Below are 56,445 nucleotides of genomic sequence, written 5' to 3'. Positions count from 1 at the left end.
CCCGGCAGCATCAGCTTTGCGACGTCGGGCGCGGGTTCTTCCGATCACCTGACGGCCGAACTGTTCTGGCAGAAGACGGGCACCAAGGGCCTGCATGTTCCGTACAAGGGCGGTGCGCCCGCGATCTCGGACCTGCTTGGCAATCAGGTCGACATGTCGTTTCAGAACGTGAACGCGGTGCTGCCGCACATCAAGGCCGGCAAGCTCAAGGCCATTGCGGTCACCGGCGCCAAGCGGTCGCCCGTGCTGCCCGATGTGCCCACCTTCGCCGAGGCCTCCGTGCCGGGCGTGAACGTCTACGCGTGGCAGGCCGTCGTGGCGCCGAAGAATCTGCCCGCGGACGTGCGCGACAAGCTGTCCGCGGCGCTGGTCACCGCATTGAAGGACCCGGGCGTCAGCAAGCCCTTCACCGATGTCGGTCTTGAAATCGTGGCGAATTCACCCGAAGAGTTCACCCGCTTTCAGCAGCAGGAAAGCGCGCGCTGGAAGGAAGTCATCGAGACCGGCGGCATTTCCGTGCAATAACGCAACCCGCCCGGCCCTCGCGGCCGGGGCATTTCAGAAGCAATCATGACCCTTCACGCTACGCAACCCTCCCGCCACACGACGCCGACCATCACCGAGATGCGGGTTGTGCCCGTCGCCGGGCAGGACTCCATGCTGCTCAACCTGAGCGGCGCCCACGCGCCATACTTCACGCGCAACATCGTGATCCTGAGCGACAGCGCGGGCAATACCGGCGTGGGGGAGGTGCCCGGGGGCGAGAAGATCCGCGCCACGCTGGAAGACGCGCGCTCGCTCATCGTGGGCAGTTCCATCGGCAATTACCAGCACACCTTGAACCAGATGCGGACGGCTTTCGCCAGCCGCGACAGCGCCGGCCGCGGTTCGCAAACGTTCGATCTGCGCGTGGCCATCCACGCGGTGACCGCGGCGGAAGCCGCGCTGCTCGATCTGCTGGGCCAGCATCTGGGTGTTCCGGTGGCGGCGCTGCTGGGCGAAGGCGTGCAGCGTACGTCGGTGCAGATGCTGGGCTACTTGTTCTATGTGGGCGACCGCGAGCGCACCACGCTGCCGTATCAATCCATGCCCGACGGCGACGGCTGGCTGCGCTTGCGCCATGAAAAGGCGCTGACGCCGGAGGCCATCGTGAAGCTGGCCGAAGCGGCTTACGAACGTTACGGTTTCGAAGACTTCAAGCTCAAGGGCGGCGTCTTGCGCGGCGAAGAAGAGGTCGAGGCGATCCGCGCGCTGCACGAACGCTTTCCCGAAGCCCGCATCACGCTCGACCCCAACGGCGGCTGGCTGCTGAACGATGCGATCCGTCTGTGCCGCGACCTGCATGGGGTGATGGCCTATGCCGAAGACCCGTGCGGCGCCGAAGGCGTGTTTTCGGGCCGCGAGGTCATGGCCGAGTTCCGCCGTGCCACGGGGCTGCCCACCGCCACCAACATGGTCGCCACCGACTGGCGCGAAATGGCGCACGCGCTGTCGCTGCAGTCGGTGGACATTCCTTTGGCCGATCCCCACTTCTGGACCATGCAGGGATCGGTGCGCGTGGCGCAGACGTGCCAGGCCTTCGGCTTGACCTGGGGTTCGCACTCCAACAACCATTTCGATATTTCGCTGGCGATGTTCACGCATGTGGGCGCGGCCGCGCCGGGCAAGGTCACCGCGATCGACACCCACTGGATATGGCAGGACGGCCAGCATCTGACGCGTCAGCCGCTGCAGATCCGCAACGGTTATATCGACCTGCCGCAAAGCGGCGGGCTGGGCATAGAGCTGGATATGGACGCGGTCGAACGTGCGCATAAGCTGTACCAGCAGCACGGACTGGGCGCGCGCGACGACGCCGCCGCCATGCAATTCCTGGTGCCAGGGTGGACGTTCGATAACAAGCGGCCCTGCCTGGTGCGCTGACAACGGCCATGGTGCGGCCCGGGGCGTGATCGCCGTGTCACGTCCTGGGCCGCCTGTTCAATGCGTGGGAGTTCGGGATTCGGGGCGGGCGCGCCTTTTGAGCACGCTGATGTCGCCGTCCGATTCCATGTACGCCCGGTGGACCTCACCGACGTCTTCGATTCCCTTTCGGCGCAGTTCGCTCATGAGCTCTTCCACGGTTATGTACTCTCGGCGCAGGTTGCGCCGGGCGATGACGCCGTCATGGACGAGGCAGACGCGGCTGGGCGAAATCAGCCGGCCCACCGGCTCGAAAAAATAGCCCACGCGGTCCACCACGACGGTCCACCCGACGATGGTCGATACCAACACCAGGCCGTCTACGATTGATTTGTACTCGCCGGCCATGGCATTCTGCGCGGCGTCCGCGATCAGCACGAGCACGAGCATATCGGCCATTCCAAACGAACCCACATCGCGCCTGCCCGCGACCCGCAGCAGGACAAAGATGAACCAGTACACGATGGTGCCGCGGACGATGATCTCGACCGGCGACATCGAGAATGTGAACATGCCGGGCCAATCGGGGCTCATCTCGCTGTCTCCTGCAAACGGGGCGGGGTCCCTGACCGACATTGTGGATGTACGGTGATGGCGCGGCGCGCCCACGGCCAGGAACGGCCAGGAACGGCCCATAACCGGGCCTCGCCAGGGGGCGGCAGCAACTGCCGTGCCCAGGCGCGGGCTCCGCAAGCCGCGGCGGCTAGCAGTGGAGGCGGGGCCGGTAGAATTTACCGGCGCGTGTCGCGGGGCGCTGACGCCACCCTGCACCGGCGCGCCGCAGAGCGCTCGTCGCAGGAGTTCGGGGGCGCGGCCGGTGGCGGCTTGCATGGCGCGGATGCGCGGGAACGGCAGTTGCGCAGCATGCCACGCACCACTTTCCGCGCACGCCTTGCCGTTGCAACGCGTGCACCTGCCTTGTCGAGGAGCACACCATGGTCAACGAAAAGCCGGCGCCCGCGCCGAATCCCCCGCCTTCCCCCCATACGGACCGCGCCGCGACCGGCGGCACGGGCCAGCCCGCCGCCGAGGGCCCGCCCACTGGCGACGTCAATCCTGATCCCTCCACCAATTCCGGATATCCCGCGGGCGGTTCCCAGGCGCCCGCGGGCAAGGATCCCTTTGGGCGTGACAAGAAGCCGGATTCCGACACCTGACCCCTTCCGCCTTCGCCGCCTGTGTCGTCGCCCGTGAAGCAGGCGACGCCCATAAAGCAGGGGTCGCCCCTACAACAGCAGGCGACACCCGTGCACAGGCGGCCCCGCCCGGCTCCAGCGGCCGGCGGGGCGCGGCTCAGGGCGTCAATACCACTTTGATGCACCCGTCCGCCTTGTCGCGGAATGTCTTGTACAGGTCGGGCCCCGCCTGCAACCTGGCGCGGTGGGTGATCACGAAGGACGGGTCGATCCGCTTGTCCGCGATCATCTGCAGCAGCTCGTCCGTCCAGCGCCGGACGTGGGTTTGGCCCATGCGCCAGGTCAGGCCCTTGTTCATGGCCGCGCCGAACGGGATCTTGTCGATCAGTCCTCCGTACACCCCGGGCACCGACAGGACGCCGGCGGGGCGGCAGACGTAGATCATTTCGCGCAGGACGTGAGGCCTGTCGGTCTCGGCGCCGACGGCCTGTTTGACGCGGTCATACAGCGAGTCCATGGAACGGCTTGCATGCGATTCCATGCCCACCGCATCGATGCACTTCTCGGGACCCTTTCCGTGCGTCAATTCCTGCAGGCGTTCGACGACATCGTCCTCATCGAAATTGATCGGCACCGCGCCGCCGTCGCGCGCCATGGCCAGCCGTTCGGGAACGCGGTCGATGCAGATCACTTGTTTGGCGCCCAGCAGGACCGCGCTGCGGATGGCCATCTGGCCCACGGGGCCCCCGCCCCAGATGGCGACCGTGTCGGTAGGCTCGATGTCGCACTGGACGGCAGCCTGCCAGCCCGTGGGGAAAATATCTCCCAGAAAGAGCACCTGCTCGTCCGTCAGATCGTCCTGCACGGGTATGTGAGTGGAGTCCGCGTACGGCACCCGGACATACTCGGCCTGGCCGCCGGCGTAGCCGCCAGTAAGGTGGCTATATCCGAATAGCCCAGCCGTGGTGTGGCCGAACATCTTGGCCGCCTTGTCCGCATTGCGGTTCGTGCGCTCGCACACCGAGAAGTTGCCCTTGAGGCATTGATCGCAGGCGCCGCAGGTAATGGTGAAAGGGATCACCACGCGATCGCCCACCTTCAGGTTCTGCGTTTCGGCGCCTACCTCCACGACTTCGCCCATGAATTCGTGGCCCAGGACGTCGCCGGATTTCATTTCCGGCATGAACCCGTCGAAGAGATGAAGGTCCGAACCGCAAATGGCGCAGGCGGTGACCTTGATGATTGCGTCGCGCGGATGTTCCAGGATGGGATCGGGAACGGTGTCGTACCGCACGTCGTGTTTGCCGTGCCAGCATAGTGCTTTCATGAATATCCCCTTGGACGCCAACCGCGTTGTTGCGATTGCGCGCCAAGGGGAGCAACTTTCGTGCCGCGTTACTGCATCGTGCTGGTATTGGCGGTGGCCGCGCGCGAGGCCTGGTTCGGCATGCGTTCGATGGTCAGGGCGCCGGGTGCATTCGAAGAGGGGCGCACCACCACGGCGTTGCTCGTGTTGTCGGCGCCCAGGTTGGGCAGGTCCGCCGGCCGCGCGGCCACGGACGCGAACGGGCCGCCGCCGCCGGCGGGGACGCCGTCCAGGGTCAGGCTGCCGGCCCAGCCGCCATTCAGGCGCGACAGCACCTGGTAGCGTTGCGGCCGGCCGGCGGTGCGCGCGACGATATAAAGCGTGCCGTCTATCAGGCTGATCGCGGGGGGCGAGGCGGCTTGCGCGTCCAGCCGGGTCGGTACGCCATGCTCGACGAGCCAAAGCGGCCCGCCCGCGCGCTCCAGGATCGCCAGCAGCACGTTGCCGCTTGCGTCCGCGCTGATGGCGGGGCGTCCGATGTAGGGCACGCCCATATCGGCCGGAACGCTCCACTCCATGTCCATGTCGGTGGTGTCGCCGGCTTCCACCAGCCGGGTCAGATGGTTGCTGCCGCGCTGGCGGTAATAGAGTTCGATGCGGTTTTCATGGTTGCGTATCGCCGCCAGGCCGCCGGCCGCCTTCGGCGCCGAGACGGGACGCCAGCCTTGCCATTCGGAGCGCTGGCCTCGGCTGGCCGGCAGTTGGCGGGTATAGAACAGTTCGCCCGCGCCCGTGACGGCGAAGATGACGTAGCGCCCGTCGGCGCCGCGCGCGGCGGCGGGGGCGCCGGTGGCGCCTTCCAGCAGCGGCAGGTCTTGCCAGGTGCTCCAGCTTCCGTCGATGCCGGACGGCGCGATCCAGTGGAGCAGGCCGTCGTAGCCCAGGGCCACGGCGGCGGCTTCGCCGCGCGGCGCCACGGCCGGAATCTGGGCCACGCGCAAGCCGCCCAGGGCCTGCCAGCCCTGCCACGTTCCATCGTGGCGCTGCTTGTTCGCCCAGACGCCGCCCAGCGGGTCGCGGGCCATCAGGCCCGCCGTGCCGTCGGCATGCGCGAACGAGACCACCGGCCCGCTGGTGCGCCCGCCCAGGCTTTGCCAGCGGCGTTCGCCGGAATCCCAGCGGTTGACGGCGGCGTTGGTTTCGCCAGCGGCGAACACCACGAGACCGCCGCGTCCGTCCGGGTACAGCTGTGGCGCCATGTCCTGGCGGGATACGTAATAGGCGCGCTGCACCCAGGCGGCGGCCGGCCCCGCGGGCTCCTTGCAGCCCGTCGGGCCCGCGCAATAGTGGTAGTCGTTCCAGGCATAGTGCTGGAAGATCACGGATTTGCTGGCGATTTCGGCGGCGGTCAGGTTGCTGGCGCGCTCCTGGCTTGGGTAGTCGATATAGCCTGTCTCGGCGTAATTGCCGGGCGCGCGCAGCATGGCTTCGCGCACCAGCCGCGCGCTGGCGATGTGGTCCGGATGCCCGTGGCCGGCGCAGCGCCAGCACAGTTGCGTATAGGGCACGCTGATCGTGTCGTCCAGATGGCGCACCGTGGTCGGGCCGTACTGGCGGATCAGTTCGGCCAGGACGTCGATCAGTTGTTCGCGCGTGTAGACCTCCGGATGCGCACCCAGCGTTTCGACGTTCTGGCCGGGTTCGGATTCGGTGCGGCTCAGCGGCGTCAGGCTGCCCCAGCCCTTGCCCAGCCAGGGATCCTTCAGGCGCATGTGCCACAGCTGGACGCGCGGGTTGTCCTGCAAGGTAAAGCGCGCGATGTTGCGCCCGCTGACGGTGCCCGCGTCGGTTTTCCACTGATCGGGCTTGTGCGCCATGTAGGCGTAGGCGGCGCGCACGCCGCGCTCGCGGCCCAGCATATAGGCTTCGCCTTCACCGGCATCGCTGGCGGTCAGGTAGACCACCCGCACGCAGCCGCCCGCCTCGATGTTGGACGCGATGTCCGGGTTCATGAACAGCAGGTCGTCATCCAGGTGGGCGACGAAAGCCAGATCCTTGATGCCATGGCATTGCGCCAGCGTCGGAGGGGCGGCGTACGCTTGGGCGCAGACCAGCGCGGCGGCGCAGCATAGCGCCAGGCGCAGCAAAGACATCAGAGCGGGCATAAAAAAAGCGCTGCATGAATAGGGTGCAGCGCGTGTGGAGTTTCAGTGCGGAAAGTATAGCGGCCGGGGGAAATGGGGACGCCGGCTTGCCGCCCGGGCGGCCCAATAAACAGGGACGCCCTGGACGGATACGCCGCGTTCAGCGCGCCGATTCGGTGCTCACCACCAGCTTGGCCGCGCGCGCGGTGCGGCCGCGGCGCTCCAGCATCACGGCCCACAGCCACAGTGGCATGCTGCCGATGGCGAGCAGGCTGCCCACCCAGCCGGTCGAGGTCCAGCCGAAGCCCGCGGCGATGGCCAGGCCGCCCAGAAGAGGACCCAGCGCGTTGGCGGTGTTGAAGGCGGAGTGGTTCAGCGCCGCGGCCAGGCCCTGGGCGTCGCCAGAGACGTCCATCAAGCGGGTCTGCAGCACGGTGCCCAGCGCGCCGCCCACGCCCACCAGGAACACGTTCAGCGTGATGAGCCAGATGTTGTGCGCCATCAGCGGAAACAGGGCCAGCACCACAGCCGACCACAGCAGCAACAGGCCGGCGGTGCGCATGACCGCGCGGTCGGCAAAGACCGGCACGACCATGTTGCCCACCGTCAGGCCCACGCCGAACGCGCTGAGCACGAACGGCACGGTGGCGGGCGAGACTTGCGTGACGGCGGTCAGCGTGTCGGCCAGATAGGTGTAGACCGAGAACAGGCCGCCAAAGCCGACCGCGCCGATCGCCAGCGTGATCCAGACCTGTCCGCGTCCCAGCGCGCTCAGTTCACGCAGCGGGCTGGCGTGCGGATCGGCCGGGGTGTCGGGCGCGTAGACGCGCACGCTGATCATCGTGAGCGTCGCAAGCAGCGCCACCAGGCCGAAGCTCCAGCGCCAGCCGATCACCTGGCCCAGCCAGTTGGCCAGCGGCACGCCCACGATGGTGGCGACGGTAAGGCCAAGGAAGACGCGGCCCACGGCGACGGTGCGGCGGTTGGCCGGCACCAGCGAACTGGCCACCAGCGACGCGATGCCGAAGTACGCGCCATGCGGCAGGCCGCTCAGGAAGCGGAAGAACAGCATCCAGTGATAGTCGGGCGCGATCGCGCTCAGGCCATTGCCGATGGCGAAGAGCCCCATCAGCATGATCAACAGCCTGCGGCGCGGCATTTTCGAGCCCAGCACGGCGAGGATGGGGGCGCCCACCACCACGCCCAGCGCGTAAGCGCTGATCACGTGGCCCGCCGTGGGCGCGTCGATACCGAGCGACTGGGAAAAATACGGCAGCAGGCTCATCGTGGCGAACTCGGTGGTTCCGATGGCGAAGCTGCCCACGGCAAGCGCAAGCAGCACCAGCGCGGGCCGGTGCGGCAAGGAGGAGGAAGGAGACATGTGGCTACAAAGGGGGGGGGGAAAGCAGGATGTTGCGACGCAACAGCGTGATTGTAAGCACCCCAAGCTGTCATTCGCATGACGAATTCCACGAGTGCCCGCGAGAACCGCGCCCGCAAAGACGGCGGGCGCGCGTTCAGGCTTGCGGCCGCCGCGCTTGATAGTTGGCGGAGATCAAGCGGGAGGCCGCTTGCAGATCGTCCAGATGGTTGCGCAGAATGGATCCCACGTTGGTCACACGCGCGAGCCAGATCAGGTTCAAGCAACCCAGCACGGCGGCGCCGTCCAGGATGGGTACGGCGATCGCGGCCAGGCCATCGTCGTATTCGCGTTTGGACTGGCTGAAGTGTCCGCCCCACGACGCTTCGCGCACCGCGTAGCCTTGGGCCCGGGTCTGGCTGAGCATGCGCTGTATCGCCTGCGCGCCGTTCATGTGCAGATATCCCGGATCGTTGGCCAGGCGCAGTTCGTTCAGCAGGCTCTCGCATTCGGCGGGCGGACAGAACGCCAGATACGCGCGTCCGGGCGCCGATAGAAGGGTGTTGACGCGAAACCCCAGGACGACGCGGTCCAGCGTGAAATAAGACCGCTGGCGGCTGGTCTCGCAGACGGCCATCCATGTGCCCTGGCGCACCGACATGTCCGAGGGCCATTGCACCTTCGAGACCAGTTGATCCAGGATCGGTCCAGCGGCTTCGACAAGCCTGTCATGGGGCGACGGCGTCTCGCCCAACCGGTGGAGCAACTGGCCCGCGCGGTAGCGTCCGTCGCTCAGGCCCCGCCATACAAAGCCGTTGGCTTCGAGCGTGCGCAACAGCCGCAGCAAGGTGGCCTTGGGCAGGTCCAGGCCTTCATGCAGTTCATGCAGCGTCACGCCACCTTGTTCCCGAAGGTAGTTCAACACCTGCAAGCCGCGCTCCAGCGCGCGGATGGACTTGACGGGATCAGGAGTCATCGCGGGCAACCAGGGTTTCACTGCGTGGAATTCTCGCAGAAAGCGCTTGTCGCTGCATGCGCGGCTTCCTACGATCAGTCACGTTTCGGACCGATCCGGCGCGGCGCGGGACCACTACGCTGGCCGCCGTGCCGCCCACAGAAAGAGCTAAAAAAATGACGCATGCGCGGAATGCCCTGTTCATCATGTGCGACCAGCTTCGGTGGGATTATCTGTCCTGCTACGGACACCCGACCATCCGCACGCCGAACATCGACGCCCTGGCGCGGCGCGGCGTGCGTTTCACGAATGCGTACGTCCAGTCCGCTTCCTGCGGACCGTCCCGGATGTCCTATTACACCGGCCGCTATGTCACGAGCCATCGTTCGTTCGGCAATTTCGTGCCGCTGCCGGCCGACGAAATGACGATGGGCGACTACATACGCCCGCATGGCGCGCGCGTCGCGGTCGCCGGCAAGACCCATGTGGAACCGAACCTGTCCGCCTTGCGGCTGCGCGGAATCGACCCGTCTTCCGAACGCGGACGGCTCCTGCTTGAAGGCGGGTTCGAACCTTTCGACCGCCACGATGGCGTGCTTTCCGATCCCGACGACGACGAAGCCCGGGGCAATAAATACACCGCCTATCTACGGCGCCACGGATATCTGGCAAAGAACCCGTGGCTGGAATTCGCGAATTCGGCTCAGGGGCCGGCCGGCCAACTGCGTACGGGCTGGAACATGCGGTATGCGGACCTTCCCGCACGCGTTGCCGAACGGCACTCCGAAACGGCCTACACCACGGATCGCGCCCTGGCTTTCATCGCCGAGCAAGGCGACGCGCCCTGGTGCCTGCATCTTTCGTACATCAAGCCGCATTGGCCCTATGTCGCGCCGGACCCGTACCACCGGCTCTACGGCGCGCAGGACGTGGTGCCCGCCATCAAGAGCGCCGCCGAGCTCCACGCGCCGCATCCCTTGTACGCGTCCTATTTGCGCCACTCCGCCAGCGCGTCGTTCGCATTGGAAGCCACGCGGCGCCGCGTCATTCCGACCTACATGGGTTTGATCAGCCAGGTCGACGACCACCTTGGGCGGTTGTTCGACGCGCTTGAAAAGGCGGGACGTTTCGACGACACCCTGATTGTGTTCTGCAGCGACCACGGGGATTATCTTGGCGATCACCACCTGGGAGAAAAAGAGCTTTGGCACGATGCCGCGATCAAGACGCCGCTGATCGTCCATGACCCCTCATCCCAGGCCGACATGACACGCGCAGGCACCTGCGACGCGCTGGTCGAGGCCGTGGATGTGCTGCCATCGATCCTGGATGCGTTGGGCATAGACCCGCCTGCCCATGTGCTTGAAGGCAAGTCGCTGTTGCCGTGGCTGCGCGGCAAGACGCCTGCCGCATGGCGCGACGTCGCGGTATCTGAATTCGATTATTCGTTCCGCACCCAGACCCGCCTGGAACTCGGCCGCGCCGTGAAGGCCTGCCGAACGATCGCCCTGCGCGACCACCAATGGAAATACGTGCATTGCCAGGGCATGCGCCCCGTGCTGTTCAACCTGCAAAGCGATCCGGACGAACTGAACGACCTGGGCGAGGACGCCTCCAGCAAGGGCGTTCTTGCCCGGTACGGCCAGCGGCTGGGCGACTGGCTGGCCGCGCGAAAAACCATGACGAGCGTGCCGGACGGGTTCGTCGAGAACTGGCTGGACCTCAAGCGTTTCAACACGATGCAGATCGGCCAATGGTGATTTCCGGATAAGCCACGGCCCGCGCGGGTCTTCCGCGCACTTCCATCCAAGGCCGGAGACAAAAGGGGATGTCGATGTTCAGGATAGTCAAGGTGGGGTGCGTGACGCTTGCCTGCGCCACGTTCGCGGCATTCGGCTCCAGCGCCCATGCCCAGCAAGCCCAGAAGATACGCATAGGCTGGCAGAAGGCCGTGTTCAACCAGGCCATCGCCAAGGCGCAAGGCAACCTCGAGCGCAACCTGAAGGCGAAGGGAGTCCAGGTGGAATGGGTGGAGTTCCAGGTCGGGCCGCCCATGATGGAAGCGCTGAATGTCGGCAGCCTGGATCTTGCCGCCACGGCCAATACGCCGCCCGTGTTCGCGCAGGTGGCGGGGGCCGACTTCGTGTACATCGCAGCCGAAGCCCCAACCCCCGGCGACTTGAAAATCCTGGTGGCCAAGTCGTCGTCCATCTACTCGGCCGCCGACCTCAAGGGCAAGAAAATGGCCATCCCCAAAGGCTCCATGGCGCATTTCATGGCCGTGAGGTTCCTGGAATCCAACGGGTTGCAGTTCGGCGATATCCAGCCGGTCTACCTCAGCCCCGCCGATGGGCGCGCGGCCTTGGAAAGCGGGGCGGTCGACGCGTGGTCGGCGTTCGACCCGCTGATGGCCGGCGCCGAGGCCGGCGGCAACGTGCGGACACTGGCGGATGGCTTCCAGGCGGGCGCGTACAACCGGCAGATGTACTTCGCGCGGCGTGAATTCGCGAAAACAAACGGCCCGCTGGTCGCGGCGGTGCTGGCTGAAATCGAAATGACCTCGCGCTACATCCACGACAACGTCGAAGAGGTTGCCCAGAAGTACGCCGCGGGGATGGGCCTGGATCCCGTCACGTTCGCACGGGTGCTTGAACGCAACCGGGTGAACCACATCGTTTCGCCCATCGATGCGGGAATCATCGCGGAGCAGCAGGCGCTTGCGGACACCTTCCACCGGCTCAAGCTCATTCCCCGGAAGGTGGACATCAGTCAGGCCGCCTGGAAGGCAAGCCCTTGATCCGCGCCGCGCGCCTGCTTTCCCACCTTCACGCCTTCACGCTACGGAGATCCTGATGCACTCACGATTTTCTCTACATCCAGCCTTGCCCTGGCTGCTGCCGGCCGCCATTCTTGCGGTCTGGCAGATCAGCGCATCGGCGGGCCTGCTGTCCGGCCGCATCCTGCCCGCGCCCACCGCCGTCGCAAGCGCCGCCGGGCACCTCATCGCCACCGGCGAGCTTTGGGGGCATCTTGCCGCCAGTTTCAGGCGCGCGGCGGCGGGGTTCGCCGTTGGCGGCGCGGTGGGCTTCGGCCTGGGCCTGCTGACGGGCGCGTCCCGCGTGGCGGCCCGGTTCCTGGATTCCACGATTCAGATGGTCCGCAATATTCCCCATCTGGCGCTGATTCCGCTGGTGATCATCTGGTTCGGCGTGGGCGAGGCCGGAAAACTGTTCCTGGTGTCGCTGGGCGTTATGTTCCCGATCTACATCAATACGTTCCATGGCATGCGTTCGGTGGACGCGGGCCTGATCGAGATGGGGCGGGTGTACGGCCTGAGCCGCTGGAAGATCTTCAAGTACATCATGCTGCCGGGCGCCATGTCGTCGATCCTGGTCGGCGTGCGGTTCGCGCTGGGCTTCATGTGGCTCACGCTGATCGTGGCCGAAACCATTGCCGCCGATTCGGGTATTGGAAAGATGGCCATGGATGCCCGCGAGTTCATGCAGACGGACATCGTCGTGGTGGCCATTCTTCTCTACGCATTGTTGGGCAAGCTGGCCGATGTGGCGGCCAGCTTGCTGGAGCGCCGCTGGTTGGACTGGAACCAGGAGGGGCAGTCATGACGCTAGCCGAATTGGCTTCTCCCGCCGCCGCGCCCGCCCACGCCGCGCCGCACACGGGCCTGTCCATCAGCATGCGCGCCGCGGGCAAGCGCTACGGCGGCAAGCAGGTGCTGCGGACGATCGATCTGGACGTCGCGCCGGGGGAATTCCTGGCCGTGGTGGGCCGCAGCGGATGCGGCAAGAGCACCCTGTTGCGCCTGCTCTGCGGGCTGGATGCCCCCAGCTCGGGCATGCTGCGTATCGCTGGCGGGCAGGTCAAGGGCATCCATGAAGCGGCGCGGATCATGTTCCAGGAGCACCGGCTGTTGCCGTGGTGCACGGTGCTGCAGAACGTGGGCCTGGGCATGCGCGGCGATTGGCAGTCCAAGGCGCGCGAAGCGCTGCACCAGGTGGGGCTGGATACGCGCGCGCCGGATTGGCCGTCCACGCTTTCCGGCGGCCAGCGGCAACGGGTGGCGCTGGCCCGTGCGCTGGTACGCGCGCCGCGCCTGCTCCTGCTTGATGAACCCCTGGGCGCGCTTGACGCCCTGACCCGCATCGAAATGCAGCGGCTCATCGAGCGCCTTTGGCTCAGCAAGGGATTCACGGTGGTGCTGATCACCCACGATGTCGACGAGGCGGTCGCGCTGGCCGACCGTGTCGTGCTGCTGGAAGACGGGCAGATCGGCCTGGACATCCGCGTGGATCTGCCGCGCCCGCGCCAGCGTGGCTGTGCGAATTTCGGCGGCCTGGCCGAAAGGGTTCTGAATCACATCCTGCAGCAGGACGCAGGCCCCCCGGTCCGTGCCAGGACGGGTACGTAGCGGGTCAATCGGTCGTTCATCGGAGTCTGGAACATGAAATCTGGAATATGGGATGCGGGCGGAGCAGATGCGGTTTCCGCCACGAAGATGCTGGACATGTCTGAACCGGGAGGCGGCGCATGAGCACGATGCACGTGGGACATATCGCCGTCGAGGTGGACGGCGAAGGAGACCCGATCCTTTGCCTACACGGATTGGGGGGATCTTCCAATACCTGGACGCCAGTGATGAGCGCGTTTGGTGGCCACCGGGTGATCCGGCCGGATCTGCCGGGCAGCGCGCGTTCTGGCCTGCCGGACGCGGCGCTATCGATCGCGCGGTACGTCGATTCGATGGTGGACTTGCTGGCGGCGCTTGGCGCGGCCCGTGTGCACGTCGTCGCGCATTCGATGGGCACGATCGTCGCGCAGCATCTGGCGGTCGAGCATCCTGGTCTGGTGCGCAGTCTGGCGCTGTTTGGGCCGCTGCTGGCGCCGCCGGATCAGGGGCGGGCCGGGATCCAGGCCCGGGCCCGGCTGGCGCGCGAACGCGGCATTGCGGGCATGCAGGAGATCGCGGATGCCATCGTCACGGGGGCCACCAGCGCAAAGACAAAGGAACGGCACACCGCGGTGTTGGCATTGGTCAGGGAAAGCGTGATGCGCCAAACACCAGAGGGATACGCGCAAAGCTGCGAGGCGCTTGCCAAGGCGCAGCCCGCGGACCTCGAAAAGATAACCGCACCGGCCTTGCTGGTGACAGGCGACGAGGACGGCGTGGGCACGCCGGCACAGGCGCGAAGCATGGCGGCGCGGCTGGCAACGGCATCGGTGCATGTGCTTGAAGACTGCGGTCATTGGACACCCTGCGAACAGGCGGGGCAGTGCGCCGGGCTGCTCACGAAATTCCATGCGTCGCTGGCCTGAACCGGCTTCTTGAAAGGAAGAGACAATGAAAAACACCATCATCACCAACGTCCGGATCTTCGACGGCACGGGCTCGGACCCCTTTCCCGGAGACGTCCTGATCGAGGGCAGGCGAATCAAGCGCATCTGGGCGGCGGGCCAGCCCCGCGACATCGTCGAAGCGCATCGGATCGATGGCCGTGGCAGGTTCCTGATGCCCGGGATGACCGACGCGCACACGCATTTTTCCTGGAACGATCAGCCTTCCCTGGCGGCCATTCAATTCATGCCCCCCGAAGAGCACATCCTGTGGTGCGTCGGCGTGGCAAAGCGGTACCTGGACATGGGGTTCACGTCCGCGCTGGGCGCCGCCGCCGCAAAGCCGCGTCTGGACGTGGTCCTGCGCAATGCGATCGATGCCGGGAATTTTCCGGGCCCGCGTTATCTTGCGGGCAGCCAGGAGATCACGACGCTGGGCGGCCTGGGCGACAACACCTTGCCTCATATGCCCTTCAGGGAATTGAACTTCGGCGAGGTCGTCAGCGGCCCCGAGGACGTGCGCCGCGCGGCCCGCATGTTCATCAAGTACGGCGTGGACCACCTGAAGATCAACCTGTCCGGGGAGTACATCGCGGGGATTCCGGCCGAGGCCTCGCCGTTCTCCGAAGAAGAGATCGCCATGCTCGCGGCGGAGGCGCGGCGGGCCGGCAAGCGCGTGGCCGCCCATGCGCGCTCAAGCGTATCGGTCAAACAATGCGTACGCCATGGCTTTGAACTCGTCTTTCATGCCAGCTTCGCGGACGATGAAGCGCTGGACATGCTGGAGGCCAACAAGGACAAGCACTTCGTCGCGCCCGGGCTGGGGTGGCTGGTCAGCACGCTCTACCATGCGGAACAGTGGGGCATCACGCAGCAGGCCGCCACCGACATGGGCTATGCCCGAGAGCTCGAGGTCGCCAGCGATACGCTTCAGAAGATGCACAAGCGCGGGATACGCATTCTGCCCGGAGGCGACTATGGCTTTGCGTGGATGCCGCATGGCACCAACGCCAAGGACCTTGAATACCTGATGCGGTACGTCGGGATGAGCGCCAAGGAAGCGCTGTTGAGCGCGACCCGGCTGGGCGGAGAAATCATGATGCTTCCCGAGGATATCGGGCAGATCCGGCCGGGGTTCCTGGCGGATCTGATCCTGGTCGACGGCGATCCGCTGACCGACATCACGCTACTGCAGGACCCCGAGAAAATAGCGATGGTCTGGAAGGACGGGAACGTCGTCAAGGACAGGCTCCGAGTCACCGAGCCCATCCTTGTCTGACGCGGGGCCAGGCGCCTCGTCCTTCGGCTTCGAACCGAATGGGTCCGAACCCGAAGGACTTAGGTATTTGATGTGTCTATAGCTGTATTCGGTATCAGAATTTCGAGAACGTAGCGGGTGCTGAATATAGTGGCCAAGGGACACGCCTGAGCAGGGCGCAAGCTCGCGCAGGCGTGCTTATCCACTCGCGAGAGAGGTCACGAACATGCTCGTAAGCTATCGAATCTCGCAGGAAGACTACGTCAACGCCATGCGCCTGCACGACAGACTCATGCCGCGGCCCGCGCTCATCGTGGTGGCGGTGGTCGCTGGCATGGCGATCGTCGCGACCTACGGACCGGTCTGGCTGCAGCCGGCCAGCGTGGGCGCGCTATGTGGTCTGCTGGTTGTGATGCTATTCAACTGGGGCGCGTCTCCGCTGATCGCACGGCGACGCTACCGCCTGTACAAGGCGATACACGAAGAGTTCGGCATCCTGCTGCGCGACCACGACTTTCTGCTGTGGACATCGCGCACCGAGGTCACGGTGTCGTGGGCGAAGGTGCGCGGCTGGCGCGAAAACAGCGATTACGTGTTGGTGTATGTAATGCCCCGCCTTTTCTATATCGTTCCCAAGTCGCTGCGCAAGAAGGGTTTCGACATTGAAACGCTGACGCGGCGCTTGAGGGAACACGTCGGCGCTCCGGCCTGATCCCAGCCGTCGCGGCGTGGGCCGCCCCGGCATGGGCCATCCCGGCACCGGCCGCCCCGTCAGACCGTGACGACATTCAACCCGCCGTTGGCCAGGCTTTCCGGGTTGGTGCCCGACACAAACAGCCGGAAGTCGTTGTGCGCGAAATTGCCGATGATCTTGGCCTGTACGGCGATCAGCGCGCCGGCGTCGCCGTTGGTCAACAGGCTGTTGCCGGTCAGGGCCGCGTCGAACGCGGGAAAGTGGCTGTAAGCATCCAGGGTATTGTCGGCGGCGCGCAGGCTGCGCCATGCCGCGAAGTCGCCGCCGGTCTGCATCGTGGTCAACATGGCGCGCAGCGACTCGGCGCCCAGCCGCATGCTTGAAAATTCATTGCATTGCAGTGTCAACGCGCCTTCGCCGGCCGGGATCAGCTTGCCCGTGCGGATGCCCACGCTTAGAAGCTTGAGCTGGTCGGCCGTCAGCTCCGGAAATTCACCCGACTCGGCGAACAGGGAAATGCCGCCGCGCAGCCGGTTGTCGCGCAACGTGGTGTCGGCATCGTTGTCCAGCAGCGCCAGCGCGCACGATAGCGGATCGGCCAGCACGGCGGCGGCTAGCAAGCCGACCGCGGCGCGCAGCCGGCTTTGCGCTGGCGCTTCCCGGCCGAGCTGCGCGGCAAGAGACCGCAGCGCCGCCTGGATGCGCGGGTCCGTCAGCGCATTGCCGGCCGCGCCCGCGCGCAGCAGGCTGGCGATTTCGGTCGCCATCGCCTTGCGCGCGTCCATGGGCATGCGCGCCAGCCCCAGCGCCGCGCGATCGTCGTCATCGTCGAGCATGGCTTCCGGCGATAGCGCTTCTTTCAGGATTGCCAGGGTGGGGGCGCGGCCGAGCAGAAGGTCGCGGCGCTCGGCGTTGCCACGGCCGCCGGCAAGCAAGCGGCAGTTTTCGATCTGCACGCGACGGCTGCCTTCGATGCGGACGAGGCTGGCGCCGGGGCCGGCCGGCCCCGCGCAATCGACACGCGATAGCCGCACGTCCGCGCATTGGGCAAAGACCAGGGGGCGAGGCTGGCCGCGCCGCGCGATGGTCAGGTCGGCAATGGAAACGGAAGCGAAACCGTTGAGGCTGAAGTCGCGCTCTTCAAGGATCAGGCGGCTGGCCGGGCCGCATCCATGCAGCATCAGGCGCACGCGCGGTCCCTTGGCGGCGAGGTCGTCGTCCAGCTTGTGCTCGCCGGGTGTCAGGCACAGGCAGATATCGAGCCGGTCCTGGCCGATCAGCGTGTGCAGCGCCTTGTCCAGCGTCGGGAAGTCGCCGCCGGGGCCGACGGTGATGCAGCAGCCCCCGCCGTGCGTGCGCCGGCACAAGGCGTCCAGCGCCTGCTGCACGGTGTACGCCTGTTCGGCCAGCAGATCGGCGCAGCCGCTGGGGTCGTAGCCGACTTCGGCGGCCAGGGCGAGTTGCGCGTTGAACTGCAAGGGCAGGTAGCGGTCCACCGCCGGCTGGCCGGCCACGAGCAGTTGGGCAGACGCGTGCTGCACCGGGCGGGCGGGGTCGCAGGCAATCGACCAGGCGATCGAGGCCACGCCATCGGCGCCGGTCTGGACGTCCTGCGTTGCCGTGCCATTGGGCAGCCGGCCGGCGTCGACGCTGAAGCGCACGGTGGCGTTGGCCACGGGGTAGCCGCCGTTGGCGACGCCCGCGCGCAATTCGGACGGCAATGCCACCACATCGGGTGTCATGGCGGGATTGGGCCTGACACTTTGGCCGTCGCCGCCCACGTAGTAAAGCTGTGTCAGTTCGGTCAGCGCCGGAAACAGGGGCCGGCAGTCGCTCATCAACGTCCAGGCGCCGGCCTGCCAGCGCAGCAGGGCCAGGCGCGCGTAGGCCCGCAGGATGCCCGCGGCGGCGGTGAAAGCGGGCTTGCCGTCCGGCATCCGCGGCCATTCGATCGAGGCCGTGGCGGTGCGCGCGGGGATCAGCCAGTAGTCGCCTACCCGCAGGCGGCCGGGCGAGAACTTGATCTCGATGCCGTCCTGCTCCAGTTCCACCCACCCGGCGTTCGCGCTGGCGATGGGGGCGGGGGTGATCTCGGCCACGCCGTCCCAACGCCGCACCCGGGGATTGGCCGGAAAACGCGGCGCGTCCAGCGGATGTCCGATCAGGCTGGCCGGGTCTATCGTGACCGTGTTGCCGTCGGTGCGGACGACCTGGGCCAGCGGGCCGGGCTGGCCCAGCAGTTCGTGCGTGTCGTCCAGGAATTCGACCCAGCAGCCGGCGGTGATGGCCAGAACGTCGTCCCGGCCGATGCTGGCGACTTCGAACTCGTTGGCCACCGGGTCGCCCAGCCAGCGCACCACCCGGCTCAGGATGCTGCCGTTCTCGCGCGACCATTTGTAGCGGGCCTTGCCGGCGCCTGCGCCGTCCTGGTGGATTTCGATGCGGTAGAGATGGTTTTCCAGCAGCCGGTAGCCCGCGTCGGGCGGAAGCTGGCAGGGCGTCTTGGGCGGCACGCTGGCTTCGGCGCGCGCGGACATCCGTGCGTCCGGCAGCGCCGTCAAGGCATCCCAGGCGGGCAGCGCGGACAGGCAGGTGAGGGCGTCGCCGGGAGCGCCCACCTGCATCAGCTTGACCTGCCAGACCGTTTTTTCGCGGGTCGCGGTGTCCGGGCCGCCCAGTGCGACTTCGCGCATGCTGTAGTCGTCAGGCGCGAGATCGAGCGCGCAGAGGTGGCGCTGCCAGGCTTCAAGATAGGCCAGGTACATGCCTTCGGGCGGCGGCGCGGGCTGGCCGCCGGCGCCGAACACAACGACGCCGTCGATGTCCGCGGGCGTGATGCCGGGCGGCGGCAGCGGCAGCGCCGACGCGCCGGCGGGCAGGACGGGCGACGCGGTCGCGGGCAGGTCGGGCTGCCGAGCGACGGTGGCCGCCTCCGGGTTTTCGCAGAGCAGGCCGTCGAGGTACAGGCGTCCGGCCGTGACCGCCAGGTCCTTGCCCGCGGGACTCAAGGCGAAGCCCGCCGCCGCCAGCGGAACGCCCACCGCGCCGACGGTGTCCGCCGTTTCGGTTTCGATGCGGCGGTTCAGAATGTCCTGCTGCTCGTTCCAGTCGGTGTCCATCTGCACGCGGCCCTGCTGCATGCGGACGGCCCGGTAGCGCCGGGCGGGATCGAAGGTGAGGCGGCTGAGATCGGCTTTCATGGTGTTGTTCCCGAAGACAGGGGGGGCTCAGTTCACGGGGATCAATCCCGCTTCGAGGCCGAAGCGCAGATACTCGTCCAGCGCCAGCCTGAGGTTGGCTTCGCGCTGGGCTTGCAGCAAGGGGTTCCAGGCGCCGATCTCGGCGCCGTTGTCCGCGCCTTCGCGGATCTCCGGCGCGCAGCCGCGCGCAAGCTGCCCATAGGCGGGCGACGCAAAATCCGTCGAGGTGAAGGCGGGCGCGACGCGGGCGGCGGCGCGCCTGGCGGCCGCGGCACCCAGGTCCTGTACCGCCAGGTCCGGCTGGCAGCGATAGCGCCGCGGGGTCACCGAGGGCGCGGGCACATGGCAGTAGCGTACGCAGCCCTCCTGCCGGCGGTTGATGGCGACCGGCGCGCCGAACAGGGTGTTGGTGGCATCGAGCCGGCCGGCGGCCACGCGTCCAAACAGCGTGCTGGCCGCGACGCGCAGCGCGCTGTCATCCACGTCCACGGCGGCGGCGGCCACGTCCTGCGCATCGATCAGGCAGCCGTCCATGCCGACGGAGGCCAGCGCGGAGGCGCTGCGCACCGGGCCGCAGATGCAGCGGTACAGCGACAGCTCCAGTTCGGGCGCCGTCCCGGCATGGCGCAGTCCGCCGCGCGCGGGCACCAGGGTGCAGTGGCGCAGCGAGACGGCGCGCAGCGCGCCGTCGAGCCGCAGCCGGCCGTCGAGCAGCAGGCCGTCCAGTGTCAGGCGGGTGCTGGCGTTGCCGCGCAGCCGCCAGTCGCCCTGGAACACTGGGCGCCGGAGCGGGCCGGCTTCGATCGCCAGGTGGGTGTCGGGCAGGTCGAGGTCCGGGGTGGCGGGCTCGGTGCCGTCGTGATCGACGACGATGCGCACGCGCTGGCCCGCCTGCACGGCGGCCAGCGCCGCGACCAGCGTCGGCGTACCGGCCGAGGGCACGCGCAATTGAACGTCGAAGGTCTCTTGGGACGTGGGCGGCGCGCCGGGGGCCACGGTTTGCGCCGCATTCCTGTCATAGGGGCCAGCGCCGATATCGCCGGGAAATCCGTACGCATAACGGACCTGGACCTGCTGCGCCGTGACGCCGGCCGGCAGTGCGATACGCCCGCGGCGGGGGTCCAGCCCGACCAGCAGGCCGCCCGGGCCGGGAAAGACGCGATCCGGCCGGCCGGGATTGCGGGATTTGACCAGCAGCGTCGGGTCGGGACGGCGCCAGTCTTCGGGCGACACGCCGGGAATGGGCGCCAGATCGCAGATCACCAGGTGTTCCGCGGGCACGGGCTGGCCGTCTACCCATACCTGCAGGACGGGGCCGGGCCCGCCGTCGGCAAACCAGCCCTGCGGCGGCGCGTCGCCGTCCGTCAGGGCCTGCCTGCGCGCCTCCAGTTCCTGATGCAGGTCACGCCACGACAAGGGCTCGGGCACATTGATGGGCTCGGCCAGATGCTCGATGTCCGTCTCGGTGCGCGGGCGGTTGAACAGGGGCTGATCCCGGCCCAGCGGATCGAAGGTGTAGAAGCCCGCCTGCGTAGTGGCGGGGGCGGCGTCGCCGCGCTGCACGGTGCAGGATTGCAGCCGCCATAGAAAGAGCGCGACGTTGGGCAGGTTGTAGCGGCCGGCGGGCAGCGCGCGCACGTCGGCGGTGTGCAGTTCGGCGCCGAATGGGCCGCCGGTACGTTCCATGGCGCGCGCGCGGCGCAGGTCGGGCGTGCGCAGCGCGTGCGGGCGGGGGTGATTCACATGCTGCGTTGTGGAGACGCGCTCGAAGCATTCCGAGACGCGGGCGCGCCAGCCGGTGGCGTCGGCCGCCAGTTCCTCCAGCACCAGCGCCGTGCCCTTGCGCCGGCGCAGCCGCAGCGTGTTGGCGACCAATGCGCGCGGCGAAAACGCGGCGCCCACGGGGTACAGCGCGCGCACGCCCAGCAGGTCGCCCACATAGGGAACGACCCAGTCGTCGCAGGTCTCGATGAACCAGTTGTCGTAGAGCCGGTCCAGGTCGGCGTCCAGCAGAGCGCCCTGGCGCGCCAGCACGTCGAGCAGCGCGCGCAGCGGGCCGGTGTCTCGTTCCCCGTAAAAGGCGGGCAGCAGCGCGAGCAGCGCGTCGGCGGTCAGGCGGTTGGTCATGTGCGCTCCGTCAGCAGCAGGCCGGCCGGGTCCGGGCGCAGCAGTTCGGCGGGCTGCAGGCTGTTTCGCTGCCAGCGGGCGGTGCGGGCCGGCAGGCTGGCGTCGGGTCCGTTGCCGCGCCGCGCCGCCGCGCCGTCCGGGCCCGCGTCGAGCACCAGCGCGTCCAGATCCACCCAGAGCACGCCCGCGACGCTTTGCAGGACGGCAAGCACTTCGGCCCCGTGCACCGGCTGGCCGAACGCGCGCGCGGCGAAGCCGAAGGCGTCGAGCAGCCGTGCGCGCGCCGCTTGCAGGACCTTGGCCGCCTCGTACCGGGGATCGATGCCCAATCCGGCGCGCAGTCCGAAATCCAGATAGCGGCAGGGCGCCACCCGCAGCGGCTGATACGGCGGGCGCGCGGCGTCGATGGCGGCCAGCAGATTCCGGTAGAGCGCGCCGGCCGGATCCAGGCCCGCGCCGTCTTCGCCGGCCACCGTCAGATGCACCAGCCGCTGTTCGCCGTCCCACAACCACACCGCCTGGGCCTTGCCGATACCGGTGAACGCGGCGGCGTAGTCCTCGAAGTCGCGCAGCGAGACGATGCGGTCCAGCGTACGCACGCGCAGCGGCGCGTTGCGGCGCGCGGCGTCGCCGGCTTCCGGGTCGGCGCCGCCGGTCGCGGGCAGCGGATTGACCACCGCCTTGACGCCCGGCGCGCGCGTGAGCAGCACGCTGACCTGCCCGCGCCCCACGTTGCCGTCCCGGCCCAGCCCGACGCGGTAGCGGGCCTGCACATTGCCCGCGCCGGAAGGCAGGCGCGCGCCGTGCACGCCGTCGCCAAACTGCACCGTGGCGCCGCCGCTGTCGTCCAGGCGCAGCACATAGGCGCGCTCGTCCGCGGCCAGCGCGGTGATGCGCTCGGCCTGGGCCCACAACAGGCCATCCACCCGCACTTCCAGGCTGCTGGCCGCGCCGCTGGCCGTGGCGGCCGGCACGTAGGTCAAGGGCCGCTGCTGTAGCGCGAAGCGCTGGAACGCCCGGTTGCCCGCGCCGCTGCCCAGCGTTTCGGGCTGAATGCGCATCTGCCGGCTGTCGCCATGGCTGGCGGGCGCGACGTTGGCGTTGATGCGCACCGTGCCGGGCAGATAGGCATGCGCAAGGTCCGCATCGAGCAGCAGCGAGGTGCGCCCGCCCGCGCTGTCATTGCGCTGGATGCGCACGACGTCGCAGGCTTCGGCGAGGCTGACGGTGCAGCGCATGAAGTCCTCGAATTCCAGATCCGCGCTGGCGCGGTCGCGCGCCACGCGCACGCTGGCCAGGGGATCGCCGCGCAAGAGCCGCGCGCGCGGCGTGACGTTGGCGGCGTCGCCGTCGTCCAGCGTCAGGCCCGATACCGCCAGCACGCGGCCCTCCGGCAGGCCGGGCTCATACGCGGCCAGCACCAGGGCATGGCCCTGCGTCAATCCGGAGGCGGGCCGGGTGCCCCAGTCCAGCGGCTCCGACTCGCCGTAGGCCGTGGTCTCGCGCAGCGCATGGTTGAACTGTTCGCGCACGCGTTCGCCGCGCAGGGTCAGGCGGGTGGTCGGACCCGCCAGCGCGAAGTCGGCGCGCGCGTCGGGCGTGGCGTCGGCGATGCGGTAGAGCTCTTCGTAATTGGGCATCGACAGGACGGCCCACCCCCCGGCCACCCATTTCGGGTAGCTGGCGTCCAGATGCACGCCGTGCGCGTCACCGGGATAGAGGCGCGCGGCGGGAATCACCTGGCGCGGCAGGCCGGGCCCGGACCAGGCCAGCGAAATGGTGGCGTCGCCGCCGGCCTCGTAGTATTCGATGCGGATGTCATGCTTGCGTCCGGCCGTCAGGCGCGCGCTGCCGCTGTATTCGGTAGGCGATTGCTCATGCCACTGGTCGATGAGCAGCGCCCCGTCCACCCAGAGCCGTACCCCGTCGTCGGCCGTGACATGAAAGGCATGGCTGCCGCTTTCGGACGCGAGCACCCAGCCCGTCCAGCGCACGCAGAAGCCATCCGCGGGCACGCCGTCGCCCGGTCCGCCCGCGGCCCAGTGAAAATCGATTTGCGCATCGGTGCGGGACATCAGGCGTTCGCGGAATGCCTTGCCGCGGTAATACTCGCCGTAGAGGCCGGTGCCGTCGGCGCGGGTCTGCGGCGGATCGGAGAGGTCGGCCAAGGTGTAGCCCGGCCATTGCGGGAACTCGTCGATCCGGGGCCTGGCGCTATCTTCCATGCCCAGATAGGACGCGCGCAGCGTAGCGGGCATGGCGCGCCAGTCGGGCGCGTTGTACCCGAACAGATGCGCCTGGGCGCGCAGGGCATGGCAGCGCGGGTTGCGGCGCGCCGGCTGCACGTGCAGCGCCGCGCTGCCCAGGCCCCGTTCAAGCGAGACAAGGGTGTATGCCGGCGCGCCGTCCTCGCCCGGGCCGGGCACGATCTCGCGCACTTGCGTCAAGCGGCGGAAGTCCCAGTTTTCGTTGCCGGAGTCGCGCGCGCGCTCGTCTCCCACGATCAGCACGGCGTCGCCCGCCTTCAGGCGGGTGGCCACGCCCGCCAGGCACAGCGTGCGCGCGCCAAAGACAGGCGGCACGGTCTCGCGCCAGGCCAGCTCCAGCGCGTTCCAGGCCGCGCGGGCTTCCAGCGGCTCCAGCGTTTCGAAGGTCTGGGCCTGTTCGTCCTGGCCGGGGATGCTCTGGGCCCGTGTCCAGGGTTCGACGCGCGCGCGCGGCGGCGCGCCCGGCGCGGTTTCCATCGAGAACGCCAGCCAGGCCGTGGCGGCCACGCCGGGCCGAAGCTCGTAGCCGATGGCGCGCGCCAGCGACTGCACGGACCGGCGTTCGGTTGCGGTGCGCAGATAGCCTTCGTTGCCGATGCGCTCCTGATAGAACGTCAGCACGTCCAAGACCGCCGCCCAGGCGTCGAACAGCGCCAGCACCGGATCGTCCCCGTCCCGCGTGGTCAGCGCCGCCAGTTCGGGCGAACGCGCCAGGTCGGCGGTCAGGCTGGCCAGGAAGCGTCCGTGGGTGCCCACGCGCAGGCGCAGCGCGGGCTGGCCCGGCGGGTTGGACTGGTCCGAGGGCGTGAGGGCAGGCTGGCCCTCGCAGCAGCCGCAGTCGTCGGGTGAGGTCATGATCCGCCCTCCACGATGAAGTCGATGCGGCCGTTTTCCGGGAAGTTGGGATCGCCGTCGGCGCGCAGCACTTCCAGCGGCGCGGCCAGGAGGCGTCCGGTGTCCAGTTCGCCCGCCGGCTCGCGGCCCCAGCGCTGGAAGCGTTCTGCTTGCGCCGACGCCACGCCGGGCACGGCCATGGCGGCGCTCATCAGCGCGGACAACGCCAGCGGCGTGCCGAAGGTGTAGCGGTCGGGATGAAAGAAACCGGGGCGGCCCGTGCGGTCCTGGCCCGCCGTGAATGCCTCGCGCAGCGCGGCCTTGACGTCGGCCGCGAAGTGACCCGGCGCGGCGCAGACGCGCAGCAGGATGTCCAGCGGCACGTGGACCGGGTCGGAGAACTCGATGTCCTGGTCGGCCAGACGGAAGCGTTCCATGAAGGCGCGCATCGCGGTTCGAAACGATGCGTCCACGTCCAGGCCGCCGCGCCGGTCCACGGTCAGGAAGACGGTATGCCAGCTTCCCGTCCAGCGCAGGCGGGCCGCCGCGCGCTGCACCTGGGGATGGCGCTCGGCCAGGCGCGCGTAATCGTCGGCCGTGACCGCGCGCTCCTGGACGCGGAAGGCTTCGGGGGCGTTCAGCCGGATCGCGTCGGCGGGCTCGGGGGCCGCGCCGCCCCGCGCGGGCAGGGGATTGCGCACGCGCGACACGCCCAGCATCAGGTCCGGGTCGTCGGTGACCAGCGCGCCGATGGCGTTCGCGCCCACATTGCCGCCGGGCCCGCCGCCCAGCCGGTATTGGGCCAGCAGGCGTTCGCCGGGGACGGGCGCGGCGCCGTAGCGGTTGTCGCCAAAGCGCAGCCAGGCGCTGCCGTCGTTTTCGGTCTCGACCACGAACTCACGCGCGTCGCGGGCGCTGGAGAGCAGGCTGCGCTGCGGCGACCAGGTGGCGCCGGCGGGCGCGGGGGCATCGCCGGGCTGGCTGGCATCGTCGGCCGCCAGCCGCATGCCGCAGGGCAGGGCGCGGCGCGGATCCTGCGCCAGCGCCACGCCGGCCGGCAAGGGCACAGACACGGCCTGGTCATGGCGGTAGGGTTCGGCATAGGCCAGGCCGGTATCGGGAAGACGCGGCCGGTACGGGCGGGAGGCGGGCGCGTCGCGCGCGGTCGCGGTGTCGGGCACCAGGGGGACCCAGTCCCGGCGCAGGCCGTGGTCGGCCAGGACCACGTTGCCCAGGGCGACGGAAACCGGCTGCTTGACCAGCGCGCCGCCCTGGTCGAATTCCCGGCTCACGCACAGCGGAAAGGGCAGCGCGTCGTCGGGGTGCCAGGCCACCAGCAGCAGGTCCGTGCCGGTCAGGTCGTCGCGGCCGGCGCGGGTTTCGGTCAGGCGCACCGCATGGCGATGCGCGGGGTCGGCGTCGGCCGCGCGCCCGGTAAGCGGGCCGATGGCCTCCTCGAACACCAGCAGGTCGCCGCGCGCCAGCGCCAGTGGCGGGTCGTTGACCAGCGCGGCCTGCGTCTGGCCGCGCGGCAGGCAGTAATCGGGATCGGCGAAATCGTGCAAGGCGATGCGGCTGTGCGCGGCGTGCAGCGTCAGGTCGTGCAGGGTCTCGAAGACTTCGACGCCGGGCATCGGCAGCCGGTCCAGCGCATCGCGGCGGCGCACCGGCGCCGTCAGCGCCGTTTCGGGCGCACTGGTCAGCATGGGTGTGCCGGCGGGCACCACGTGTCCTTCGCCCAACGCATTGACCTCGAAGGCGACGAAGACGCGGGCGTTGCAGCCATCGTGCAGCGGGTAGTCCAAGAGGCGCGCATGGCGCCGCAGCGAAGTGCGGCGGCGCGCGGTGTCCAGATAGGCTTCGGTCGCGACCGCGTCCTGCGCATAGGAAAGATGGTCGGCCGCGTAGGCCAGCGTTTCGACCAGCGCCACGGTGAAATCGGCGGGATTGCGCTCGGTGAAATCCGCCATGCTTTGCGACAGCCTGTCCAGCATCAGCCGCCGGAAACTCTCGTAGTCCTTGGCCAGGTAGTCGAGCAAGGGTTCTGGCGGCGCGGGCGGGTCGCAGGCGCGCGTATCGGCGCAATCGAATTCCGACGGGCAGCCGGCCTTGAAGTTGATCTCGATGGTGGACAGGCACAGGTCAAAGCCCGGCGCGGGGGCGTCCGGATCGGCCGGGTTGACCAGGGCCAGCGTGTACCAGGAGAAGTCGCCGGCGCGGTCGACGGTCAGCCGGATCTCGTTGCCCGACAGCACCGGCTCGGCGGCCAGCGCAATGCCCCGGATGCGCACGCCGCCTTCGATACGCACGTGGGCGCGGCCGATGCCCGCCACGGGATGCGCGCAGACCACGCGCAGCGTGCGCTGGTCGGCCGCGTCGATCTCCACGTAGGCGATGCCGTTATCGCCGGGAGGCTGCTGGGCGCGCAACAATTGCAGGCGGCGCGGATTGGCGCTGCGGAATTGGCGGTTCATGGCAGGTCCCGCGTGAAGCGCGCCAGGCGGCGCTGCTGGCCCTGGCGCATCACATACTGCACCTCGACCTCCAGCGTCGAGTCACGGTGCGACACGTTGACGGCCTCCACGGCGATCCGTTCGCCCAGCCATTGCTGCAGCGCGCCTTGCACGCTCATCTGCACCGCGGCGGCCAGCGTGTCGCTGTTGGGCGCGAACACGAGCTGCAGAAGGCCGCAGCCGAAGTCGGGGCGGTTGACGCGTTCGCCCGGCACGGTGAACAGCACCTGTTCAATCATGTCGCGCACATGCGTGGCATCGTCGGCGGTGCGGCTGCGGCCGCGGGCATCGGGTTCGAAGGGAAAGCGCAGGTAGGCCATGGCGCGGATCCCTACATGCCCAGGACGCGCGTCTGCGTCAGCGTGGCCATCATCGGCGTGCCCGTCGGCGCGCAGATCGAGGCGCCGGTCTGCAACGCGGCCGGCTGTCCGGCGATCTGCACGCGCGCGGCGCCGGTCAGCCATTGCCCGGTGACGCAGGGGCCGTTGCCGGAAGGGGGCGGCGGCAGGGCGCAACCCGCGATGGAATAGGGCGAGGCGATGGTCACCGCGGGCTGGCCCGACAGCAGCACGCGCGGATTCGGCGACAGCGGGACGGCCTGGCCGCCGTGCGCGCACAGCACGGTGGCGCCGACATGCAGTAAGGGTCCGGGCATGGTTGCGCCTCCTCAGGTCACCGTCAGGGCGCCCTGGTTGATGTTGACGACCGGGCCGGCAAGCATCACGGTGGCGCCTTGTCCGTTGGACAGGGTGATGCCCACGTCGCTGATGGAGATCATCGCGCCCGTCTTGGTCTTGAGCAGGATGCCGCCGGTGGGGCCGGGCAGGTCGGAGATCATCAGGGTGTTCTGGCCTCCGGTCTGCAGCACGATGCTGGGCGACACCGGCAGGCCCGCCAGCGCCAGCGCGGGGACCTCGGCAGCCGATCCCCAGAAGCCGCCGACCCAGATGGGATAGTCGGGCTTGCCCTGTTCGAACTCGATCCACACGCCCGCGCCGATCTGCGGCAGCACGAACGCGCCGCTCTGCTGGCCCGCGAAAGGCACGCAGGGCATGGCCCAGCTTGAGATGCCCAGGCCCAGCACGTCGGGCACCTGCACCTGCAGGCGGCCCATCTGCATGGGATCGATGTTGCCGATCACCACGCCGCGGAATTTGCCGTAATGGCGTTGGCTGTCTGTCATGGGGGCACCAGGGGCAAGGTCGAGATCAGGCCGTTGCGGGCCAGCGAGAACTGCTGCTTGAATTCGCCCGCCTTCAGCGAGCTGTCCACGCGCTTGACGTAGTACAGGCCGTCGAAGGCCAGGCCGGCGCCGCGCACGCCCACGAGCTGGCGCGACTTGAGCACGTGGCCGTAGCGCAGCACGTTGAGCGAACCGTCCGCGGTGACCGCATCGGCGGACGTGCCGGCGGCCACGGCTAGCCCGCGTCCCAGCGCGGCGGCGGGAGACAGTTTCGCCGTGCCTTTCAGCAGGCTCAGCCCCTTGGCCATCGGCGGCAACAGGCCCAGCGGCGGGCTGGCCAGGCTGATGTCGGGGACGGGCAGGGGGATCGGGAACTTGGTCAGCGGGTTCTGGATGAAGATGACCGGCAGGGTGGCGTCCGATTGGTTCACCGCGAACGACAGCGATTCGACATTGGTGTGCACGTCCATGCCCAGGTTTAGCGCGGGCTGTACCGGGCCCAGGCGGATCTCGGGCCCCCAATACGCCAGGTTGGCGCCGGGCAGCGGCCCGGGCTCGATGTAGAAAACGTGGCCGACTTCCGATGCAAGCTGGCGCACGTAAGCCAGGTCGGTGCCTTCGTGGGTGGGGATGCGTTCGACCGGGATGGGCACGTCGGTAAAGGGTGACGGCACGATCAGCGGCAGCATCCCGTATAGCGCGTAGCGTCCGACGATGGCCGCGACGCGGGCGGGCGGCGGCATGGCCGGGTAGGGCAGGCCGCTCATGTCCTGCTTGTCCATCGCAACCGTCAGGTCCTCGCCGGTGACGGTCAGGCGCGACTGGCCGGGCTCGTTGCCGTCCGTGAGTTCCTGGCGCGTGACCAGCCCGTCCATCAATACGATGGGCAATCCGTTCAATGTCGCCACCAGGATGACCCGCAGCCAGGGAACCTGGCCGCCCGCGATCACCAGCAGCGTGTGCAGCGGCGAACGGTTGCTGATTGCGAAGGTAAGCTGGAATCCACCGGGGCCGTCGGCGGATGACGACACCTCGGCGCTCTCCAGCCCGTCCATCAGCGGCCGGGGCGCGGGCACGGGCAGCCCCGGTCCGACCAGCAGCGTCAGATGCACGCCGCTAAGCATCGCCGCCTCCTGCAGGCGGTCCGCCCAGTCCGGCCGGCAGCGTCACGCGCAGGCTGCGTCCCGGCTCCTCCAGCGCCGAAGGGCGCGGCGCATCGTTGCCGTCCGCCAGGCGCCAGAATTGCAACGGGTCGCCCAGCGCGGTCGCGGCCAGGCGGTCCAGCCGGTCGCCGGGCGCCACGCTCATTTCGCCCACCGGGGTCAGCGCGGCCGGATCCGGCAGGAAGCGGCGGCGCAGATAGACCAGCGGCCGGCCGTCGGCGCCGGCCAGTTCGGCGGTCGCCACGCCGTGATAGCGGCTGGTGGCGGGAAAGCGTTGCACGCTCATGGCAGGGACTCCAGTCCGACGGAACCCAGGCCGCCCAGCCCGGCCAGCGCCGCGAGCCGTTCCTTGCGCTGCTGGTAGACCAGGTAGAGATGGCCGCCCTTGTCGCCGAAGCCCAGGTCGCCCACATGCAGCACGCGCATGCCCAGCGACACCTTGGCGCGGATGGGATTCAGACGCGCGTCGAAGGCTTCTTCGGTGATCGAGAAATCGGTCACGCGCACCGGCACCACGCGCTCGCGGCTCCAGACGAACAGGCTCAGCGGCGCGACGGTGGGCGCGATCTCCAGCGTGCCAAGGTTGGCCATCTGGTTGTTGCGGATGAGCGCCGCGCTGTCGGGATAGACGATGGTCTCGAGCGCCGCGAGCTGGGCGTGAATGCCGGTGTCGCGCGCCTGGGGATGGTCGTCGGGAAATTCGAGCTGATCGGTGGCGTCGAGTTCGGCGTCCAGCTTGATCGTCTCGGCCGGCGGACCCTTCAGGCGCAACGGCTCGGACACCGCGCCTCCGCCATCAGCCGCCTGCGGTTGCAGCGTGCGGGTCAGCGTCTCGGGGTTGTACTGCAGCGAGATGACGCGCTGCACGGCGCCGCTGGCCGGATCGATGAGGATGATGCCGCCGCGCAGCAGGCGGGGTCCGAGGGGGCCGCTCATGGATAGGCCTGCGGTTCGGCGGCGTTGCGCACGGCGGTCACCTTCTGCGCGCCGACCAGCGATTCCGGCCAGTCGCGCCCGGCGCTGAACAGTTCGGGCCGATAGTCGAATTCCAGGACATAGCGCGACACCGGCATCCGCGCGGCGCAGTCCAGTTCCACGGCGCGCAGCTTGCCGGGCGGCTCGTCGACCATGGTGACGTCGGCATAGCGCGTCTGGCACAGCGCGAGCACTTCTCCAACGGTCTTTCCTATCCAGTCTTCCATGGCGGTTCCTAGATCAGACTCATGTTCTTGGGGACGGCGCTGGCCTCGTCCGGGCGGCACGAGCGGTAGTAGCAGATGCCGCAGCCGTCGACCGAGGCCCGCACGGCGGTCTCGACCTTGGCCTGGAAGGTCCCGGTCGCGGCGGCGAACGCATCGTTCCAGCGCGTCTTGAAATCGACATTGCGCTTGCGGCAGTCGTACACGGCTTCATAGTCCTGGATGCTCAGCGCGTAGTGGCAGCTTCCGGCGCCGACGTACTTGACCCAGCCCTGGTTGCCGGCCATGAAGTTGGCCACGTCGCCGCCGGAAAAGCTCACGCCCAGCTTGGACTTTTCAGACTTGCTGTAGGGATGGGTATGGAAGGTGCCCAGCGTGTAGTCGCCCTTCTGCTCGGCGGGCAGGCTGATGCTGCCGCCGCCGCCCGAGCCGGTGCGGATGACGCGCTTGGCGTCCTTGTCGGACACGATGCGTCCGCCGTGTTCGGTGACGGTGTCCTCGCCGTGGCCCGATTTGGACCACGCCTCGTTCACCGCCGCGTACACGTCGTCCGCCATGGTGTGGGTGCCCGGGCATTTGCGCGCCTCGGCCTCGGCCACGCGGAGATCGCCCATGCCGGCGCGCTGCACGGTCTGCGCGGCCGCGCCGCGCGAGGCCGCGGGCGCGGCCAGGGAGTCCGCCGCGCGGTCGGCCTCGGCTTCCAGGGGCGAGTGCGCGGGTCCGAGTTCTAGCGGCAGGTCCGGCCGGTAGCGCGCCTGCTGCTGCACGACATGCGCCAGTTCGTGCGCCAGCAGGGCGCGGCCGTGGCGCGTGCCCGGCGCATACCGGCCCGCGCCGAAAGCTACATGCGGCCCGACGGTGTAGGCCTGCGCGTGCAGGGCGCGCGCCGTGGCGGCCGCGCGCGCGTCCGCGTGGATACGCACGCGGCTGAAGTCGTGGCCGTAGCGATGCTCGAAATCCGCGCGGTCGGCGGCGGCCAGCGGCTCGCCCGCGCTGCGCAGCACGTCCTCGACCTGTTCCGGCACGTCCTGCCCGCCGCGGCGCGCGCGGCCGGACAGCGGCGACGCGGCGCAGGAGGTCTTGCCGCCGCAGCCGCAGGCGCAGCGGCGCTGCAGCAGGCGCGAGCGCGGCGGCGCGGATTCGGGCCGTGGCGCAAACAGGGTAGCGGAGGTTCCCATGGCGATATCCGGAGGGCGCGAGGGCGATCAGGTCTTGCCGCGAATTACGCCGGCCATGGCGCGCCCGGCCTGTGTGCCGGCATCGACCGGCGTGCCGCCGCCAGCCACGGCGCGCACCTCCCCGGCGTTCACATCGTCGGCGAGGGCGTTTTGCGCCGCCGCGCGCCGGATCAATTCCTGCACCATGGCGGCAAGAAAGGCGTTGCGTTCGGCCGCGTCGTGGCTCGGCAGGCTCAGTGCGCGGATATGCAGGTGTATTGCGGGTTTCATGGCCATCCCCTGGTTTCGGCGTCGGCCAGCGGCCGTTCGCGCTTGGCGGCTTCGGCGTGCGCGGCTTGCAGCACGAGCGCCATGGTGACTTCGGTGCCGGCATCGGCGGCCAGGAAGGCCGCGTTCAGCGCGACGTTGCGTATGCTGCCGCCCGTCAGATTCAGGCGCGCCAATTGGTGCGCGTCCAGCTCACGGGTCGGTGTGGCGGCCGGGAAGACACCGCGCCAGATGCGCGCGCGCTGATCCAGGTCGGGGAACGGAAACTGGACGACAAAGCGCAGCCGCCGCAGGAATGCGCTGTCCAGGTTGGACTTCAGGTTGGTGGTCAGCACCGCCAGCCCGCGATAGGATTCCATCCGCTGCAGCAGGTAGCTGATTTCGATGTTGGCGTAGCGGTCATGGCTGTCCTTGACCTCCGTGCGCTTGCCGAACAGCGCGTCCGCTTCGTCGAACAGCAGGATGGCGCCGCCATCCTCGGCGGCCTCGAACAGCCGGCGCAGGTTCTTTTCGGTTTCGCCGATGTACTTGCTGACGACCGCCGACAGGTCGATGCGGTACAGGTCCAGCCCCGTCTCGCGCGCCAGCACCTCGGCGGCCATGGTCTTGCCCGTGCCGCTTTCGCCGGTGAAGAGCGTGGCCAGGCCCAGGCCGCGGGATTGCGCCGCGGCGAAACCCCAGTCCTGATGGACCCGGTAGCGCTGGCGCAGATGCGCGGCGATCTGCCGCAGCACGGCGAGCTGGGGGCCGGGCAGCACCAGATCGTCCCAGCCTGCGGCGGGCGTCAGGCGCTGGGCCAGGCCGTCAAGGCGGCGCCGGCTGGCCTGGGCGCAACCCTGCCAGAGCAATGTGGCGGGATCGGCCGAGGCGTCCTGCAGCGCGGGCTTGAGCGAGGAGGCAGTGAGCTGCAAGGTGCGAGAGTCCAGCCCGAACTGGCTTGCCGCCTGCTCCAGCCCCGCGCCGGCCCGGGCCGTGGCCTGCGGCCCCAGCGCGTCGCGCCAGAGGGTCCGGCGATCGGCCTCCTGCGGGCGGGAAATCGCGCAATGCCGTGTAGCCGCGCGCAGCGTGACCGGTTCGCTGACCGCCAGGAAGCACAGCGCGCCCGCCTGTTCGGCCAGATGGCGCGCCGCGGGCGGCAGGGTGTCGGAGGCGTCGATGTACAGCGCCGCGCTCAACAGAACGGCTTCGCGCTGCCACAGGGTGCGCAGCGCCTCGCGTTCGGTCGCGGCGTCCGGGACGTCCTCGGCCTGCAGCACCAGGCAGGCCAGCCCGGCCGCCCGCGCCGCGCGCGCGGCCACATCTTCCTGCGCGCCGGGGTCGTTGCCCTCCAGGACGAACACAGGCAGGGGCGCGTCGCTGTCGGCGGCGATCCATTCGGAGATCCGTCGCGCCGCCGCTTCGTGCGCGGGCGCGGCATGGGGCAGGGCCGCCGCGGGCCGCAGCAGGGGACGAAGGCGCGCGTCCAGTTCGTTCAGTCCGGCCAGGAAGTGCAGCACCCGTTCGTCGATGCGCAGGCGCGCCGTGCTCAGGTCGGCCGCTTCGTCCACCTCCAGCAGCCGCCAGCGGCGCAGCGGGTGCTGCGGCGACAGCGCGCTCCAGTGCGCGCCTTCCAGCGCGCCCAGCGCCAGGGAAAAGCTGGCGTGGCGCATTCCGCCGCCACGGCCCTGCGCGGCGGCGCACAGCTCGGCCAGGCGGGCATCCATTTCGACGCCGGCGCACAGCAGCAGCAGGTCGCGTTCGAACGCCGACAAGCCGAACGCCGCGCTCAATTGATCGATCGCCCCTTCGCCGTCGAGCGCGGCGCGGGCCTGCGCCAGCCGTTGCGGACCCTGGCGCGGCGCGCGGCCGCCCGGCTTGTCCAGGCGCGCGCGCAGCCGGGCGAATTCCGTGGCCAGCAACTGCTGGTTGGCGTCGGTCCAGCTCAGGGGCGTGCGCGCGTTCATGGCAGCTCGATCTGGCGGTTCAGGTATCGGACCGGGACGGCCTCGCGGTCGACGAGCGGGCTGTCGATGCCCTCCACCCGCAGGCGTGCCAGAAACTGCGTTCCCGCTGGCGGCGCATCGCGCCACACGAAGGCCAGCTGGCTGGCCGGCGCGGTGTAGGGTTCGGCGGGCAGGTCGTGGTCGCCCAGCAGCAGGCTGGCCGATTGCCCCGCCTGCAGCGGCGGCGCCACCGCCAGTTCAATGCGCACGGCGCTGCCATTGCGCGTGGCCGACGCCGGCGGCAGTACGGGTTCGGGCGCGAGCACCAGGGCCAGCTGATTGCTGTCGCGCCGCAGTCCCGTATCGGCGGCCTGCACCGTGGCATGGATGCGATACACGCCCACGGGCAGGTCCGCCGGCATGGTCAGGCGCAGCCACGTATCCGTGCCTGCGTCGACGGGCACGAGGCGTTCGGTCTGCAACGTGGAGTGGCGCAGCAGCACCAGCCGCGCCAGGCCGTCCAGGTGGTGGCCCAGCAAGGTGACCGTTCCGCCCGCCACCGCCACCGGCTGCCTGCCCGCTGGCTGCACGGACAGCAGCGTGGGCAGCGGCGGGGTCAGGCTGGGGAACACCTGCACCCCGCGGTCGCGCGGACTGCCAGGCAGACGCTCGCCGCGCGTCAGGACGGGCAGCGCGCCGCGCGCCGGCCGGCGCGATTCGATCAGCACCACCGACACCTGGAAGGCGGCGGTCGGACGATAGTGGGCATGCAGCGCGGACCACAGACGCGACATCTCTTCGGCGCCGAGCGCCGACGGCGTGATCTTCAGCAGTTCGACCTGGCTGGCGAGGTCCGCGCCGCGCAGGCTCTGGTAGACCGTGGGCAGGATGGCGCCGTCCACCACGTCCGGGTCCAGCGCGCGGCGCACGGCCTCGCGCGGCAGCACGGGGGATTCATGCAGCAGTTGCAGCGCATAGCCCAGCAGAACCTCGGCCTGCAGCTCAGCGCGCCCGTAGGCGGTCAGCAGGTAATGCAGGTCCAGCGCCAGCGGCGGATTGGCGATGCGCTCGCCCGCCGGGTCGCGTGACGGCAGGGCGGCGTTGCGCCAGGCGGCGTTGGGCGAGACCTGGTGCAGAAAAAGGTTGAGCTGGGGATCTTCCTGGTTGTCCAGCGACACGGCATCCGGCGCAAGCGCCGATACCTTGACGCCGGCGCCCAGCGTATCCGTCACGGCGTGGTCGATCAGGCCCGAATCCAGCAGGTCCTTGAGGACGGCCGTGACCGCCGCGATGGCCAGGGCATTGCTCATGGTTGTCCCGATCGCCTGGTGGAAAGATAGGCGCGCAGGGATAGCGCGGCCGATCGCGCGGGGGGCGCCGCGCGCGGAAGCGGCGCGGGCGGGGCGACCTCCAGGCGGTCGATGGTGATGTGGACATCGGGGGCGGGCCGGCGGTCCGGTCCATGGGTGCGCGCGGGCAGGGCGCGCGTGTCCGGCTGCATCCACGCCGGTGTTCCCGGCCTGGATGCCGCGCGGGCATCGGCGGCATCGTTTGCCGCGCGCACGTCGCCCGGCGTGTCGGCGCGCGCCGCGTCCACGCGTGTCACGGAAGGCGGGATCCGCCGCTCAGCGTCCAGCGTTGCGGCCTGCTCCCGCATGGCCGCGAGGCTCGCATCCCGGCGCGGCGGCGCGGACGAAAATGGCGCCGCCGAGGTCCGCTCGGCCGCCGGTTGGAACGCAGCCGGCGCGCTCTCGGTGGCATGGATGCCCGCTGCGGCGGGCGCGGGATCGGTCCTCCGGTGCGGACCCGTATGCGCGGGCGCTGTGCCGGATCCCTGTTGGGGCGCCAAGCGCGCTTGCGCCCGTGCCCAGGTGTCCATGGCCATCAGGCCTGATGCGGATTCCGGAGTCTCCAGGGCGGCGGAATGTGCCGCCCCACTGGCGGGGACCGTGTCCGGCCAGGCTTCGTCCTGTGCGCCAGCGTTACGCGGGGACATCAGCGGCGACGCCGGCGCGCTGCGCATCCGCGGGGCCAAGCCCAGGCTGCGCCGCGCAAGCTGGTGCAGGAATCCGCTCATGAGATGGTCTCCCTGTCCGCCAGGTCCAGGTAGGCGGCGCGGCGGCCGGGGCCCAGCGCCAGCACCTGCGTTTCGGTCCAGCCGTAGGCGCGCGCCAGCCGATGCACGTCCAGCATCAGGCCGAGGGCGGTCGCGCTGATGTCGTCCCACAGGCAGGCGTCGGCGTCCAGCGCGACCAGCCATTCGTGCGCGCAATCGGCGCAGCGCAGCGACAGCTCGATGTTGGCGGCGGGGTCCAGCGCTTCCATGCGCATCTCGATCTCTTCCAGCGCCGCGCCACGCGGCAGCAGCGCGTCGTCCGGAACGCCCAGGCGGCACGCCCGCAGCAGCAGGGTCAGGGCTTCGCCGCTATCGGCCGCGTGGGCGGCCCGCGCCTGATCATGGCTGCTGGGAAGACGCCAGGCCGCGCCGTGAGCGTCGAAGACCGGCCGCGCGGACGCGTCCTCGGGTGGCGCGGACAGCGTCTCCAGCAGCGCCGCGATATCGACGTCGAAGGCCATGGCCGATCCGCAGGCGGGGCAGTCCGCGCATGCCGCCAGCCGCCGCCCGAACGTGGCGCTGCGCAGGCGCAGCAGCGCCAGCGTGCGCCATCCGACGGGACGCGATGCGATATCGCGCGGCGCCTCGCCGGGCATCGCCACGGCCAGCGCGCGCAGGCCGCGGTCTATCGGGTGGCTGTCACGGCCCGCTTCCCACAGAGCAAGAATCTGCGATTCGATCAGGGCGTCCATGGCGGCGCTCCATCAGGCCGGCTCGACGAAGCTCGGCTCGGAAGGTTCGGCGACCTCGTAGTCGCGCTCCCATCCTTCGTTCTCGAGCTTGATGTTCTGGATCGCGACCGCATTGGCATTGGCGTCCAGGTCGGGCACCGCCTGGTACTCCGACACCCAGCAGCGGAACACCTTATAGGCCAGCACGAGTTGGCCGGCTTCGTTGTAGACCTCGATGATGATGTCCTTGCGGAAATCCCTCAGCGAGACCTCGCTGCCCAGGCCCGATCCGAAGTTCCACACCTTGTTGGCCCATTGCTCGAATTCGCGGTCGTGCGTGACGCCGCGCTCCAGTGTGACGGCTTCGTACTTGTTGCGGCCCGGCGATTTTCGCCCGCTGGAGGGATCGCCGCCTTCGCGGTGTTCCACCACTTCGGTGCTGCGCTTGAGCGCGGAAACCTTGCTGACGCCGGCCACGTAGCGGCCATCCCATTTCACGCGGAATTTGAAATTCTTGTACGGATCGAAACGTTGCGGGTTGACGGTGAACTGCGCCATGGCGATCTCCTGGTAACCGTGGTCGGCGCGGCGCGGACCGCATGCGGTCCGCGTCCGGCGCCGGGCTCAAGCCTGTATCTGGCCGGCCAGTTGCTGGATGCTGATGACGACGAACTCGGCGGGCTTGAGGGGCGCAAATCCCACCAGGATGTTGACCACGCCCCGGTTGATATCGTCCTGCGTGGTGGTCTCCCGGTCGCACTTGACCAGATAGGCCTCGCGCGGCGAACTGCCCTGGAACGCGCCCTGCCGGAACAGGGTGTTCATGAACGCGCCGATGTTCAGCCGTATCTGCGCCCAGAGCGGTTCGTCGTTGGGCTCGAACACCACCCATTGCGTGCCGCGGTACAGCGATTCTTCCAGGTAGAGCGCAAGCCGGCGCACCGGGACATACTTGTATTCCGATGTGAGCTGGTCGGCTCCCCGCAGCGTCCGGGCGCCCCAGCTCACCGCTCCGTAGACCGGGAATGTGCGCAGGCAATTGACGCCCAGCGGGTTCAGGCTGCCGTTCTCGCCATCGGTGAGCGTGGCGGCCAGCGATACGACGCCGGTCAGGTTGGCATCGGTGCCGGCCGGCGCCTTCCACACGCCGCGATTGCCGTCGATGCGCGCATACAGGCCCGCGACCGTGCCGCAAGGCGGCGCCAGGCGCGGCTTGCCGTTCTTGAGCGGATCGGACACGTGCATCCACGGGTAGTACACCGCCGCGTGATCGGACTTGGGCAGCGCCGTGCCCGTGGCCACGGCCACCATCGTCGCGGGATCGACGGCCGTGGGCGGCGCGTCGACGATCATGAAGGCGCGCCGCTCTTCGCAATAGGACACCGCATCGGCCAGCACGCCGCTGTGCGTGATGGCCGGCAGGCACAGCAGATTGAAGAGATCCGCGTCTTCCAGCGCATACAGGCCCTGGCGCTGCGCGCGGTTGCCGATGAACGCGGCATAGACGTCGTCCGGCCCGTAGGCGGTTTCCGTGCCGCCTTCGAGCACGGCGTCGACCGGCGGCGGCGACGCCACGGCGCCCGCCAGCAGATGCAGCGAACCGGCCAGGTCATTGGCCGGCGCCGCCGCCACGGCGATCGTGGAGCCCTGGCCGCGCGTGCCGCTTGCCAACACCAGATTGCTGCCTTGCGCGCGGGCGGTGAAGTCGCGATAAGCCGGCGTGCCGGGCCGCAGCGCCCGCACGGCGGCCTGCAGGCGCGCCGCCACGTCCTCGAGCTTGGCGGCGGGCGAGCCGCCGGCAGCCACCGCATCGCCCAAGCCGACCAGGTCCGGACCCAGCCCGTCCAGCGTGATGCGCAGGCTGGTGTGCGTCGCATCCGGCAGCGCGTCCAGGTCGGTTGCGCCGAATGCATCGCTGGTCAGCGTGGCGGAGTCGGGCGTCGGCGCGGGGCGGATGATGGCCGCCCCGTCGGTCTCGATGCCGCCCGCCAGCGATCCCAGCAGCAGCACGCCGGCCGCGTTGTTGCGCGCGCCGGGCAGCACGCGCACGCTGGCGCTTTCGCCGCCCGTGCCCGACGTGAGCACGATGGTGTTGCCATTGCGCGCCGCCGTGAAGTTGGCCAGCGCGGGCCGGCCCGTGGCCTGCGCCCGAACCTTGGCCTGGATCGCGGCGCTCAGGGACGTCAGCCGCTGCGTCGGCGTGCCGCCCGAGATGTCGGCGGGCAGCGCGATGCTGACGCCGACGGGATCCAGCCCGTTGACGGCCACGCGAAAGTCGGTGTGCGTGGCATCCAGCAGCGTCTGCACATCGCCCAGCGTTCCGCTGACGCTGGTGCCGGCGGGCAGCGCATCCAGCGCGCCCTGCGACAGTGGCCGTTCCAGCTTCACCAGTTGCGAGACGCCCTGCGTCAGGCCCAGGAGGTAACGCGCGTCCTTGGCGTTCATCGACACATTGGTGTAGCTCTCGGCCCGCCCGTCGCTGGCGCGGATGAACTGGATATTGAAGGTGCTGGACGGCACGGCGGTCGCGTGATCCACGCGGACCTGGATGCTGTTGCCCGACACGCCGGGGTCCAGCGCCGTGACCGTCAGCACGTCCACGGCCGTTGCGCTGCGCAATGTGCGCTGCGCGGGGGAGGCTTCCTTGACCACCCGCACGACCCAGGCGTCGGTGCCGCCGTTCATGAAGAACTGGCGCACCGCGTAGCCAAGTTCGGAGTCGTCGGACAGTCCGCCGAAAGCGCGCTCGTAATCGGAAAAGCTGAAGATCCGGACCGCCTTGTTGACGGGGCCGCGGGGGGCCGCTCCCAGGAACGCCGCGACTGAGGTCGAGACGCCGGCGATGGTGCGCACGCCGCTGGGAACTTCCTGGATATAAACCCCGGGATGGGACAGGGTAAGGGCCATGAGCTGCTCCTTTACACGACTTCTTGATGAAGTGTTCTTGCCGTAGGAGAGTCTTAGAGAGCCGCCAGAGCGCCGCGGGCCTGGGCCGGGGCAACTGGCGAAACGCGCGAGGCTGCGCGATGTGTGGCGGGCGTTGCGCCGCTTCTAGTTGGATTGCAGCGGAAAGGCAATCGGGCAAAAGCAGCAGCCCTGGTGAGAAGAAGTTATAGAAGGTCTGCAAAAAGCGATCAATAGCTTTTCCGCCGCGTTAACGTTCTGTTTCTTATTCAGGCTGAGGTCAGCTTAAGGCGTCCCAACGATTGAACAGTCCGCCGGGCTGGCGTATAACCCCTAGCGACGCTGCCTCGGAATCCTCCGGATGGCGGATCGCTGCGGCTTGCTGGTTGAGGCCATGGCCCTGTAGCCCCCAAGGAGTGTGAAATGGTTTGCCTGTACCGATTGCGGCGTTTGCATGCCTGGTCTTCCAGCTTCCCAGCCTGTGCGGGTGCTCCCGGGCGCCGCACGCGCCTGGCGCGCGCCGTGGCCGGGCTGGCTGCCGGCACCAGCCTAGCGCTGGCCGGCGCGCTGGCGCATGCTCAGGCCCAGAACCAGAACCAGCCCTCCGCGCAAACCGCGATGGCCACGCAGGACCAGGCCGGGGATCCCCAGGCCGACGCCGCGCGCGCGCTGCAATGGCCCCGCAGCTTCAACGCGCCGGACGGCACGCGCGTGGAGCTCTACCAGCCGCAGATCGACACCTGGACGGCGGATCGCATCACCGGCCGCATGGCGGTGGCGGTCGGTCCGGCCAAGGGCAGCCCCACCTACGGCGTGGCGGATTTTTCCGCCCGGGCCGAGGTCAACAAACCGGCCGGGCTGGTGCATCTGTCGGACATCCGGGTCGAACGCGTGCAGGTGCCCACGGCGCCGCAAGAGGCCGCCAAGCTGCGCGGCCTGCTGGAAGCCCGCCTGCCCGCCACGGGCATGGTCACGCGGCTTGATGCGCTGCAACTCAGCTATACGCTGTCCCAGGATCATCTCGCCACGAAGGCCGTGGCCGTGAACAATACGCCGCCACGCATCGTCTACCGGACCGTGCCGACCGTTCTGGTGCTGGTGGATGGACCGCCTGCCTGGGCCGAGCTGCCCGAGGCCCGGGGCTGGCGCCGCGTGGTCAATACGCGCGCGCTGATACTGGGCGACACCGGCGGGCGCCACTACCTGCAGGCGGCGGGCCATTGGTACGAGGCGGGTGGCGTGGAAGGGCCGTGGAAATTTCTTGCGCAGCCTTCGTCCGCGCTGCTTGCCGCAGCCGACGCCGCGCGCCGCCAGGCCGCGCCCGATCCCTTGATGCCGCATGGCGCCAAGCCGCCGCAGCGCGCGCCGGCCATCGAAGTGTCCACCGTTCCGGCCGAACTGTTGATCACCGTCGGCCAGGCCGAGCTGCGGCCGGTGCCGGGTACCGCGCTGCTGTCGGTGTCCAACGCCGATCACGCCGTGTTCATGAACCCGGGCGACAACCGCTACTACCTGCTGGTGTCCGGCCGCTGGTTCCGCGGCGCCAGCCTCGAAGGCCCCTGGTCGTATGTGTCCGGCAAGGCGCTGCCGCGTGACTTCTCGCGCATTTCGCCCCAGGATCCGCAGGCGGGGGTGCTGGTGTCGGTGCCCGGCACGCCGCAGGCCAAAGAGGCGGTCATCGCCTCGACGATTCCGCAGACCGCGACGGTGTCGCGCGCGGGCGCGGCACTGAAGGTCGAATACGCTGGCGGCTCGCCGATGCTGCGGCCCATCGAAGGCACGGCGCTGCACTACGCGGCCAATTCGCAGGTGCCCGTGATTCAGGCCGAGGGCCGCTACTACGCCCTGTCGCGGGCCGTCTGGTTCGTATCCGACTCGCCGACCGGCCCCTGGCGCGTGGCGGACCACGTGCCCACCGCCATCTACACCATTCCCGCCAACTCGCCATTGCATTACGTGACCTACGTGCAGGTCTATGGCTCAACCCCGCAGAGCGTCGTGTTCGGCTATTCCCCCGGATACATGGGCGTGGTGGTGGCGCCGGACGGCACCGTCGTCTACGGCACGGGCTACGCCTATCCGCCGGTGATCGTGCAGGATGCCTGGGTCGGCTATCCGCCCAGCTATGGCTACGACGCTGCCTTCAATTCCGCGGCCGGCTTCGCCTTCGGGTTCGCCGCGGCGGAAACCTGGGGCGGCGCGGCGCCTTACTGGGGGCCTTATAGGGGCGCGCCCTACTGGGGCGGCGTCGACGTGAACCATGTGGACGTCTATGGCGCCTGGGGCGGGTCCGGCGTGGTCACGCATGCGGCCGGGTGGAACGGCTGGACGGGCACCGAATGGCGGGGTGCCCACGCCGAGGGCTACAACCCCCAGACGGGCGCGGCATTCGAGGGCACGCGCGGCGCGGCCTACAACGAATACACGGGCAACGCCGCCGCCGGTCGGCGGGACGCCTACACGAACCCGGTCACGGGCGCGTCGGGCGCGGACCGCGCGGGCGCCGTCGAAAACAACGACGGCCAATGGGCCGCGGGCCGGCAGGACGTGCGCACGAATCCGAATACGGGAAGAACCACCATGTCTTCCGCCACGGCGACCGGCACGGCGGGGCAGGGCGCGGACAGCGTGGACCGGCGCGGCGCCACCTACAACCGCAACACGGATAGCGGCATGGCCTGGAACAACGGCAACGTGTATGCCGACCACAACGGCAATGTCTACGAACACAACGATAGCGGCTGGCAGCAGCACACTTCCTCGGGCTGGCAATCGGTTCAGTCCGGCGCGCATTCTAACGGTAACTACCTGAACTCCCAGCGTCAGGCGCGCGATTATTCGGCGCAGCGCACGGGCGGTTGGGACGGCGGCGGCTGGCAGGATCGCGGCATGGGCGAGGCGGAGCGCGGCGGCTGGCAGGATCGTGGCATGGGCGAGGGTGGCGGCTGGCAAGATCGGGGCATGGGCGGCCGCAGCTTTGGCGGCGGCGGCTTTGGCGGATTTCGGGGCGGTGGTTTCCGCCGTTGATCGGCCCGCCGGCCGACGGCAGCCGGCACCACGCCGGCTGCGGCCATCCGGACGAGCCGGCGCCCCACAGCACGCTGCGCCATCGACTGGCCGGACTCGGTAGTGGCTCGCGACCGCCTCTATTTGATTTGGATTTCCAGGGACCGTCCCAGGTCTCCGTACAGCCCCACTTGGGCCTGCACGAAGGCGGCCGTGGCCTTGGGTTCCACGATGTGAGGCACTGAACCGAGTGTTTCCACAGCGGTGCGCCACTGCGTATTCTGATTTACCTGGCGCAGCAGGCCCGCCCATTTTTCCACCAGGTCCTTGTTCATGCCGGGCGGACCCAGCAGCGCGCTCCAGCCGCTGACCGCCTCCAGTTTTGGATGGCCGAGTTCGCTTGCGGTGGGCGCATCCGGCAGGTCCTTCAGCCGTGTGGGAGACGTGGTCACCAGCACGCGCAGCTTGTCGCCCTTGATATGGCCCAACAGCGAAGTGAGGTTGTTGCAGGTGAAATCCACTTCGCCCGACAACACGGCGGTCGTCGCTTCGCTCCCCCCTTTATAGGCGACCGGCACGGCGGCGGTCTTGGGCAGACGGGCCGATGCCAACAGGGCCTGGCTGGCCAGATTGAGCACGGTCGCCGGCCCCGAGGTGCTGTAGTTGAGTTCACCCGGATTGGCCTTGATGGCGGCGAGCAGATCGTCCAGTTTGCGGTACGGCGACTTTGCATTGACGACGCAGACCATGGGGTTGAGTTCAAGAACACCGATGAAGGTGAAGTCATCCCATTTGTACGAGAGGTCCGCGTACAGCGCGGGCAGAATCGCCTGCGATCCCACTCGCCCAAGCAGCAGGGTATAGCCGTCGGGCGCCGCGTCGCGCACGAACTTCGAACCGATGGCGCCGTTCGCGCCGGACTTGTTCGCCACGACCAGCGCCGCGTCCAGGTCCCCGCGCATGCTTGCCGCCAGGTTTCTCGCGGCCAGATCGGCGTCGCCGCCCGCGCTGAACGGCACGATCAGCGTGATCGGGCGATCCGGATATTTGTCGGCGGCATGCGCGCCGGCACTCCAACAGGCGGCCGCCGCCACCAATGCGGCGCAGCCGGCGCGCGCGGCGATCCATGCGATGCCATCGCGTCGAATCTTCTTATTCGTCATGGCGATACTCCCCCGGGACAAGGCCGGCTCAGTTTGCCTTCAGGTGGCGGCGCGCCACGACCTTGGACCAAGTTTCCGACTCCGTCACGATGGCCTCGGTCAATTGCGCGGACGTGGTCACCGTGGCGCTCATGCCCTGCGCGCTCAGGACGGCCTTGGTCTGCTCATCGGCCAGCGCCAGCGCGACATCGTTGTGCATCTTGCTGATCAACTGAGGCGGCACGCCCGCGGGCGCCATCAACGCGAACCATCCGACCATCTCGAATCCCGGCATGCCGGATTCGCTGCTGGTGGGGACGTCCGGCAGCATGGGCGATCGGTGCCCGCTTGTCACGGCCAGCGCCCGCACCTTGCCGTTCGCGATCAGCGGTGTCACGCCCGCGATGTTGCCCACCGCCAGTTGCACGTGGCCGGCCATCAGGTCCGCGTAGGCCAGGGCCTCGCCTTTGTAGGGAACATGCACGAGCTCGATTCCGGCCTTGTCGGCCAGCGCCTCGCCCGCCATGTGCACCTGGCTGCCGATGCCCGCCGAACCGAAGTTGAGCTGGTTGGGGTGGGTTTTTGCATAGGCGATCAGCTCGGCCATGTCGTGCGCGGGCACGCTGGGATTGACCACGACGACCATCGGACCGGTCGCCACTTTGGTGATCATGCTGAAGTCCTTGGCGCCGTAGGAGAGGTTCTTGTAGATGTGCGGGTTGACCGTGAACATGCTGCCGGAAGCCATCAGCAGCGTGTAGCCATCGGCCGGGGACTTGGCCACGATCTCCGCGCCCACCATGCCGCCCGCGCCGGTGCGATTCTCCACCACGACGGCCTGCTTCCAGAGCGTGCCCAGACGCTGACCCAGCGCGCGCGCAATGACATCGGTCGCGCCTCCCGCCGCGAACGGGACCACGATGCGCACCGGCCTGTCGGGCCAATCGGCCGCGGCGCGGGCGGTCCCTGCGGCCGTACAGAACGCAAGCGCCGCCAGTGCTGACGCGGCGGTGCGCGGCCAATGATGCTTGCCAGCGAATAACCCCATTTCTGTCTCCTTTCGTGGATACAACTGGGTGTCGTCTCTATGGACAACATCGATGCCGCCTGGAGCGCTGACGCATGCTCGCGCAGGCGACGATCAACACGCGCATGACATGGCGTCACGCAGGTCGCCACACAGTATTGGCGATTGAATGGGAGATAGAAAGCTAGTAATTTTCGCGTGAGGATAAAGATTTTCTTTATCAAATAGCCGAGTCCGCGATGCCATCGATCCGCACGTTGAAGACCTTTCTCGCTGTCTCGCGCTATGGCACCTTCGCGGCCGCGGCCAAGCACATCGGGTTGACCCCGGCGGCGGTCGGCCTGCAGATACGCAGCCTCGAAGAGGATCTGCGATGTAGCCTCATAGAGCGCGGCGCGCGCTCGGCGACGCTGAGCCCCACGGGGCGCAGCATGCTGCCGGAAATAGAGGAAATCGTGGGCCGCTACGAGGCCTTGCCCGCCGCAGCGGAACTTCCCGGCCTGCATGGCACGGTGGTCATGGGGGCGCTGGTGTCGGCGCTGATGGGCGGATTCTCGGACGCCCTGTGGACCATCAAGCAGCAGCATCCACGGCTGGACGTTCGCCTGCTGGCCGGACTCTCCAGCGATTTCACGCATCGCGTCGAAACCGGAGAGCTGGACGCCGCCGCCATCGCCCAGCCGCCCCGCGCCGTCCCGAGCGGTCTGGTCTGGACGCCCTTGTACAGCGAGCCCATGGTGCTCATCGTGCCCCAGCGTCCGCACTTCGTGCTGGCGTCCGGCTCCGACCCCATTCACATCCTGCGGACTGCGCCCTTCCTGCGCTTCGATCACAATGCGTGGACGGGCCTGCTGGTCGAGGAAGTCATCCGGCGCAGCGGCGTGCGCACGCAAGAGAGCATGGAATTGAACTCGGTGGAAACGATTATTGAACTGGTCCGGCAGGGCCTGGGTGTATCCATCGTGCCGAAACTGGCCAACGTGGCCTGGGAACACGACCAGTCGCTGCGCGTGCTGGACTTCAAGAACATCGATGTCGCGCGCCGAGTCGGCTTGATGGAACGCAGGCAGCATCGGCGCATGCGCTTCACGGAAGCCATCAAGCACTACTTCGCGCAAGGCGGGCGGCGGGACAGCGCCGAGGCGTGACGCCATTGGACGGCCGACGCGCGCACAGTCACGTTCTTTATATTCAAATAAATTGAAGAAAATAAAGATTGATTCAAATCAGAAGAATAAATAAACTTTCGTCGAAGGGCAGGGAGACCCGCCAGGGATTTCATTGGCCGCCTCAGGGCGGCGCGCCAGGCAAGAGCCAGGACAGGAGAAGACATGTCAGGAGCAGCGCTAGTCACGCAATCACTGGTCAATGCCGGCGTAAAGACCATCTTCAGCCTTTCCGGCAATCAGATCATGCCGATCTACGACGCATGCATCGACGCCGGCATCCGCATCATTCACGTGCGCCACGAGGCCGCCGCGGTACACATGGCCGATGCCTGGGCGCAGATCACGGGGCAGGTTGGCGTGGCGCTTCTGACCGCGGCGCCGGGCCTGACAAATGGCTTGGCCCCGCTGTATTCGGCGCGGATGGCGGAAAGCCCCGTGCTGCTGCTGTCCGGCGATTCGCCATTGAAGGCCGACGGCATGGGGGCCTTTCAGGAGCTGGCGCAAACACAGATCACCCAGGCGCTCGTCAAGCACGCCAGGCGCACGGCGGCCGCGGGCGAGCTGGGACGGGACGTCGCGTGGGCCATCTCGGAAGCGCTGTCTGGCCGCCCTGGTCCCGTGCACCTGGCGTTGCCATTCGATCTGCTGACGCAAAACGTCGAACCGGACTCGCCGGGCGCCGCGTGCGCCGAACGCCGCCGCGCCAAGCCTGACGCCAAGAGCGTCGATCGGATCGGCAGCCTGCTCGCCGCGTCCGCCCGGCCGCTGGTGCTGGTGGGCCCGGCCAACAACCGGAGCCGCGCGTTCTCGCTGCTGGAGCGCTTCACCCGATCCACCGGCGCGCCGGTCGTTCCGATGGAAAGTCCCCGTGGCCTGCGCGATCCCTCGTTGGGAGCGTTTGCCGAAAGCCTGGGGAAGGCGGACCTGATCTTCTTGGCCGGCAAGATCATCGACTTCACGCTGGACTTTGGCCGGCAGCCCTCCTGGCATCCGGATGCGAAGGTCGTGGTTGTCGATCCGGATCCGGCCATGCTTGAACGCGCGCAACGATTGCTGGGCGCGCGCATCGCGGCCGCCGTGTGCGCCGACGCCGATGAAACCTTGCAAGCGCTTGCCGCCGGGCAATGGAACACCCCTCGAGAAGATTGGAACGCCGCCGTTGAACAGAGCTGTGCGTTGCGTGGTCCACCCGAAGCTGAATCGGAAAAAATCAGCCCCCGCCTGCTGTGCGACGCGGTCCAACGCGTGCTGGACCTGGCGGAAGACCCCATTCTCGTTTGCGACGGCGGTGAATTCGGCCAGTGGGCGCAAGCGTATTGCACGGCCCGCACGCGCGTCATCAACGGCATGTCGGGGGCCATAGGCGGCGGCATCTGCCACGCAATCGCCGCGAAGATCGCGCGCCCCAATGCAACGGTCGTCCTGCTGATGGGCGATGGCACCGCGGGGTTCCATTTCACCGAGTTCGATACCGCGGTCCGGGAGAACGCTCCGTTCCTTGCCGTGATCGGCAACGACTACCGCTGGAACGCCGAACACGTCATCCAGATGCGCGAGTACGGGCCGGACCGCCTGATTGGCTGCACGCTGAGCCCCAGCGCCCGCTATGACGCGGCCGCCCAGGCCTTCGGGGCTTTCGGTGCGCAGGTCCTTCGGGCGGTGGACCTCGACCCCGCCTTGTCAGGCGCGGTCCAGAGCAAGCGGCCCGCGTGCATCAACGTCGAACTGGATGGCCGCCCGGCTCCGCTCTTCAGCACGGACGGAACCCCCGGCGCGTCCTCCCATTGATGCCCGGCTCACCACGCAATCAGCAGAGGCAGCCATGCAAGCAGATCAAAGCACCCTGACCGTCAGGATCTTCCGGGGCGGAGCATCAGGAGAATACGTCACCTACACGGTGCCGGCGCGCGAGAACCAGACCGTGCTTGACGTCGTCACAGAAATCCAGCGCCGCCTGGAACCCACGCTGGCCTACCGCTTTTCATGCCGGGTCGGCGTTTGCGGTTCCTGTGCGATGACCGTCAACGGCAAGCCGCGCTGGACTTGCCGCACGCACGTCAGCCGCGTCGCGAAGGACGGCGTCATTGTCATCGAGCCCATGAGGAACATGCCGCGCGTCAAGGACCTGGTGGTCGACATGACCGAGTTCTTTCAGAAGTGGGACAAGGCGGGCGGCCGCTATGTCGGCACCGCCACGCGCGCCGATGCGCCCGCGCGGGTGGATCCCGCCAGCCGCAAGCGCAAGCAGGCGGATGCCGCCATCGAGTGCATCAATTGCGGCGTGTGCTACGCCGCATGCGATGTCGTCGAATGGGACAAGAACTATCTTGGGCCGGCCGCGTTGAACCGCGCCTGGACGCTGGTGAACGACGAGCGCCATGCCAATATCGCCGACGTCATCCGCAAAGCCACCGCGGACGGCGGCTGCAACTCCTGCCATACGCAAGGCAGTTGCATGACGCACTGTCCCGTCGGCCTGAGCCCGACAGGCAGCATCGCCGGCCTGAAACGCCGCGCGGTCCTGCAGGTGTTGAAGGGGGGGTAGGCCATGGACAGAACTCTGTTCGCGCTGCAGCGCCTTACCGCGATGTTCATGGCGCCATTCGTGCTGGTGCATCTGGGGCTGATTCTCTATGCCGTGCGCGGCGGCCTGACGGCTTCCGACATTCTGGGCCGCACGCAGGGGAACTGGATGTGGATCCTGTTCTACATGGCCTTTGTCGCGTGCGTGGCGATACACGCGCCGATAGGCGTGCGCAACATCCTGATCGAGTGGTGCCGCGCCAGCCGCCGCGCGGCCAATGGCATCAGCCTGGTGTTCGCGCTGGTGGTGCTGGTCCTGGGCGTGCGCGCCGTCATTGCCGTGGGAGGACTTGCGTCGTGATGAAAGCCGTCAGAAACCATAAAGGCTATTGGGCGTTCATTGGCCACCGCGTCTCGGGCTTGCTGCTTGCCCTGTTCCTGCCGTTCCACTTTCTGGCGCTGGGCCTGGCGCTGGAGGGCAGCGCCAAGCTGGACGGATTTCTCAAGTTCGCCGAACTTCCGCTCGTGAAGTTCGCCGAATGGGGGCTGGTCCTGCTGCTCAGCGTGCATTTCTGCTTCGGCATCCGGTTGCTGGTGCTGGAGTTTCTTCCCTGGCCTTCGTTGCGCGATGCGCGGTTGGGATGGATCAGTTGGGGCGCGGCGATCTCCGTCGTCGTCGGGGCTGTGTTTCTGACAGGAGTGGTCTGAACCATGCAGATCGAGCGGATAAAAACCGACATCCTCATCCTGGGTTCGGGCGGCGCAGGCCTGTTCGCGGCGCTGCACGCCAAGCAGGCCGATCCCTCGCTTGAAGTCATGGTCACCGTGAAGGGGCTGATGGGAAAAAGCGGCTGCACGCGCATGGTCCAGGGCGGCTACAACGTGGCGCTGTCGGCCGGCGACTCGGTCGAGCGGCACTTCATGGACACGATCGCCGGGGGTAAATGGCTGCCGCGCCAGGACCTGGCGTGGCGCCTGGTCGAGGGCGCCATCGAGCGCGTCCAGGAACTGGAAAATGAACTGGGCTGCTTCTTCGACCGCAATCCCGATGGCACCTTGCACCAGAAGGCGTTCGCCGGGCAGAGCTTTGACCGCACGGTCCACAAATCGGACCTGACCGGCATCGAGATCATCAACCGCCTGATGGAGCAGGTGCGCGGCGCGGGCGCGCGCGCCATGGAAGACCACCGGGCGATCGAGCTGGTGCCCGCCCGCGATGGCTCGGGCATAGCTGGCGTGCTGTTCATCGATATCCGCACCGGAGCCTACCGGTTCGTGCAGGCCAAGGCCGTGCTGCTGGCCACGGGCGCCGGACCCACCATGTTTCTCTATCACACGCCGTCCGGCGAAAAGACCTGTGACGGCCTGGCGATGGCCTTGCGCTACGGATTGAAGCTGCGCGACATGGAAATGGTGCAATTCCACCCCACGGGCCTGCTGGGCGGTCCCGATACGCGCATGACCGGCACGGTGCTCGAAGAAGGCCTGCGCGGCGCCGGCGGCTATCTGCTCAACGGCGCGGGCGACCGCTTCATGCTGAATTACGACGCGCACGGCGAACGCGCCACGCGCGACGTGGTCAGCCGCGGCATCTATGCCGAGATGCGCGCGGGACGGACCAGCCCGATGGGCGGCGTGTACATCCAGATGAACCATCTGGGGCCCGAGAAGGTCCGCAAGTCCTTCCCGGGCATGGTGAACCGTTGCGCCGATTGCGGCTTTGATCTGGCCGGCGGCCGCGTCGAGGTCGTGCCCACGGCGCATTATCTGATGGGCGGCGTGGAGTTCGAGGTGGATTGCTCGACGGCCTCGCCAGGCTTGTTCGCGGCGGGCGAGGACTGCGGCGGCGTGCATGGCGCGAATCGCCTGGGCGGCAACGGCGTGGCCAATTCCACCGTTTTCGGCGGCATCGCCGGCGATTCCATGGTGGCCTACATCCGGCGTGGCGATGGCGTCTGGCGCGACCCGGACGAGCGCGTGATCGACGCGGGCGTGGCGCGGGCCGAATTTCCATTCTCGCGCCCCAGCGGAATATTGCTGGATCAGCGCGAAGCCCTTTCAAAGACGATGTGGAACGATGTGGGCGTGCTGCGCACGCGCGCGGGCATCGAACGCGGCCTGGACACGCTGGCAGCGCATCGCGCCGAGCTGGACGCCACCGGCGTGCAGGACGGGCAACGGGGCTTCAACCTGAGCTGGCATGACTGGCTGAACCTGGACAGCCTCACCACCATCTCACGCGTCATCGCCACGGCCGCCCTGGCGCGCGAGGACAGCCGAGGCGCGCACTTTCGCGAGGATTTCCCCCAGACCAGCGATCTGCACGCCAGTTGCTACACGCAGGTCCGGGCCGGGGACGACAGCGGCGCGCTGCATCTGGAGATGATTCCGGTGTCGTTCGATATCGTGCGGCCCGGGCAATCGCTGATCGCCGATGAGGCGGGCGCCCCGCCCATGGCCACCGCTTGAAAAGGAGCCGTCGATGACAATCGCCATCAATCGCATCGAAGAAGCCGCGCTGGAAATCATGACGCGCGCGGCCATCGAGATTCCCGAGGACTACCGCAGCGGTATCCAGAACCTGCAGAAAACGGAAACCGGCCAGTTGCCGCGCTTTGTGCTGCATGCCATGGTGGACAACTGGGAGGCAGCCGACGCCGACCGCCGCCCGATGTGCGCCGACACCGGACTGCCGCGCTACTACGTAAAGGTGGGCAACAACGCCAGCGTCGAAACCGGCTTTGTCGGCCTTGAGCGCGCGCTGCGCGCCGCCACGGCGCAGGCGACCATCGACGTGCCGCTGCGGCCGAACCGCGTCCATCCGCTATGGCGCACCGACAACAACAACAATGTCGGCATCAACGCGCCCGAAGTCGAATGGACCTTCGAGCCGGATGCCGACTGGATCGACGTCACCACCGTCCACAAGGGCGGCCTGTTCGGCACCGACTACCGCATGCTGTTTCCGGGCGACGGGATCGACGGCATCAAGCGCTTTGTCCTGGATACCTTGATCGCCTTCGGCAAACGCGGCCTGGCCTGCCAGCCGGCCATCGTGGGCATCGGTATTGGCGGGTCCAAGGACACCTGCATGCAGCTCGGCAAGCAGGCGGCCTGTTTGCGTACGGTGGGCGACCGCAATCCCGATCCGAAGATCGCGGAACTGGAACTCGAACTGAAAAAGCTGGGTAACTCGATCGGCATGGGCGCGATGGGATTCGTCGGCACGTCGATGGTGGTCGATTGCCACATCGAGGTGGGGCATACGCACACGGGCGGCATGCCAGTCAGCATGCATACGTTCTGCCTTTCCTCACGCCGCGCCACCGCGCGGATCCATGCCGACGGGTCTATCGAATACCGTACCGACCCGCAGTGGTTCACCCCCTACACGCGCCGGGAGACAGTCGAATGGTAGACGAACCGAATGACCTGAAGATTTTTCACCTGAATCTGCCGGCGACGCCCGAAGACATCGCCAGGCTGGAAATCGGCGCCATCGTGTACCTGACGGGCATGGTCTATACCGCTCGCGAAGGCGTCTACCAGAAGGTGCTGGGCGAAGGGCTGCCGCTGCCCGTGGACCTGCGCAGCCTCAGCAATGTCAATTTCCATTGTTCGCCGGCCGCCGCGCCCGATGCGGCGGGCGGCTACAACGTCGGCGCCGTCACCGCCACGGCCAGTTTCCGGTTCTCCAAGTGGATGCCGGACTGGTTCCGGATGAGCGGCACCCGCATCGTCATAGGCAAGGGCGGCATGCCCGCTGAAGACTACGCCAAGGTGTTCGTGCCCGCGGGCGCCGTCTACCTGACGACAGTAGGCTATGGCACCGGCGCGTTGCTCGGTCGCGGCATCAAGCGCGTGCACGACGTGTTCTGGCTTGAAGAGCTGGGCATCGCCCAAGCCATGTGGATGTTCGACGTCGAGAACTTCGGCCCATTCATCGTCGAAAGCGATTTGCAGGGGAACTCGCTTTTCGCCCGGCACGGCGAGCAGATCAATGCCGGAATCGAAGCGCTTTACGCTGGCCTCAAACCGCCCGCGCTGCATCGCTATGGCGAAACCGACAACAGGAAAAAAGAGGTGATGTAGCCGGCCGTGCCGGCCGCATCGCCATTCCGCCCTCGAGGAGCTATCCGCAATGACCGTGATCGATTTCAGGCTGAGACCGCCCGTGGGGGGCTTTCTCGATACGTTGATGTATTCCGCCGGGGAACGGCGCGACGGCTTTACCCGGTCGGTCGGATTCGAACCGTCCGCCGCCGCGCAGGGGCAGTCCATGGCGCTGCTGCTAAGCGAAATGGACGAAGCCGGGGTGGATCAGGGCGTGGTGGTCGGCCGCCTGGCTGGCACGCTGGGCAGTGTGCCGAACGCCGATGTGCTCGCCTTGGTCAATGACCACGGCAAACGCTTCATCGGCGCGGCGTCCATCGACCCGACCTCTCGCCGCCAGGCCTGCGACACGATCGACGCCGCCCTGGCGCAGGGGTTCAAGCTCATCAACATCGAGCCGGGTTCCTATCCGATTCCGCTCTATGCCGACGATCGCCGGCTGTATCCGATCTATGCGCACTGCGAAGATCGCGGTGTTCCGATCATTCTCATGGTGGGCGGCACGGCCGGCCCCGATCTGAGCTACTCCGACCCCATCCGCACGGACCGGGTGCTGGCGGACTTTCCCAGACTGAACGTCGTGGTCGCGCATGGCGGCTGGCCCTGGGTCACCGAGATTCTGCATATCGCCTTTCGCCGTCCCAATCTGTACCTGTCGCCCGATATGTACTTCTCGCGGATGCCCGGTTGGGAGGAATACGTCAAGGCCGCCGACGGCTTCCTGGCGGACCGGATGCTCTATGCCAGTTCCTTCCCATTCTGCCCGGTCAAGGAATACAAGCGGTGGTTTGAATCGCTGCCGATCCGCCCCGACAACCTGCGCAAGATCATGGGCGGGAACGCCCGGCGCCTGCTCGGGCTGTAACGCACGCGCCCGGGCTGCGGCTTGACTAAAATAGCCTTCAAATGCCAGGCAGGGGCGCGGTCGCGCGTCAGCCGCAGCCTGACTACTCGAAGGACGACAATGGATGTAAAGACGCTCTACACCCTGGTGGCGGTCGCCGACCGCGGCAGTTTCGGGGAAGCCGGCAAGGTGATTGGCTTGTCGCTCTCCGCGGTCAGCATGCAGATGGCCGCGCTGGAAGAAGAGCTGGGCATCGTCCTGTTCGACCGCAGCCGCCGTCCGCCCGTCTTGACGGCCAGCGGCCTGAGCCTGATACACCGCGCGCGAGATCTCATCGCGCATTGGGAGAGCCTGAGCGAATCCCTCAAACGGGAAGCCGCCGGCGGCGTCCTGAAACTGGGCGCCGTGCACACCTCGGTCTCCGGACTGTTGCCATTGGCCCTTAAACGGCTTCAGCAGCAGGGGCAGGGCATCGAGATCCGCCTGACGGTGGGCCTGACCCACGAATTGGAGATGGCGGTCTATCACCGCCAGATCGATGTCGCGCTGGTGACCGAACCGGAAATCTGTCGCGGCGAGCTTGAATTCACGCCGTTCTTCGACGAACCCTTCGTGGTGATCGCACACAGGTCCGCGGCCGGCGATACCGACCAGGAGATCCTCGAAAACAACCCCTACGTGCGGTTCAACCGGCTTGCGCGTGTGGCGCGCATCATCAACGACGAGATCGACCGCCGCGGCCTGCGGGTGGAATCCACGATGGAAATCGACTCACTGGATGGTGTCGTGGCCATGGTGGCCAACGGACTCGGCGTATCGGTTGTGCCCGCCCGCGGCGTCACGAACGAGTTTCCCGCATCGATCCGCATGATCCCCTTCGGCGATCCTCCCCTGACGCGCCGCCTCGGCATCCTGGTCCCCCGCGACAACCCCCGCACGCATTTTTCGCAGGCGCTGCTGGACGCGCTGAGAGAGGTGTCCAACCCGTCGAAGGCGCTGCCGGTGAAGGCTAGAGGGAAGGTGCAGGCGGGCAGGGTGCGACGGCTTGATGGCTTGCAGCAAAGGTTTCCGTCGTGAGGGGAAGTGGAATTGGGTGCCCTTCCTTGGTCGCGCAAGCGGCTACACGGTTCGCGGCTGCCATGGAGTACGTCTTACGCCTCCGTCCGCTATCCATCTAACACGCTTGGTTGGTGTGCAGGGCGATATCCAGGCGGAATTGATCCAACAGAGTTTTTGATGAGGCTGCCAGCGGCATTCAATATTCTTTTGGCATAGTCTGCCATACGAATCGGTGATAACAACGTCGCCTCAATGCCCGCCCTTTGGTATCGCTGCGGTTGAAATCATGCGTACTCAACGTTTATACGTTTGCGGCGGTGGAATCGCGAATACGCGGTTTTTAGCTCTCCATTGGTGAGTTATTGCCCAAGAAAGCCGTATTCATAATCCAGCCAACCTTCGTTGAATTTGGACTCTAGAAAACCTATCACCACATCCAAATTTTTTCCAGACGGAATGTTTACTGAATAGAAATTATCACTAAATTCCTCCCACTCACATCCGAGTGAGGTGATCTCTTTCTTTATATTTACATTCGACTCAGAATCTTTTTTTAGAGAGATTACTCTTATCGTGCTATTGCCGCTGTGTTTCACGACACGGTCAAACACTAACTCGCCGTCCTCTCCGCAATTCGCGTCTATCTCATCGTCAAAGCTCACTTCTTTGGTATAAAAAGGAATGTTCTTAATCCGATAGGTTCCGGAGGGTAACCTTTTGACCCAAACGCTCTCTACCGAGACCGGTGGATATCCGTCCACAACAGAAAGGGGGAAGAAGACCTTTTGCATAGTGTTTTTCGTCAAGAGTGCTCCTTACTTGTTTCCTTTCCCTAAATTGCAGGGTCGGCACAGAACTTGTCCGTTCTCCGGCGTTCCAGATCCGTTTTTCGATTTGGCCTGAATGTGATCCACGTGAGCCTCATTGCTTGGTGGGGTGACGCCACTACGATGCTGGGTAGCATTCATTACCTCGGTATTGCAATTCTCGCAGATCATCAGTCCGTTATTTTTGGAAGCGTTCTCAGCCTTTACCTCCGCTTTCCCTGCCCTAGTAAAATCTCTCCCTGGACGGCTTCCGGGAGGGCTTTTCTTTGCAAGTCCCAGCGGATCAACCCACTCCACCGGGTTATCCGCATACTGATAAACATTCAACCCGCCCGCAAACCCGATCGGGTCCTTCGCGATAAACCTTCCGATCTCCGGATCATAGTACCGGTGCCGGTTGTAATGCAGTCCGGTCTCATGGTCCAGATACTGCCCCTGGAATCGGATCGGATTACGTATCCCCGCGNCCGATCTCCGGATCATAGTACCGGTGCCGGTTGTAATGCAGTCCGGTCTCATGGTCCAGATACTGCCCCTGGAATCGGATCGGATTACGTATCCCCGCGGAGCGTGCCGCGCTTGAGATCGCCTCTTTCGCTACGCCCCATGCCTTGTACTGTGCGCTCCAGACGATCTCACCGTCCGCATCGGTCAGTTCCTGCGGCGTGCCCAGGTGATCGCACTGGTACCACGCGAGCGCATCCACGCCATCCGGCTCGGGCGAAGTCGTCCATAGCGGGTCCTGATCGACGTCATAGCCGCCCGCGTAAACCGGCTGCTGATGCAGCAGCACTGGCTTCCTGCTGATCGCCTGCGCCAGGGGCACAAAGCTCCCCGGTTCGTACAAGTAGTGCGTCGTCTGGTCATCGCGGCCTTCCCAGGCCAGGGTATCGCCGTCCCAGCCGTACAGCGTTGCCCCGCAGCCCAGAGCCCGATTCAGCCGGGCTTTCTCTTCCTGGCGCTGCGCGTGCGTCATGCCGGGACGTTCCTGCCAGTGGGCTTCCGATTGCTTCATCAGGCGGCGGCC

Annotated in this window: 50 protein-coding genes (1 of these 50 only partly in view); 21 read left to right on the top strand and 29 right to left on the bottom strand. The window is 67.8% G+C overall.

Going from position 1 to position 56,445, the window contains the following annotated elements:
• On the top strand, positions 1-525 hold the 3' portion of the coding sequence (locus ASE30_RS07255; protein ID WP_057283633.1) for a tripartite tricarboxylate transporter substrate binding protein. Its footprint begins 447 nt before the window's first position; 525 of the gene's 972 nt are visible here — the last part of the coding sequence; its start codon lies off the left edge, out of view; its stop codon occupies positions 523-525.
• A gap of 45 nt (positions 526-570) precedes the next feature.
• The gene (gene gudD / locus ASE30_RS07250; protein ID WP_057283632.1) at positions 571-1,923 is read left to right on the top strand and encodes a glucarate dehydratase; all 1,353 of its coding nucleotides are present in this window, start codon (positions 571-573) and stop codon (positions 1,921-1,923) included.
• Between the two features lie 57 nt (positions 1,924-1,980).
• Here the strand turns inward: gudD and ASE30_RS07245 are convergent, their stop codons facing one another.
• Positions 1,981-2,496, bottom strand: a complete 516-nt coding sequence (locus ASE30_RS07245) for a DUF421 domain-containing protein (protein ID WP_057283631.1) — start codon at positions 2,494-2,496, stop codon at positions 1,981-1,983.
• Positions 2,497-2,897: 401 nt separating this feature from the next.
• On the opposite strand from ASE30_RS07245, the gene ASE30_RS07240 reads away from it, so the two are divergent.
• Complete coding sequence (locus ASE30_RS07240; protein WP_057283630.1) at positions 2,898-3,119, top strand: hypothetical protein; 222 nt, start codon at positions 2,898-2,900, stop codon at positions 3,117-3,119.
• A 136-nt stretch (positions 3,120-3,255) separates the two neighbouring features.
• On the opposite strand, the gene ASE30_RS07235 is transcribed toward ASE30_RS07240, so the two are convergent.
• From ASE30_RS07235 to ASE30_RS07220, 4 genes are all read right to left on the bottom strand, one after another.
• Positions 3,256-4,425 (bottom strand): zinc-dependent alcohol dehydrogenase, encoded by a 1,170-nt coding sequence (locus tag ASE30_RS07235; protein ID WP_057283706.1) that lies wholly within the window; start codon positions 4,423-4,425, stop codon positions 3,256-3,258.
• A gap of 68 nt (positions 4,426-4,493) precedes the next feature.
• Positions 4,494-6,569 carry a PIG-L family deacetylase gene (locus ASE30_RS07230; RefSeq protein ID WP_082601485.1) on the bottom strand — a complete coding sequence of 692 codons (2,076 nt, stop codon included), beginning with the start codon at positions 6,567-6,569 and terminating at the stop codon, positions 4,494-4,496.
• A 139-nt stretch (positions 6,570-6,708) separates the two neighbouring features.
• On the bottom strand, positions 6,709-7,929 hold the full coding sequence (locus ASE30_RS07225) for an MFS transporter (protein ID WP_057283628.1): 1,221 nt from the start codon (positions 7,927-7,929) through the stop codon (positions 6,709-6,711).
• A gap of 136 nt (positions 7,930-8,065) precedes the next feature.
• Complete coding sequence (locus ASE30_RS07220) at positions 8,066-8,884, bottom strand: helix-turn-helix domain-containing protein (RefSeq protein ID WP_057283627.1); 819 nt, start codon at positions 8,882-8,884, stop codon at positions 8,066-8,068.
• Positions 8,885-9,039: 155 nt separating this feature from the next.
• Between ASE30_RS07220 and ASE30_RS07215 the strand changes: the two genes are divergently transcribed.
• The 7 genes from ASE30_RS07215 (at position 9,040) to ASE30_RS07185 (ending at position 16,182) form a co-directional block, all read left to right on the top strand.
• Positions 9,040-10,623 carry a sulfatase-like hydrolase/transferase gene (locus ASE30_RS07215; protein WP_057283626.1) on the top strand — a complete coding sequence of 528 codons (1,584 nt, stop codon included), beginning with the start codon at positions 9,040-9,042 and terminating at the stop codon, positions 10,621-10,623.
• Positions 10,624-10,697: 74 nt separating this feature from the next.
• Complete coding sequence (locus tag ASE30_RS07210) at positions 10,698-11,660, top strand: aliphatic sulfonate ABC transporter substrate-binding protein (RefSeq protein ID WP_162259909.1); 963 nt, start codon at positions 10,698-10,700, stop codon at positions 11,658-11,660.
• 55 nt (positions 11,661-11,715) lie between these two features.
• Entirely contained in the window at positions 11,716-12,486 is a 771-nt protein-coding gene (ssuC, locus tag ASE30_RS07205) for an aliphatic sulfonate ABC transporter permease SsuC (protein ID WP_057283624.1), read from the top strand.
• Positions 12,483-13,289 (top strand): ATP-binding cassette domain-containing protein, encoded by an 807-nt coding sequence (locus ASE30_RS07200; RefSeq protein WP_156407569.1) that lies wholly within the window; start codon positions 12,483-12,485, stop codon positions 13,287-13,289. The genes ssuC and ASE30_RS07200 overlap by 4 nt, the downstream gene beginning before the upstream one ends.
• A 119-nt stretch (positions 13,290-13,408) precedes the next feature.
• Positions 13,409-14,194 carry an alpha/beta fold hydrolase gene (locus ASE30_RS07195; protein ID WP_057283623.1) on the top strand — a complete coding sequence of 262 codons (786 nt, stop codon included), beginning with the start codon at positions 13,409-13,411 and terminating at the stop codon, positions 14,192-14,194.
• A gap of 25 nt (positions 14,195-14,219) precedes the next feature.
• Positions 14,220-15,491 carry an amidohydrolase family protein gene (locus ASE30_RS07190; RefSeq protein ID WP_057283622.1) on the top strand — a complete coding sequence of 424 codons (1,272 nt, stop codon included), beginning with the start codon at positions 14,220-14,222 and terminating at the stop codon, positions 15,489-15,491.
• A gap of 205 nt (positions 15,492-15,696) precedes the next feature.
• Positions 15,697-16,182: a YcxB family protein gene (locus ASE30_RS07185; RefSeq protein WP_057283621.1), complete on the top strand. Its 486-nt coding sequence runs from the start codon at positions 15,697-15,699 to the stop codon at positions 16,180-16,182.
• Positions 16,183-16,241: 59 nt separating this feature from the next.
• Here the strand turns inward: ASE30_RS07185 and ASE30_RS07180 are convergent, their stop codons facing one another.
• From ASE30_RS07180 to ASE30_RS07090, 19 genes are all read right to left on the bottom strand, one after another.
• Positions 16,242-19,364 carry a DUF6519 domain-containing protein gene (locus ASE30_RS07180; protein ID WP_057283620.1) on the bottom strand — a complete coding sequence of 1,041 codons (3,123 nt, stop codon included), beginning with the start codon at positions 19,362-19,364 and terminating at the stop codon, positions 16,242-16,244.
• 27 nt (positions 19,365-19,391) lie between these two features.
• Positions 19,392-21,491, bottom strand: coding sequence for a phage tail protein (locus ASE30_RS07175; protein WP_057283619.1), 2,100 nt, complete (start codon positions 21,489-21,491; stop codon positions 19,392-19,394).
• Positions 21,488-24,613: a putative baseplate assembly protein gene (locus ASE30_RS07170; RefSeq protein WP_057283618.1), complete on the bottom strand. Its 3,126-nt coding sequence runs from the start codon at positions 24,611-24,613 to the stop codon at positions 21,488-21,490. The genes ASE30_RS07175 and ASE30_RS07170 overlap by 4 nt, the downstream gene beginning before the upstream one ends.
• Entirely contained in the window at positions 24,610-27,066 is a 2,457-nt protein-coding gene (locus ASE30_RS07165) for a putative baseplate assembly protein (RefSeq protein WP_057283617.1), read from the bottom strand. The genes ASE30_RS07170 and ASE30_RS07165 overlap by 4 nt, the downstream gene beginning before the upstream one ends.
• Entirely contained in the window at positions 27,063-27,425 is a 363-nt protein-coding gene (locus ASE30_RS07160) for a GPW/gp25 family protein (RefSeq protein ID WP_057283616.1), read from the bottom strand. The genes ASE30_RS07165 and ASE30_RS07160 overlap by 4 nt, the downstream gene beginning before the upstream one ends.
• A gap of 11 nt (positions 27,426-27,436) precedes the next feature.
• Positions 27,437-27,760 carry a hypothetical protein gene (locus ASE30_RS07155; protein WP_057283615.1) on the bottom strand — a complete coding sequence of 108 codons (324 nt, stop codon included), beginning with the start codon at positions 27,758-27,760 and terminating at the stop codon, positions 27,437-27,439.
• A gap of 12 nt (positions 27,761-27,772) precedes the next feature.
• Complete coding sequence (locus ASE30_RS07150; protein ID WP_057283614.1) at positions 27,773-28,288, bottom strand: phage baseplate assembly protein V; 516 nt, start codon at positions 28,286-28,288, stop codon at positions 27,773-27,775.
• Positions 28,285-29,412 (bottom strand): hypothetical protein, encoded by a 1,128-nt coding sequence (locus ASE30_RS07145; protein WP_057283613.1) that lies wholly within the window; start codon positions 29,410-29,412, stop codon positions 28,285-28,287. Before ASE30_RS07145 ends, ASE30_RS07150 begins: the two co-directional genes overlap by 4 nt.
• On the bottom strand, positions 29,405-29,737 hold the full coding sequence (locus tag ASE30_RS07140) for a hypothetical protein (RefSeq protein WP_057283612.1): 333 nt from the start codon (positions 29,735-29,737) through the stop codon (positions 29,405-29,407). The genes ASE30_RS07145 and ASE30_RS07140 overlap by 8 nt, the downstream gene beginning before the upstream one ends.
• A complete protein-coding gene (locus ASE30_RS07135) occupies positions 29,734-30,387 on the bottom strand; it encodes a hypothetical protein (protein ID WP_057283611.1) in 654 nt (217 codons plus the stop codon). Before ASE30_RS07135 ends, ASE30_RS07140 begins: the two co-directional genes overlap by 4 nt.
• Positions 30,384-30,653: a hypothetical protein gene (locus ASE30_RS07130; RefSeq protein WP_057283610.1), complete on the bottom strand. Its 270-nt coding sequence runs from the start codon at positions 30,651-30,653 to the stop codon at positions 30,384-30,386. The genes ASE30_RS07135 and ASE30_RS07130 overlap by 4 nt, the downstream gene beginning before the upstream one ends.
• An 8-nt stretch (positions 30,654-30,661) precedes the next feature.
• Positions 30,662-31,828: a DUF4157 domain-containing protein gene (locus ASE30_RS29240; protein WP_057283609.1), complete on the bottom strand. Its 1,167-nt coding sequence runs from the start codon at positions 31,826-31,828 to the stop codon at positions 30,662-30,664.
• Between the two features lie 27 nt (positions 31,829-31,855).
• Positions 31,856-32,098, bottom strand: a complete 243-nt coding sequence (locus ASE30_RS07120) for a hypothetical protein (RefSeq protein ID WP_156407568.1) — start codon at positions 32,096-32,098, stop codon at positions 31,856-31,858.
• Entirely contained in the window at positions 32,095-34,038 is a 1,944-nt protein-coding gene (locus tag ASE30_RS07115; protein ID WP_057283607.1) for an ATP-binding protein, read from the bottom strand. The genes ASE30_RS07120 and ASE30_RS07115 overlap by 4 nt, the downstream gene beginning before the upstream one ends.
• Positions 34,035-35,327: a DUF4255 domain-containing protein gene (locus tag ASE30_RS07110; protein ID WP_057283606.1), complete on the bottom strand. Its 1,293-nt coding sequence runs from the start codon at positions 35,325-35,327 to the stop codon at positions 34,035-34,037. Before ASE30_RS07110 ends, ASE30_RS07115 begins: the two co-directional genes overlap by 4 nt.
• Positions 35,324-36,094, bottom strand: a complete 771-nt coding sequence (locus ASE30_RS07105; RefSeq protein WP_057283605.1) for a hypothetical protein — start codon at positions 36,092-36,094, stop codon at positions 35,324-35,326. Before ASE30_RS07105 ends, ASE30_RS07110 begins: the two co-directional genes overlap by 4 nt.
• On the bottom strand, positions 36,091-36,825 hold the full coding sequence (locus ASE30_RS07100; RefSeq protein WP_057283604.1) for a hypothetical protein: 735 nt from the start codon (positions 36,823-36,825) through the stop codon (positions 36,091-36,093). Before ASE30_RS07100 ends, ASE30_RS07105 begins: the two co-directional genes overlap by 4 nt.
• 12 nt (positions 36,826-36,837) lie before the next feature.
• Complete coding sequence (locus ASE30_RS07095) at positions 36,838-37,362, bottom strand: phage tail protein (RefSeq protein ID WP_057283603.1); 525 nt, start codon at positions 37,360-37,362, stop codon at positions 36,838-36,840.
• A 66-nt stretch (positions 37,363-37,428) separates the two neighbouring features.
• Positions 37,429-39,711 (bottom strand): phage tail sheath subtilisin-like domain-containing protein, encoded by a 2,283-nt coding sequence (locus ASE30_RS07090; protein WP_057283602.1) that lies wholly within the window; start codon positions 39,709-39,711, stop codon positions 37,429-37,431.
• Positions 39,712-40,131: 420 nt separating this feature from the next.
• Here ASE30_RS07090 and ASE30_RS07085 point away from each other — a divergent pair, with 420 nt between their 5' ends.
• Positions 40,132-42,735 (top strand): carbohydrate-binding family V/XII, encoded by a 2,604-nt coding sequence (locus ASE30_RS07085; protein WP_235515204.1) that lies wholly within the window; start codon positions 40,132-40,134, stop codon positions 42,733-42,735.
• A gap of 119 nt (positions 42,736-42,854) precedes the next feature.
• Here the strand turns inward: ASE30_RS07085 and ASE30_RS07080 are convergent, their stop codons facing one another.
• Together ASE30_RS07080 and ASE30_RS07075 are read right to left on the bottom strand one after the other, a co-directional pair.
• Positions 42,855-43,877: a tripartite tricarboxylate transporter substrate binding protein gene (locus ASE30_RS07080; protein WP_057283601.1), complete on the bottom strand. Its 1,023-nt coding sequence runs from the start codon at positions 43,875-43,877 to the stop codon at positions 42,855-42,857.
• Positions 43,878-43,905: 28 nt separating this feature from the next.
• A complete protein-coding gene (locus ASE30_RS07075) occupies positions 43,906-44,904 on the bottom strand; it encodes a tripartite tricarboxylate transporter substrate binding protein (RefSeq protein WP_057283600.1) in 999 nt (332 codons plus the stop codon).
• Between the two features lie 218 nt (positions 44,905-45,122).
• Here ASE30_RS07075 and ASE30_RS07070 point away from each other — a divergent pair, with 218 nt between their 5' ends.
• The 10 genes from ASE30_RS07070 (at position 45,123) to ASE30_RS07025 (ending at position 54,609) form a co-directional block, all read left to right on the top strand.
• On the top strand, positions 45,123-46,031 hold the full coding sequence (locus ASE30_RS07070) for a LysR family transcriptional regulator (RefSeq protein ID WP_057283599.1): 909 nt from the start codon (positions 45,123-45,125) through the stop codon (positions 46,029-46,031).
• A 183-nt stretch (positions 46,032-46,214) separates the two neighbouring features.
• Positions 46,215-47,840, top strand: coding sequence for a thiamine pyrophosphate-binding protein (locus ASE30_RS07065; protein WP_057283598.1), 1,626 nt, complete (start codon positions 46,215-46,217; stop codon positions 47,838-47,840).
• A 34-nt stretch (positions 47,841-47,874) separates the two neighbouring features.
• Complete coding sequence (locus ASE30_RS07060) at positions 47,875-48,597, top strand: succinate dehydrogenase/fumarate reductase iron-sulfur subunit (RefSeq protein WP_057283597.1); 723 nt, start codon at positions 47,875-47,877, stop codon at positions 48,595-48,597.
• A 3-nt stretch (positions 48,598-48,600) separates the two neighbouring features.
• Positions 48,601-48,936 (top strand): succinate dehydrogenase, encoded by a 336-nt coding sequence (locus ASE30_RS07055; RefSeq protein WP_057283596.1) that lies wholly within the window; start codon positions 48,601-48,603, stop codon positions 48,934-48,936.
• The gene (sdhC, locus tag ASE30_RS07050; RefSeq protein WP_057283595.1) at positions 48,936-49,283 is read left to right on the top strand and encodes a succinate dehydrogenase, cytochrome b556 subunit; all 348 of its coding nucleotides are present in this window, start codon (positions 48,936-48,938) and stop codon (positions 49,281-49,283) included. Before ASE30_RS07055 ends, sdhC begins: the two co-directional genes overlap by 1 nt.
• 3 nt (positions 49,284-49,286) lie before the next feature.
• Positions 49,287-51,044, top strand: coding sequence for an L-aspartate oxidase (locus ASE30_RS07045; protein WP_057283594.1), 1,758 nt, complete (start codon positions 49,287-49,289; stop codon positions 51,042-51,044).
• Positions 51,045-51,057: 13 nt separating this feature from the next.
• A complete protein-coding gene (locus ASE30_RS07040) occupies positions 51,058-51,993 on the top strand; it encodes a fumarate hydratase (RefSeq protein ID WP_057283593.1) in 936 nt (311 codons plus the stop codon).
• Positions 51,987-52,667 (top strand): fumarate hydratase C-terminal domain-containing protein, encoded by a 681-nt coding sequence (locus tag ASE30_RS07035; protein ID WP_057283592.1) that lies wholly within the window; start codon positions 51,987-51,989, stop codon positions 52,665-52,667. The genes ASE30_RS07040 and ASE30_RS07035 overlap by 7 nt, the downstream gene beginning before the upstream one ends.
• Positions 52,668-52,716: 49 nt before the next feature.
• Positions 52,717-53,553, top strand: a complete 837-nt coding sequence (locus tag ASE30_RS07030; protein WP_057283591.1) for an amidohydrolase family protein — start codon at positions 52,717-52,719, stop codon at positions 53,551-53,553.
• Between the two features lie 99 nt (positions 53,554-53,652).
• Positions 53,653-54,609, top strand: a complete 957-nt coding sequence (locus ASE30_RS07025; RefSeq protein WP_057283590.1) for a LysR family transcriptional regulator — start codon at positions 53,653-53,655, stop codon at positions 54,607-54,609.
• Positions 54,610-54,950: 341 nt separating this feature from the next.
• On the opposite strand, the gene ASE30_RS28395 is transcribed toward ASE30_RS07025, so the two are convergent.
• The 3 genes from ASE30_RS28395 to ASE30_RS28880 form a co-directional block, all read right to left on the bottom strand.
• A complete protein-coding gene (locus tag ASE30_RS28395) occupies positions 54,951-55,382 on the bottom strand; it encodes a DUF4265 domain-containing protein (RefSeq protein WP_082601484.1) in 432 nt (143 codons plus the stop codon).
• 24 nt (positions 55,383-55,406) lie between these two features.
• Positions 55,407-55,826, bottom strand: a complete 420-nt coding sequence (locus tag ASE30_RS29880) for an RHS repeat-associated core domain-containing protein (RefSeq protein ID WP_369819304.1) — start codon at positions 55,824-55,826, stop codon at positions 55,407-55,409.
• 59 nt (positions 55,827-55,885) lie between these two features.
• On the bottom strand, positions 55,886-56,394 hold a 509-nt coding region (locus ASE30_RS28880), incomplete at its 3' end, for an RHS repeat domain-containing protein (RefSeq protein ID WP_235515206.1).
• Positions 56,395-56,445: the final 51 nt, after the last annotated feature.

This window comes from Achromobacter sp. Root83 (assembly GCF_001428845.1).
GTDB lineage: Bacteria > Pseudomonadota > Gammaproteobacteria > Burkholderiales > Burkholderiaceae_B > Achromobacter.
The sequence above is the reverse complement of the archived record's forward strand: the minus strand, read 5'-3'. Positions and strand labels throughout refer to the sequence as shown.

What these genes read in the sequence shown, in the direction of transcription:
- gudD (WP_057283632.1), top strand. Translation starts at nt 571, where the DNA reads ATGACCCTTCACGCTACGCAACCCTCCCGCCACACGACGCCGACCATC.
- ASE30_RS07245 (WP_057283631.1), bottom strand. Translation starts at nt 2,496, where the DNA reads ATGAGCCCCGATTGGCCCGGCATGTTCACATTCTCGATGTCGCCGGTC.
- ASE30_RS07240 (WP_057283630.1), top strand. Translation starts at nt 2,898, where the DNA reads ATGGTCAACGAAAAGCCGGCGCCCGCGCCGAATCCCCCGCCTTCCCCC.
- ASE30_RS07235 (WP_057283706.1), bottom strand. Translation starts at nt 4,425, where the DNA reads ATGAAAGCACTATGCTGGCACGGCAAACACGACGTGCGGTACGACACC.
- ASE30_RS07230 (WP_082601485.1), bottom strand. Translation starts at nt 6,569, where the DNA reads ATGCCCGCTCTGATGTCTTTGCTGCGCCTGGCGCTATGCTGCGCCGCC.
- ASE30_RS07225 (WP_057283628.1), bottom strand. Translation starts at nt 7,929, where the DNA reads ATGTCTCCTTCCTCCTCCTTGCCGCACCGGCCCGCGCTGGTGCTGCTT.
- ASE30_RS07220 (WP_057283627.1), bottom strand. Translation starts at nt 8,884, where the DNA reads ATGACTCCTGATCCCGTCAAGTCCATCCGCGCGCTGGAGCGCGGCTTG.
- ASE30_RS07215 (WP_057283626.1), top strand. Translation starts at nt 9,040, where the DNA reads ATGACGCATGCGCGGAATGCCCTGTTCATCATGTGCGACCAGCTTCGG.
- ASE30_RS07210 (WP_162259909.1), top strand. Translation starts at nt 10,698, where the DNA reads ATGTTCAGGATAGTCAAGGTGGGGTGCGTGACGCTTGCCTGCGCCACG.
- ssuC (WP_057283624.1), top strand. Translation starts at nt 11,716, where the DNA reads ATGCACTCACGATTTTCTCTACATCCAGCCTTGCCCTGGCTGCTGCCG.
- ASE30_RS07200 (WP_156407569.1), top strand. Translation starts at nt 12,483, where the DNA reads ATGACGCTAGCCGAATTGGCTTCTCCCGCCGCCGCGCCCGCCCACGCC.
- ASE30_RS07195 (WP_057283623.1), top strand. Translation starts at nt 13,409, where the DNA reads ATGAGCACGATGCACGTGGGACATATCGCCGTCGAGGTGGACGGCGAA.
- ASE30_RS07190 (WP_057283622.1), top strand. Translation starts at nt 14,220, where the DNA reads ATGAAAAACACCATCATCACCAACGTCCGGATCTTCGACGGCACGGGC.
- ASE30_RS07185 (WP_057283621.1), top strand. Translation starts at nt 15,697, where the DNA reads ATGCTCGTAAGCTATCGAATCTCGCAGGAAGACTACGTCAACGCCATG.
- ASE30_RS07180 (WP_057283620.1), bottom strand. Translation starts at nt 19,364, where the DNA reads ATGAAAGCCGATCTCAGCCGCCTCACCTTCGATCCCGCCCGGCGCTAC.
- ASE30_RS07175 (WP_057283619.1), bottom strand. Translation starts at nt 21,491, where the DNA reads ATGACCAACCGCCTGACCGCCGACGCGCTGCTCGCGCTGCTGCCCGCC.
- ASE30_RS07170 (WP_057283618.1), bottom strand. Translation starts at nt 24,613, where the DNA reads ATGACCTCACCCGACGACTGCGGCTGCTGCGAGGGCCAGCCTGCCCTC.
- ASE30_RS07165 (WP_057283617.1), bottom strand. Translation starts at nt 27,066, where the DNA reads ATGAACCGCCAATTCCGCAGCGCCAATCCGCGCCGCCTGCAATTGTTG.
- ASE30_RS07160 (WP_057283616.1), bottom strand. Translation starts at nt 27,425, where the DNA reads ATGGCCTACCTGCGCTTTCCCTTCGAACCCGATGCCCGCGGCCGCAGC.
- ASE30_RS07155 (WP_057283615.1), bottom strand. Translation starts at nt 27,760, where the DNA reads ATGCCCGGACCCTTACTGCATGTCGGCGCCACCGTGCTGTGCGCGCAC.
- ASE30_RS07150 (WP_057283614.1), bottom strand. Translation starts at nt 28,288, where the DNA reads ATGACAGACAGCCAACGCCATTACGGCAAATTCCGCGGCGTGGTGATC.
- ASE30_RS07145 (WP_057283613.1), bottom strand. Translation starts at nt 29,412, where the DNA reads ATGCTTAGCGGCGTGCATCTGACGCTGCTGGTCGGACCGGGGCTGCCC.
- ASE30_RS07140 (WP_057283612.1), bottom strand. Translation starts at nt 29,737, where the DNA reads ATGAGCGTGCAACGCTTTCCCGCCACCAGCCGCTATCACGGCGTGGCG.
- ASE30_RS07135 (WP_057283611.1), bottom strand. Translation starts at nt 30,387, where the DNA reads ATGAGCGGCCCCCTCGGACCCCGCCTGCTGCGCGGCGGCATCATCCTC.
- ASE30_RS07130 (WP_057283610.1), bottom strand. Translation starts at nt 30,653, where the DNA reads ATGGAAGACTGGATAGGAAAGACCGTTGGAGAAGTGCTCGCGCTGTGC.
- ASE30_RS29240 (WP_057283609.1), bottom strand. Translation starts at nt 31,828, where the DNA reads ATGGGAACCTCCGCTACCCTGTTTGCGCCACGGCCCGAATCCGCGCCG.
- ASE30_RS07120 (WP_156407568.1), bottom strand. Translation starts at nt 32,098, where the DNA reads ATGAAACCCGCAATACACCTGCATATCCGCGCACTGAGCCTGCCGAGC.
- ASE30_RS07115 (WP_057283607.1), bottom strand. Translation starts at nt 34,038, where the DNA reads ATGAACGCGCGCACGCCCCTGAGCTGGACCGACGCCAACCAGCAGTTG.
- ASE30_RS07110 (WP_057283606.1), bottom strand. Translation starts at nt 35,327, where the DNA reads ATGAGCAATGCCCTGGCCATCGCGGCGGTCACGGCCGTCCTCAAGGAC.
- ASE30_RS07105 (WP_057283605.1), bottom strand. Translation starts at nt 36,094, where the DNA reads ATGAGCGGATTCCTGCACCAGCTTGCGCGGCGCAGCCTGGGCTTGGCC.
- ASE30_RS07100 (WP_057283604.1), bottom strand. Translation starts at nt 36,825, where the DNA reads ATGGACGCCCTGATCGAATCGCAGATTCTTGCTCTGTGGGAAGCGGGC.
- ASE30_RS07095 (WP_057283603.1), bottom strand. Translation starts at nt 37,362, where the DNA reads ATGGCGCAGTTCACCGTCAACCCGCAACGTTTCGATCCGTACAAGAAT.
- ASE30_RS07090 (WP_057283602.1), bottom strand. Translation starts at nt 39,711, where the DNA reads ATGGCCCTTACCCTGTCCCATCCCGGGGTTTATATCCAGGAAGTTCCC.
- ASE30_RS07085 (WP_235515204.1), top strand. Translation starts at nt 40,132, where the DNA reads ATGGTTTGCCTGTACCGATTGCGGCGTTTGCATGCCTGGTCTTCCAGC.
- ASE30_RS07080 (WP_057283601.1), bottom strand. Translation starts at nt 43,877, where the DNA reads ATGACGAATAAGAAGATTCGACGCGATGGCATCGCATGGATCGCCGCG.
- ASE30_RS07075 (WP_057283600.1), bottom strand. Translation starts at nt 44,904, where the DNA reads ATGGGGTTATTCGCTGGCAAGCATCATTGGCCGCGCACCGCCGCGTCA.
- ASE30_RS07070 (WP_057283599.1), top strand. Translation starts at nt 45,123, where the DNA reads ATGCCATCGATCCGCACGTTGAAGACCTTTCTCGCTGTCTCGCGCTAT.
- ASE30_RS07065 (WP_057283598.1), top strand. Translation starts at nt 46,215, where the DNA reads ATGTCAGGAGCAGCGCTAGTCACGCAATCACTGGTCAATGCCGGCGTA.
- ASE30_RS07060 (WP_057283597.1), top strand. Translation starts at nt 47,875, where the DNA reads ATGCAAGCAGATCAAAGCACCCTGACCGTCAGGATCTTCCGGGGCGGA.
- ASE30_RS07055 (WP_057283596.1), top strand. Translation starts at nt 48,601, where the DNA reads ATGGACAGAACTCTGTTCGCGCTGCAGCGCCTTACCGCGATGTTCATG.
- sdhC (WP_057283595.1), top strand. Translation starts at nt 48,936, where the DNA reads ATGAAAGCCGTCAGAAACCATAAAGGCTATTGGGCGTTCATTGGCCAC.
- ASE30_RS07045 (WP_057283594.1), top strand. Translation starts at nt 49,287, where the DNA reads ATGCAGATCGAGCGGATAAAAACCGACATCCTCATCCTGGGTTCGGGC.
- ASE30_RS07040 (WP_057283593.1), top strand. Translation starts at nt 51,058, where the DNA reads ATGACAATCGCCATCAATCGCATCGAAGAAGCCGCGCTGGAAATCATG.
- ASE30_RS07035 (WP_057283592.1), top strand. Translation starts at nt 51,987, where the DNA reads ATGGTAGACGAACCGAATGACCTGAAGATTTTTCACCTGAATCTGCCG.
- ASE30_RS07030 (WP_057283591.1), top strand. Translation starts at nt 52,717, where the DNA reads ATGACCGTGATCGATTTCAGGCTGAGACCGCCCGTGGGGGGCTTTCTC.
- ASE30_RS07025 (WP_057283590.1), top strand. Translation starts at nt 53,653, where the DNA reads ATGGATGTAAAGACGCTCTACACCCTGGTGGCGGTCGCCGACCGCGGC.
- ASE30_RS28395 (WP_082601484.1), bottom strand. Translation starts at nt 55,382, where the DNA reads ATGCAAAAGGTCTTCTTCCCCCTTTCTGTTGTGGACGGATATCCACCG.